Origin of the sequence: Microbacterium sp. B35-04, from assembly GCF_010634885.1 — a bacterium.
Classification (GTDB): domain Bacteria; phylum Actinomycetota; class Actinomycetes; order Actinomycetales; family Microbacteriaceae; genus Microbacterium.
Genome location: NZ_MWLP01000034.1, coordinates 1 through 56,855, shown reverse-complemented (window position 1 = coordinate 56,855; position 56,855 = coordinate 1). Strand labels below are relative to the sequence as shown.

Here is a 56,855-nt window from a genome sequence, read left to right as displayed (position 1 = left end):
GCGTGGTTGGATACGGTCGCGAAACCAACCGAGCCGCTACAGTGAGCGGCATGCTGACGAGCCTCTTGCCGGGTTTACGCGATCTCCGCGTACCTTTGGCTGCGGGTTTTCTATGGCTCGTGGTCCTCTGGCTGTGCGTCTACCCAGCGATCCCGACTCAACTGGAGGCATCTGGGCTGATCGCGCAGATCTATCGGCTGTTCGGCGCCTTCGGGTCTGCCGCACTGATCACGGTGGTGACATTCGTCGCCTACCTTGTCGGGATTCTCGTCGTGAGACCGACCAGTTCAGTGGTGCAATTGGCTGTCAAGTCGATTCAACGAGTCTCGGGGCGTCGCACGCGGAGCATGAGGGATCGGGCTTACGGCGAAACGGCCGAGCTACTCGAGCGAGGACGTCGCATCGGCCCTCCTCCGCTGTCACCCTCATCTCAGGTGGAGGCGGAGCAGCTCGCCACCGTTGTCGCCACCGAGATGTTCGAAGCGCGGGTGGCATTCCCGCCGGTGGCAGGAGAGACCAGCGAAAGTCAGTATTTCCGGGAGCAGCTGGCCGAGCTGATGGAGAAGCCGCGTGACAGCGATAGGTTTGCCAGTCCGATGCCTCAAGACGTAGTCGCGGTGGCATCGCTGGAAGTACAAAATCGCATGCTGAGGGACATTCCGCTCGTTGCGACCCGTCTGCTTGCCGACAATCGTGATTTATTCGACCGATACGACCGCGCCGATTCCGAGGCGGACTTTCGTTTTGCGATCGCGCTGCCCGTGTTGGTGGTTAGCGCACTTGTCCCCTGGAGAATGGACCTTGAATGGTGGGGATTCTTCGCCTGCGTCGCGGTCGGTCTCGGGGTCTGCGGGTTGCTAATGCTGGACGGCGCTCGAAAGCGAATCGAGAGCAACGACGCCATCTACCAGGCTGTGTTCGTAGACCAGGCGAATTTTCCGTCTGTCAGCACCGTGCGAACAGCTATCGAGCAGAAGCAGGCGGAGGAACGGCGGCGACAGTAGCCAACGCGGAAGTAGTCCCGATCGATTCATCGCCTCGCCAATCCAAACCTCGATTACGGTCGATGCAGTCGCAGAGTTGCGGCTGCGAACCCGAGTGGCGGCGATCCCCGCATATGTGCGGAGGCGAGCATGCCAGCGCACCAGACGCTGTGCCCGCTGAGAGGACCCGACCCAGGCGGAGTTCGTTCGCCGGCCCACCTCGAGGCCGAGAGTTGACGGATGCGCGACGGGCGCCCCTCATCGCACCCCTGCCCGCTCAGGGGATGGATGACGTGCGTTCTGCCGAGCCCGTAAGACTCGTTCGTCCGAGTCGTAAGAGGCGTCAGCGACGGCCCCCAGTAGGTCGTCGTTTGGTGAGTCGATTGCGCTGGTCTTTGCCGGCAAGCCTGGTGGGCTCGCACTCGTTGCTGCCGTAGAAGTGCGGGCGATCGTTGAGCATCATGCGTGGCGGGTTCGCGGAGCCTACGGAGGACTGTGATTCATGGACACGAGGTCGGGCGGCGGCTGATGGCCCGCCCGGGAGCCAAGCGATAGTGTGCCGCCATGGGCGAACTCCCGGAACACGTCGCGGTCAACCGTGAGTACTGGGACAGCATGGCTCATGAGTGGGTCGCGGCGGGTGAACGATCCTGGGCACAGGCAGAACCCACGTGGGGCGAATGGGGCATCCCGGAGAACAAGCTCCGGCTGCTTCCCGACGACATGACCGGGTTGCAGGCGATCGAACTGGGCTGTGGCACGGCCTACGTGTCTGCCTGGATGGCGCGCAGGGGCGCGTCGGTCACAGGGATCGACAATTCGGCCGAGCAGCTTCGCACTGCCCGGCGACTCTCGCAGCAACACTCCGTCGTTCTCGAACTCATCCACGGCAACGCGGAGGAGGTCGCCAAACCCGACGACTCCTTCGACTTCGCGATCAGCGAATACGGCGCGGCAATCTGGGCCGACCCGTACAGGTGGATACCGGAAGCGCACCGCCTGCTGCGGCCGGGAGGGACGCTGGTGTTCCTCGGCAATCACGTGTTCGTGGGCCTGTGCTCGCCCGTCGACGGGTCGTACCCGACCACCCGCCGGCTCGAGCGGCCCTACTTCGGCAGCCATCGCCTGGACTGGCGAGAAGCAGCAGATGACCCCGGCGGCATCGAATTCACCCTGACCTTCTCGGAATGGATCAAGCTGTTCCGTGCCACCGGGTTCGAGATCATCGATCTGACCGAGATCCAGGCTCCTGCCGATGCCACGGGGTTGCGATCAGGCGTCACCGCAGAGTGGGCACGAGAGTTCCCCCAGGAGCATGTCTGGATACTTCGCAAAGAACTCTGACTCAGAATCGCTCGTTCACCATCGGCTGTCGTCGCTCCAGATTCTTCGTTGCTTCCAATCCTCGGTGGGGAATTCGTGCCGGGAGCCGGGTGGACTGCTCGAAGCGTCACGCGTCAGAGTCCGCTCTCTCTACTGGTCGTCTGCGTTCTGGGACAGTTGCGCCTCGACCGCGCGGTGGACGTTGCCGTGGAGGTGGTCGACGCCGATGCGATCGAGGATGCCCTGGGCTTCTAGCACGGGGATGACTTGTGGTTTGATTCGCGCCAGCCGCAGCGTGACGCCCTCCGCTTCGGTGAGGTCGACGAGCTCGGTGAGTTTCGCTGCGCCCTGCGAGTCGACGAAGGCGACGCCTTCCAGATCGATCACCAGCGCCGCGAGGGGCGGGTCCGCGGAGATCGTTTCGCGGATGCGCTCGTCGAACGCCTCGGCGGTGGCGAAGAACAGTCCGCCGTCCAGACGGATCACTGCGATACCGGGGAAGATCTCATCGGCAGGGTTGAGGTCGATGTCGCGGAAGACCTGGGTGCCGGGCTCGCGGCCGAGCAGAGGCATGGCCGGCCGTGTCGATACGTAGATCAGCCACCCGAGCGACAATGCGATGCCGATGATGATCCCGAAGAGAACGCCCGCCGAGAGCACACCCACGAGGGCCGCCACAGCGATCCAGAAATCGAATCTGGACACGCGGCGCAACCGGGAGAACTCCTTGAGGTCGATCATCCCGAACACGACCGCGTCGATGATGATGGCTCCCAGCACCGCCTTGGGCAGCTCCGAGAAGAGAGGAGCGAGGAAAAGCAGTGTCAGGATCACCAGCCCTCCCGTGGTCAGCGACGCCACGGGGGTGCGCGCACCGGCGGAGTCATTGAGTGAGCTGGCCGACAGACTCGTCGAGACCGGCATCCCCTGGACGAGACCGGCGCCGACGTTGGCCATCCCCTGAGCGACCGCCTCCTGGTTCGCATCGACGCGGTAATGGTGCCGGGTCGCGAAGGAACGGGCGTCGCCTGCCGTCTGCGAGAACCCGATCAGCAGCAGCGCCAACGCCGCGATCACGATCTCAGGTACGTTCTGCAGCACGATGTCGAGGCTCGGCAGTTGCGGGACCGGCAGCCCGCTCGGCACGGCGCCGACCAGCGCCACGCCTCGCGCGCCGAGATCGAGCAGGGACGATGCCAGCAGGCCGCCGACAACCAGCACCAGCGCACCGGGTGCCTTCGGCGCCCAGAACCGCAGAGCCAAGATCACCGCCAGGGCCGCCGTACCCACAATCAAAGTCGGAAGGTGGATGGCACCCAGGCCGACGATCCACGACGCGAACTCCCGCCAGACGTTGTCGCCCTCGCCCGAGGTGCCCGTCAACTTGGGCAGCTCGCCGACGACCACGTCGACCGCGGCCCCGGCCAGGAACCCGGTGACCACGGCCCTCGAAAGGAACTGCGCAATCCACCCCATTCGAAACAGCGCCAGAAGCAGCAACAGGATGCCGGTCACCAGCGTGATCGCCGCGACGAGCTGTGCCGCATCGCCGCCGGTGACACCGGTCACGATCACCGCACCGCCCGCGACCGTCGCCAACGCGGAGCTCGGACCGGTGGAGATCTGACGTGACGTGCAGAAGAGCGCATAGATGATCGCGCCGGCCGCCGCTGCGTAGAGGCCGTTCTGAACCGGCACGCCGGCGATCTCGGCATAGCCCAGGTTCTTCGGCACGATCATCGCGACGACGGCTACTCCCGCGATGATGTCGGCGCGCAGCCACCGCGGCTGATAGCGCGGCAACCAGTGCAGGATCGGAAGAAAGCCTCCGGAACCGCTCTTCTTGCTTGTCCGCACAGTTGCCTCCGACCATCGGCGCATACGGCTGGCCTTCCGGTGAGCGCAACACGCGCTTGGCCGACACCGCGGACCGGTGTTCCGGGTATCGCCCCGAGGGCAAGCTGCGTCGCGGAAGAACGCGACGTAGTCTCCCCGGAACCGATTATGCACCCGGCGCAATGCCCCCGGCCGGATGGATTTCCCGTGAGGGGCTCTTTCTGTATCCGGGCGCCAGTTCCGATCACTCCCGCGCGTGTCTGCCGCGGTGACAGTCAGCTGTCCGCCCGCTGACCCTGCTGGGTGAGCGTCGAAGAGCGCCGCGCTTCAGGCGGGATTCAGCCGGCGCGGGCCAGACTGGGGCCGATGCGAATTCTCGTGGTGGATGATGAGGTGCGCCTCGCCGACGGCATCCGTCGCGGACTCGAGGCGGAGGGCTTCGGGGTGGACGTCGCCCACAACGGTGTGGACGGGCTGTGGCGTGCCCGGGAGACCGCGTACGACGCCATCGTGCTCGACCTGATGATGCCTGGTATGAGCGGGTGGAAGGTCTGCGAGGCGCTGAGGGCGGAGGAGAACTGGACGCCGGTGCTCATGCTCACGGCGAAGGACGGCGAGTGGGACCAGATCGAGGCGCTCGAGACCGGCGCTGACGACTACGTGACGAAGCCCTTCTCATTCGCCGTGCTCGTCGCCCGTCTGCGTGCGCTGATCCGCCGGGGCGGTGTCGAGCGGCCGACGGTGCTCGAGGCGGGCGACCTGCGGCTCGACCCCGGTGCCCGCACTGTGCGGCGCGGCGATACCGATGTCGACCTCACGTCACGGGAGTTCTCCGTGCTCGAGCACCTCATGCGCCACCGCGGGCAGGTGATCTCCAAGCGCGACCTCATCGCCGGCGTCTGGAACGACGACTTCGAGGGGGACCCGAACATCGTCGAGGTCTACGTCGGTCACCTGCGGCGCAAGGTCGACCGGCCCTTCGGCCGAGCGGCGATCGAGACGATCCGCGGTGCGGGCTACCGTCTGGCGGCCGACGGTGGCTGAGCCGCATCGTCGTTCGCTGCGGACCCGCATCACCGCGGCCTCGACGCTGGTCGTCGCCGCCGCGCTGGTGGTGGGGGCGCTGGCGTTCTACGGCATCCTGTCCGTCAGCATCCATGAGGCCAGCGTGCGTGCTGCCGAGACGCGCGCCGAGCAGCTCGCGGCCCGGATCGACGCCGAAGGACCGGCGGTGGTGACCGAGCTCGACGACGACATCGCGCAGGTGCTCGACGAGGGCGGGGGCGTCGTCGCCACGTCCGAGGAAGCCGACAGCGGCGACCTGCCCGACCACGACGGCGCCGCCGTGATCACGTACGACGACGAACCGATGGTCGTCGTGCGCGAAGACCTCGACGACGGCGGCGCGCTGCTCCTGGCAGTGTCGGTCGAGGACGACCAGAGCACCCTCGCAACCGTCGCGGTGCTGCTCGCCGTCGCCGTCATCGCCGTCGTCGCACTGGTCGCCGCCATCACGTGGTGGGTGGTCGGACGTGCTCTCCGCCCGGTGGAGCGCATCCGTGCAGAGGTCGACGACATCTCCGCCGATCGCCTCGACCGGCGCGTCGCAGTGCCGGCATCGGGCGACGAGATCGCCGCGCTCGCCGGCACGATGAATCGAATGCTGGGCCGGTTGGATGCCGCAGCGGCTGCGCAGCGCCGATTCGTATCGGATGCCTCGCACGAGCTGCGATCCCCGCTCGCGACGATCCGCCAGCACGCCGAGCTGGCGCAGCTGCACCCGGACGCGACATCCATCGACGATCTTGCCGGGGTGGTCCACGACGAAGGACTGCGGATGCAGGAGCTCGTCGACGCGCTGCTGCTGCTGACCCGGCTCGACGAGAGTCCGGTGATCCACCAGGAGGCCGTCGACCTCGACGACCTCGCCTTCGCGGAGATCACGCGGCTCCGCGCCAGGGGTGTGGAGGGCGATGGGTCCGGCATCCATGCCGCGCGGGTGCGCGGTGACGTCCGCCTGCTGGGCCGTCTCGTGCGCAATCTCGCCGACAACGCGGCCCGTCACGCGCGGTCGGCTGTCGCGATCGGGGTGCTCGAGCGTGACGGGCAGGTGCTGCTGACCGTGGATGACGACGGCCCGGGCGTTCCGGCGGCAGAGCGCGAGCGCATCTTCGAGCGCTTCGTGCGGCTCGACGAGGCACGTGCACGCGACGCCGGAGGCAGCGGGCTGGGCCTTGCGATCGTCCGTGCGATCGCGGAGGCCGAGGGCGGCAGCGTGAGCGTCGAGGACTCGCCGCTCGGCGGCGCGCGGTTCTCGGTCGTGCTTCCCGCGGCATCCTGAACGCGGCTTCAGGATGCTTCAGGCCTGCTTCAGCGACCGGTCGGCACCATCGGAGCATGGATGACAAGAACAGCACCCCCGAGACTTCCCCCGCCCGCCCCGCCGACGCCGAGCAGATCGAGGTGGTCGCCGCGACTCCGGCGCCTGCCCCGGGCGAGCAGGCCGACGCGGTTGCGGGCATGCACACGGCGGCTCCCGCCCCGAAGCGGCGCCGCAACCGCGGCCTGCTGATCGCCGGCGGCGCAGTGCTCGCGGCGGCCGTCCTCGGCGGTGGGGGCGTCGCCGTCGGCGCCGCGATCGCCGACGAGGTCGACGATGACGACACCACGTCGTCGGTGTCGGGCGACCGGGACGTAGACTCCCGCGACGACGACTCGGGCGACGACGACTCGGGCGACGAGGAGTCGGGCGACGACGACTCGGGCGACGACGACTCGAGCGATGACGGCATCAGCGGCGACCTGTCTGATCTCGGCACCGACTCCGCCGACGACCTCGTCGCGATGATCGACGCCGCATCCGCCGCCGGTGAGGGCGAGCCGGTGTCGATCGATCTGAAGCGGGACGGCGGCGCCGAGGTGACGCTCGAGGCTGAGGATGGCGCCGAGACCGAGGTGCGCGTCGACGCCTCGGGCGAGGCATCCGTCACGTCCACCGAGTCCGCGGAGTCCGACGACACCGCGCCTCAGAACGTCCTCGACGCCGACGCGATCGCGGCGATCGTGGATGCGGCGCTCGCCGAAGCCGACGGGCGCATCGTCGAGATCGAGGCCGACGACGACAGCACTTCGCCGTGGGACGTCACGGTGCTGACCGGGGCCGGAGAGTTCGTCGAGATCGACCTGGACGCCGAGTTCGCGGTGGTTGCCGCTGGGGTCGAGACCGACGACTGAGCTACGCGTGAGAAACGGCGGCGGCCGACCACATCGGTCGGGCCGCCGCCGTTCGTCGTTCCGAGTCAAGTGCCGCCGCGCGGGTGGGAAGGCGGCCGGGCGGAGCCGAGTCCCTGCCCCGGCTGGGCTCTGAAGGCGAGCCGCTCGAGCCGAACCCGCGAAATGAAAGCGTGCGGCACGCTGGCGCCGTTGCCTCGTCCATGCCCCGCGCTACGTTGGCTTGCGTGCCCTTCGCCCTCGCGCTCACCGTGCTCTTCGCAATACTGACTCTCCTCCAATTGGCGCTCATCCTCGGCGCGCCGCTGGGTGCCTTCGCTTGGGGCGGCCAACATCGAGTGCTGCCCGCACGACTGCGGATTGGCAGCGCGGTCTCGATCCTCCTCTACGGGCTCATCGTGGTGATCGCTTGGGATCGCGTGGGCGCCATCGACGTGTTCGCTCCGTTGTTCTCCGAGGTCGCGATGTGGGTGATCTTCGCGTACTTCGTGCTGGGCATCGGCATGAACGCGATCTCGCGCAGCAAGCCAGAGCGCTACGCGATGGCGCCGATGTCGGCCGCCCTCGCAGCGCTGTCGTTCCTCATCGCGATGGGATACGGCGAGCTCGCGATGGCGATCTGACTCGGGCAAGCGCCGGCCCGGCGCGTCAGTGGCATCAGCGACGCCCCGGAAGGTGCCCGTTCGAGAAGCGGGTGGATATCGTTGCGCCATGCCATCGGTAACGGACTGGATCTCGAGTATCGGCTCGCTGGTGGGTGCGCTGACAGGTGTAGGCGCATTGATCGTTGCGGTGCTGAGCTACCGGAAGTCGAACAAGGCTCTGGCTGCCGACGCGCAGACGAGAGGCGCCGTTGGCTCGACCTTGGAAGCAATCGAGGCACTCGGGCAGGCGGGGCAGTTCGATGCGATGTTGGACGCGGCGCTCGAGCGCCGTGCCGACGCCGAGACGCACGACGTGGTCGCCGAGGGGGGCTACATCATCAGGCGTGAGCGACCGGGCGGCAGAGAGGAAAGGGACGCGTACCTGGTAGCACTGGAGAATGCACGGCGAGAGCTGGATCTCACCTAGTGGCCGAGCCGTGCGCTCGCCAGGGGACTTCACGCCGAAGGACTTTGCACGGTTACCTACTGTCGAACGTCCTGTCGCAGTCGCATAGCGACGCTCACAGCGAGAGCATGCTGTCGGGCCCGCCCTACGGTGGGGTGATGGACGAGCAGGTTCTCACCGGGGGCAATTCCAACGCTGTAGTGCGGGTTGGAGAAACGGTGCGTCGGCCTGCTGGGCCCTGGACTCCGGCCGTTCATTCGCTGCTGCGTGCGCTACGAGCGGCAGGCGTGCACGAAGTGCCTGAGCCGTTGGGCTTCGACGAAAAGGGCCGCGAGGTCCTCTTCTTCCTTCCCGGCGAGGTCGGGAACTACCCACTTCCCGACTGGCTCTGGGCGCCGGCGATTCTGGACGGTGCCGGCACACTGCTGCGCCGCGTGCACGACGCCAGCGCCTCCCTCGTCGACCAAGACCTCGTGTGGAGGCTGCCATCCCACGAGCCCATCGAGGTCATCTGCCACAACGACGTCGCCCCCTACAACATGACGTTCATCAGCGGCCGGGTTGCCGGCCTGTTCGACTTCGACATGGCCTCACCCGGACCCCGGATCTGGGATCTGGCCTACCTCGCATACCGACTGGCACCGCTGGGCGAGGACGCAGGTATAGACACCTCCGACGACGAGCGCCTGTCTCGTATGGATCGTCTGATCGATGCGTACGGAATGCCGTTCCCGCGCGCCGAGGTGCTGCGTACGGTCGCGGCGCGCCTCTTGGACCTGGCGACTTACACCGACGGCCGACTACAGGAGACGAAGAACCCGGACTTCGCCGCCCACGCAGCCATGTATCGGCGTGACGCCGTTCGCGCCGACACCCTCGCGCTCCGGGCCTAGCGGGGCGATCTTGTAGCCCGATCGCGAGTGCGGGGAGCCTGTGGAGGACCTCGACGCGGGGGGAGTGGAGGGTTACCGGCCCATCTCACTGCACGGTTGAAGTTGGCGACACGCACATCCCGACCGCACGGCAGGAGCCTGCCGGGTCAGCTCAGCGTCGACTGTCGTTCGACCAGGCGGAAGTCGACGACGACCTTGCGGGGAGGAGGCTGATCATCCTTCCCGACGCCGTCGAGCCGAAGGCGAATGCGTTCTTCGAGCAGAGCGACAGCGGTGGCGGCGACGGCCTCGCGGCCGAGGTCGATCGTTGTCAGGGGAGGGCTGGAGTAGCTGGTCTCCTCGATGTTGTCGAAGCCGATGAGCTGCACATCGTCGGGCACCCGGATGCCTCGATCGGTGAGCGTCGAAAGCGCGCCGAGCGCGAGGGTGTCGGTGAAGGCGACGACGGCGTCGGGCGTGACGCCGCGGTCGAGAATTTCGGCCATGGTCGCGGCACCGGTCGCGTGGAAGTAGTCGGGCACCCCGATGATCGCGCGGGGGTCGACCTCGAGCCCATGCGCCTCGAGCGCTTGCAGGAAGCCCTGCATTCGCAGCGTGCCGCTGCTCGTCGACTGATCCTCCTTCGCGCCGAGCGGCACGATGGTGCGCGCCCCCCGCGCGATGACATGTTCCGCGGCAGCCCTTGCACCGGCGACGTTGTGCATCGTCACGTGATCGACGCCGACGTCGAAGACACGTTCGCCGAGCAGCACCATCGGAAAGTCGACGTCGAAGAGCGCGGCATCCTGCTGTCCCAACGCCAACGGTGAATAGATGACGCCGTCGACCATCGAGCGGTAACTGCCGTTGACGACTCTCAACTCGCGATCCCGCTCGTCGTTGGTCTGCTGGATGAAGACGGTCAAGCCGACCGTGGCGGCCTCGCGCATGATGGTGTCGGCGAGCTCGGCGAAGTACACGCCCCGAAGGGCTGGCAGGGCGAGCGCGATGACGCCGGTGCGCCCGCGGCTGAGGTTTCGGGCCGAGACGTTGACGTGGTAATGCAGCTCGCGGATCGCGTTGCGGACGCGCTCGTCGGTCTCGGGCCGGATGTAGGGGTAGCCGTTCAGCACGTTCGAGACGGTCTTGATCGACACGCCTGCGAGTTCCGCGACATCCCGGATCGTCGCGGACCCGCTCGCCTTGCGTGCCACGGCTCCACCGCCTCCTGTCGGGTCAGTGGTCAGCGTATTACAGCGCTGCCTCGCTGCCGCTTGACCGAGCAAGGCCGGCCGGAGCGCAGACAGCGGAGTGCGGGGGCCGACGGTGGCCGGCCCCCGCACCTGTCGATCGGCTAGAAGAGCCGCGGCAGGAAGTCGATGAGACCCTGCCACCACACGTCGAAGCCGTGCGGTCCCGGAACGACTGTCTTGACAACCGGGATACCGTTGGCGCTCATCGACGCCTCGACGCCGTTGATCGCGTTGACGGCACCGGTGTCGACGTCGCCGGCGAACAGCGTGATCGACTTCGTGGTCGCGATGGCCGTCTGGCCTCCGGGCGTCGACGGATCGAGCGTCGCGGCGGTGAACGGCGGCGAGAACATCCCGAAGTAGCCGAACTGGCCCGGGTGGTTCACAAGCGTGCCGTGCGTGAGGAACCCGCCCCACGACAGACCCGCCATCGCGCGCTGCGCGGGGTCATCCGACACGTTGTACTGCGACTTCACCAACGGCATCACGTTGCCCGACAGCTCGTTCCAGATGTCGAAGGGCGCGCCCGAGTACCCCGGCATCACCACGACCATGGGCTTGATCTTGCCCTGGGCGTAGAGGTTGTCGAGGATCTGGCTTGCCCTGCCGATCTCGGTCCAGGCGGCGTAGTTCTGCCCGAAGCCGTGGTACAGGTACAGGACGGGATAGGGCTCGGTCCGGTTCGGGTCGTAGTCGACCGGCGTCCACACCTTGAGCTTCGAGGCGCCGAACGCCCCGTCGTAGCTGAGCGTCGCGAGCTGTCCGGTCTCGTCGGCCGGGGCGTCCGCCAGCAGCGGGGTGCGCACGCCACCCGGGACGAACAGCTGGCTCTCGATGTTCACGACATTCTTCGTGTCCTGAGGATCGTGGAACGGGACGCCGTTCACCTCGTAGCGCCAGTAGTAGTAGCCGTCGATCGGTCCGATCGTCGTGCGCCAGCGGTCGCCCTCCTTGGTGAGCGGAATGCGGAGCCACTGCCCGTTCGGAGCCCAGTCGCCCCACAGCACGACGTCTTCGGCGTCGGCCCACTGAGTGCCGGTCTCGAAGGTCACCATGCCGTTCTCGTCGATGTTCGGGGTCGTGATGCTCCCCGCGCCGGGCGCGGTGTAGGGCTCGGTGAGCGGTCGATGACCCTCGCTGACACCGTGGTCCTCGACGCTCGGCTTGAAGGCACGCGATGCGAAGTCGCGCAGGTTCTCACGCCAGGTGTCCCAGACCCCGCCGGTCTCGGGGTGCACGCCGTCGAACTCGAGCCGAACACCCGCCTGCTGAAGTGCGGTCATGGCCTGGTAGGTGCCGTTGTAGTTCGGGTCCAGTGTGTTGCCGACGTAGAAGCGCAGCAGATCGGTCTTGGCATTGATCTTGCGAGCAAGATCGGCAGTGACCGCGGTGCTGTCGGACAGGTAGCCAGACAGGGAGCCGACCGAACCGAAGACGCCGGGCTCGGTGGCGGCGAGTTCGAGAGCCTGCGACGCGCCGCGCCCTATGCCGGCGATCGCGGTCTCCTTCACCTTGCTCGACACGTTGTACGCGGACTTGACGGCGGGCGCGATCCCGTCCAGGAGTTCCGTCCCCGGGTTCGCATCACCGGCGTCGGCCATCACGACGACCATCGAGGTCGAGTCGCCGTCCACCGCGAGGTTGTCGAGGACCTGGCGCGCGCGGCCGAGTTCGAGCCATTCGCGGAAGGACTGGCCCTGGTCGGAGAGCAGGTAGAGCACGGGGAGTGCCTGCGCTGTCTTGGTGGTGTACCCCGGCGGGGTCCACACAGCCACCGACCGCTCGGACTCGGTCACGGGCGACTGGTACGTGAGCTCGGCGACGGAACCGCCGCCCGCGGCGACGTCATCCATCCACGCGACTTCGGGCCCGGGGATGAAGAGGGTGTTCCAGTCGGGGTGCGAGGTGACTTCGACAGGGGTGTCGGAGCTGCGGAAAGGGACCCTCGATCGGTCGGCCATGGTGGCGACGTACTGGTAGTGGTACAGGCCGGGCTGGAGCGGGCCGATGTTGGCGGCGCAGTTCGAGCCGCTCGCGTCGAGCCCCATCCGCGCCCAGGTCTTGGACGGTCCGAAATCGCCCTCGATCTCAGCGCCGGCACCCGTCGAGTTGCCGCAGGCGTTCGACGGAACACTCGACTTGGGAACCGTGAAGCGGTGATAGATCCCCGACTGCGACTCCCACGGATCAGGAGCGGCTGCGGCGGGGGCCGCCGTCAGCGCTACCAGCGACGCAGCGAGAACGAGCCCCGTCGCTGCCCGAGCTCGTAGGCCACGCGGCCACCGCACCCCGGTTTCATTCTTCATAGAACAGCCTTTCTTCGAAGGATGCAGCGGCAACCCTGCACGCGCTGCTCGGCGCACGCGCTCCCCGCGAGCAGCCGTCTGTGGCTGACTCGGCGGGTTAGTACACCGGTGTAGTACGAGTGAAGCTACACCGGTGTACTACAACGTTGCAATAGTCGATTCGGCGCGTCCCTCAGACCGTCGCGTGACCGGGGTGCCGCCAGGAATTGCCGGTGAGGGGCGACAGGTCAGCTGTGCGAACGCCGGAGGAGGATCGCGGCCGGCATCTGCTTCACGACGGGGCGGAACAATCGCTCGGCCAGGGCTTCGGCCTCGGCGGGTTCGATGATGCGAGGCGAAGTCGTCGAGTGCACGGCGCCCTTCCAGGTGAGGTCTGCGCTCCCCGCGGCGACGACGTTGGCTGCCCAGTTCGTCCTCGGTCCCCACGGCAGACCGATCAGGACGACGTTCGGATCCAACGTCGGCACCACTGCGACCGGGGTCGCATAGTCTGTCCCGCTTTTGCGTCCACGGTGGTGGACGACCGCGAACAGCGGGAACGCGCGTCGCCCGGCCAAGGCTTTCGCGATCGGTTCGGTCGCCTTCACGAGACTCCGCGGCGGGCCGGAACCGCCCTTCGTCGGCCGCAGGCCCAGGAGACCTCTGCCTCCGGCCAGCACATCGCCGAAGTGATACGAGACCGCGATCGCCATGGCGACGGCACCGACGGCTGCTCCGACGGCTTCGGCCGGTGAGCGAACACCGCGACGCAGGAGCAGCACGCCTGCGATCGCGTTCGCCGCGCTCCAGCCGACATTGACCGGTGGAGATGACATCCCCACACCCGGAGGATCGCCGAACGGGCTGGGGAACGGCCGACCCTGAACACCGCTCACGCCGTGCGGAACGGCGTTGACCAGCAACGCGGCACCGACTCCGCTCCGAACGACCGTCAAGATCGACACGCGCCCACCCTATGACGAATCCGCAGCCGGATCATCCGCTCGTCGGAGCGCGCGCCCACGTGGATTCTCCGACAGACGCCCGCAGCCGGGTGTTCACGCCGCAGCTTCATGGATGTGAACAACCGATAGAGCCCACGCGGCGGGTGTCACCAGGCGAGGTACGGGTCGACGAGCAGCGGACCGCGGATGTCCCGCAGCGTGTCGACGAGGCGGTCGAGCCCCTTCCGGTTCCAGGTCGCCAGCTGCAGGTCGTGGCGGCCGAGTGGTTCGAGCTTGCCGGTGCGGATCCGGACGACCTCCCACTTCGCCGCGCGCAGCGCGCGGTCCTTGCGACGGTCGGCGTCCTCGCGCTTGCCGACGTGCTCGAGGCCGTGCCGGCCGGTGCTGTCGTACTCGATGGCGACGCGCAGTTCGGGAAGCAGGATGTCGGGCCACACCTCCACGTGATCGAAGAACGGTCGCGCGACCCGTACCGCGTTGAACCCCGGCGTCACCGAAAGGCGTGCGAACAGGTCGGCGCGCAGCTGGGCTTCGATCGCCGACGCAGGCTTCGGCGCACACTCCGAGTGGAACGGCTCGCCGACGGGCAGGTCGGGCGTCTTCGCGCACACGCGCTGCTTCCGCTTCGGCATCCTCTGCCGGAGAACGGCACGGTCGACCGGGTTCGAGATCGCGGCGGGCACCGGGGCGCCGGGTGCCGCGACCACGTCCCGCATCGGGAGAGCCCGGGCGGGCCGGGCGAGGTCCGCGCAGTCCGGACACCAGGCGGAGCGGCGGCGCTCGCGGCCGGGGCGGTTGCGCTGTTCGTCGGGGGTGGCCGCGAACTTGTGGCCCGCTTCGCATTGCCACAGCAGCAGCACGTCGGCGGCTGGGGGGACCTGGCTCAGGACGATGCCGGCGTTGAGCTCGGGGTGATACTGGCGGATGAGCGCGGGAAACGGCGCCCACGCCTCCCGGTAGCTCCCGACCGGGTACGGAACCGCCGCGCCCTTGGAGAACTGGCGGCGGGCCCACCACAATTCGACACGCTCCGCCATGCCAGCAGGGTATTCGCGGCCGGCGACATCACTCGTGCTCCGGCAGCAGCGGCGTCGACCAGCCTGGATCGCGACCGAGCTGCGCGGCTCGTGAGACCGACGTCGCACCGAAGCGATCGCGCACGGCATCAAGCACGGTGTCGAGGCGCTCGCCGTCCTCCCAGTCGATGGGCAGCTCGGGCTGGATGCTGTCGGCGCGCCCCAGCTGCGACAGCGAGATGCCGATCAAAGTGATGCCGCGTTCGGCGATCTCCGGCTGCGCGGACGCGAGCAGCGAGCGTGCGACGCCGAGCAGCACCGAGGTGCGGTCCGTCGGGAAGCGCACCGTGCGCGAGCGAGTGGCCTTCGCGTAGTCGCCGTACCGGAGGCGCAGCACGACCGTGCGGCAGACCCGGTCGCGCTCGCGCAGGCGGCGCGCAAGCCGGTCGACGATCTGCGTGAGGAAGAGGTCGAGCTCTTCGGCCGAGCGAGGGTGGTTGCCCAGGGCGCGTTGAGAGCCGATCGACCCCCGGCGGCGCGTCGTGTCGACCGGGCGCGGGTCCCGCAGGCGGGCCAGCGCATGCAGGTGCGCGCCGGCCGCCCTCCCGAGCAGCCTCTCGGCGGTCGCCGCTTCGAGCTCGGCCAACTCGCCGACGGTATGGATGCCGAGCCGGTGCAGCTTCTCGGCGGTCACCGCGCCGACTCCCCACAGCCGTTCGACGGGCAGCGGAAGCAGGAACGCCTGCTCCCGCTCCGGCTCGACCACCAACAACCCGTCGGGCTTGCTCACCGCGCTGGCGACCTTGGCGAGGAACTTGGTGCGGGCCACCCCGACCGAGATCGCGAGTCCGACCTCGGCGCGCACCCGCGCACGCAGTCCCACCGCGATCTGCTCGGGCGAGCCCGCGATGCGCCGGAGCCCGCCGACCTCGAGAAACGCCCCGTCGATGGAGAGACCTTCGACGAGCGGGGTCGTGTCCCGGAAGATCGCGAACACGTCGCGACTGGCCGCAGAGTAGGCGTCCATTCGCGGCGGGACGATCACGGCATCCGGGCAGAGCTCGCGTGCCTGCCGGCCGCCCATCGCGGTGCGCACGCCGCGGGCCTTCGCCTCGTAGCTCGCCGCCAGCACCACGCCGCCGCCCACGATGACCGGCCGGCCGCGCAGCGCGGGCGCGTCACGCTGCTCGACCGAGGCGTAGAAGGCGTCCAGATCGGCGTGCAGCACGGTCGCCTCGCCCCGCATCCCGCCCTCCCCGCCGATCGTCCCTCGTGCGGATCATCGCACCAACCGGCGACACCACAACTCGTGGGGCAGGTCAAGCCCCAAGACGGTCGCGGGCGCAGCGGATATCCCTGTTCCAGAGACAAACCGCCACTGCTTGAGGTGAGCAGCCATGATCACATTCGAATCCGCTCTCCGCTCCATCGGAGCCACCCTGAGGAAGCTCTTCGACCGCCGGCGCCCGCGGCGAACCACCTGGAAGGCGACGCTGGCCGACGTCCGCCGCGCTGAAGATCATCACTTCCCGTTGACCTGAATACCCCTGCGGGGCGCCGCCCGGACGCCGCGCGGTGCGTCAGTCGTCGGTCGGGTCGGTGATCACGCCGGGGCGGATGCCTCACCCGCCGTCAGTGGACCGGGCAGCGTGACGGCGTTCCGCTCGCCCGCACGCGCGCTCCCGACTTCGGCATCGTGGGAAGCCGGCGGCGGTTCACGGTGAGGCCGGAGTCCAAAACGGTCAGCCCCGGGTCGCTCAGCACGGCGATCGCCGTCGCGAGGCTGGAGATCGCGATCTTCTCGCCCGGGCAGCGGTGGCCGGTCGCCACGTCGCCGCCGCCGTGCGGGATGAAGGCTGTCAGCGCCTCATAGTCTTCGACGCCGCGGAAGCGCTCGGGGTCGAAAGTGGCCGCGTTCTCCCACGAACGGGCGTCTGTGTCGGTGCCGAGGATGTCGAGCATCACGCGCCCGCCGGCGGCGAGGTGCTGCCCGTCGAGTTCGACGTCCTGGGTCGCCCATCCGGGGAGCATCGGCACGAAGGGTGCGGTGCGCCGGATCTCCTGGGCGAACGTGATCGCGAGCGGACCTCCCACCAGGGCCTTCCGCTCCGACGTCTCGGCGGAGATGCGCTCCCGCCATTCGGGCCGGTCGTGCAGCTCCTTCGCGGCGAAGGCGACGAAGCGTGCGACGGCGATCGTCGGGCGGATCGTGTTCTGAAGCTCGACTCCGGCGACCTGCGCGGGCAGCAGTTCGCCGGCGGGATCGCGGTGCCAGGCCCAGGAATGAAGGGCCGTGCCCTCCCGGGCGGCGAGGTCACCGGCGCGCACCGCGTCGATGAGGCGCCGCGCATGCCGGTCCGACCAGATTCGATTGCCGACCGCCGCGAGGTAGGCGGGCGAGTAGGGCGCACCGAAGCCGTCGACGATCTGCGCCAGGCGCGCCGACCAGCGGGTCTTCGCCGCGGGCGTGCCCGGCAGTCCGGCCCACGTCATGATCGCCCGACCCAGCGCGCCGACGGCCGCGTCGTAGGCCGTGCGGTGGCCGCCGTCCAGCCATGCGTCGAGCTCGTGGCGCCACTCCCGCTCGAGCAGCGGCTGCAGGCGTTCGACCTCGGCATCCTCGTAGGCGACGTCCACGAACGTCGCCTTCCGGTGGCGGTGCTCGTCGCCGTCGAGACTGTGCACCGCACCGTGTCCGAACAGCGTCTCCTGCACGATCGCGGGCATCGCACCGTGGCGGGCGATCCGCGTCTCGTCGTAGAACAGCTCCACCGCCACCGTGCCTCGCACGAGGAGTGCGTCCCGGCCCAGCAATCGCAGGGGGGCGGATCTCGCGCCGTCGCGGACGCGCCGCCAGACGCGCTCGCCGAAGTCGTAGCCGTGGACGAGGACGGAGAGCGACTCGTCGGCGAGCGGACGCCTCATCGCGGCGGCCGCATCAGCGGCGCTCGGGCTTCATCGGCGGACGATGCGGGATCGGTATCGGCCGGGTGGTGCCCGAGCTGCGGCGACCGTGGCGGATCAGGTCGCGCAGCACCGCGTCGGCGGTGCCGTAGCGGGTGGGCAGACCGACCGGGTGCAGCCAGAGCACGTCGACGCCTTCCAGTGGGGCCTGGCTGACGCAGGCGACGAGGCTTCTGGCGTCGGTCGTGGGGAGATGCGCGTCGCGGATGATCCACGTCGACTGATCCACGCGCTGCAGGTCGTACCGTCGTCCTGTCGGACGAACCTGGGGTTCGAGCATCACCATCGTTCGCTCACCTCTCTAGTCCGGTGGCCGACCACGGCGATGCGGATATCGCTGTTCTCATTTCGGTGCCTCCACGCTGATGCAGCGAGTCGATTCTTACCGAGGACGAGCCAGGCGCTATCGGGGTTGACAAACGACGCCCAAGGCCTACGGAACCGGACCGGAGTCTCCCGCGGGCGACGATCGCCCCGCTGTCCGCACCGCGGTGGGCTACTCCCGGCGGTCGCTGTCGATCCGCTGCGCCGCGATGGGAAGGGCCACCGCCAGTGAGATGCACAGCACTCCGGCGACGAACACCAGGGCGGGCAGGAAGGGGGCCGCGAAGGCCGAGCCCACCAGGTACATGCCGCCCAGGAGCAGGATGAGGTAAAGAACGAAGAGCATCGCGCACCCTCTCTCGTGCCGCCTCCGTCGCGTCCGCGCGGGGCTGTTAACTGCCTATCGCACCATCGCCGGACGCGCCAGGGGCAGCGATCGATCCGCCGGCGCAGCGCGCGCGTCACATTGCACCGCAGATTCGCGCGGGTCGAGGCATCCTGCCGCTCACGACTCGGTAACGGGATGCAGATCGCACCGGCCACGGCGTTAGCCTGGTGGCGATGAACGCCTACGTCTCGGCGTTCGAGCTGTTCTCCATCGGCGTAGGACCCTCGAGCTCCCACACGGTCGGACCCATGCGGGCCGCCCACGACTTCGTCGTCCGCCTGCGCGAGACCGGCGTGCTGCCCCACGTCGGACGGGCGACCTGCACCCTGTACGGCTCGCTCGGCGCCACCGGCATCGGCCACGGCACGCCGGATGCGGTCGTCGCCGGACTGCGAGGGCTCGAGCCCGAGACGGTGGACCCGGATGCCGTGCGCTCGGCGTGGAGCGCCTGGCCCGACGGGCAGTCGCTCGAGCTCGCCGGCGTCCAGGCCGTGCGCTTCGAACGCGGCGACGTCGTCTTCGCACCGCGCACGCGGCTCCCCGGCCACCCGAACGCCATGACGCTCGAAGCGTGGGCCTCGCCCGCCGATGGGCCGGATCGCGCGGTGACGGCGGCAGGCGTGCGCGTGACCGGATCGTCGTCGGTGACGGCTGTCGCCCCTGCTACGGATGCCGGACTCCTCGCCCGCGAGACCTACTACTCCGTCGGCGGCGGATTCATCCGCCGTGAGGGCGACCCGTCGACGGGAGCGGGCGCGGGCGCGTTTCCCCTCGATTTCTCGAGCGCCGAGGAGCTGCTGGCGCTGTGCGATGAGCGCGGCATCACCATCGCCGAGGCGGCACGCCTCAACGAGGAGGCCCGACGACCCGACGAGCAGATCGCCGCGGGCCTGGACACCATCTGGGATGCGATGGCGGCGTGCGTCGAGGCGGGCCTCGTCTCGGGTGGCGTGCTTCCCGGGATGCTCGGCGTCAAGCGCCGTGCGGCCTCGATCCGCGCGCAGCTCGAGGCTGCGGAGGCCGACGGCCGTCGTGAGCTGCCGGGGGAGTGGCTGGGTGCTTTCGCGCTCGCCGTCAACGAGGAGAACGCCGCGGGCGGCCGGGTCGTCACCGCACCCACCAACGGCGCTGCCGGCATCGTGCCCGCGGTGGCCATGTACTGGTGGCGTTTCCTCGCCGACTCCGGGCTCGGTGCGGGCAACGCGGTCACCCCGTACGGCGAGCTCGTGGGCAGTGCGCTGCTCGGGTACCCCGGCCGCGGCTCGGATGCTGCCGAGCCGGCCCAGTGGAACGACGAGCAGAGGGCTGAGGCGAACCGTCGCCGCGGCATCCGTCGCTTCCTCCTCACGGCGACCGCGCTGGGTTCGCTGTTCAAGGCCAACGCGTCGATCTCGGGAGCCGAGGGCGGATGCCAGGCCGAGGTCGGCTCGGCCTGCGCGATGGCGGCCGGGGGACTGACCGCGGTCATGGGCGGAACGAACCGGCAGATCGAGAACGCGGCCGAGATCGCGATGGAGCACCACCTCGGGCTGACATGCGACCCGGTCGGCGGCCTCGTGCAGATCCCGTGCATCGAACGAAACGCGATCGCGGCATCGACAGCGGTGACGGCCGCCCGGCTGGCGCTGCGCGGCGACGGGTCGCACTACGTCTCGCTGGACGCAGTGGTCGAGACCATGCGGCAGACCGGCATCGACATGTCGCACAAGTACAAGGAGACGAGCGAGGGCGGTCTCGCGGTCAACGTCATCGAGTGCTGACAACCGTTTGGGCGTTTCGTCTCGCTTCGCTCGCTCGACGACCGGTCGTTGAGCGAGCGGGGAACGTGGTCGTTGAGCGAGCTTGCGAGTCGGAACGCAGAGACGAAACGGGGCCGTGTTCGTTCTGAGCGAACGGTCCGACTCTTAGCACTCTCCTATGCCGAGTGCTAATCTGTATGTAGTTGAGCCGGGTGGGCTCAACTCCAAGACAGAGAGGAGATTCCCATGGCCACCTACGACCCGTTCCGCGACCTCGACCGCCTGGCGTCGAGTCTCTTCGAGCAGCGGCGCGGCCCACGGCGGATGCCGATGGACCTGTACCGCGACGGCGACCACTACGTGCTGACCGCCGACCTGCCCGGCATCGACCCGGGCTCGGTCGACATCGACGTCGACGGCCAGCTGCTGACGATCCGCGCCGAGCGCACGCTGCACAGCGGCGATGACGTCAAGTGGATCACCCGCGAGCGCGAGGCTGCCAGCTTCCTGCGCCAGCTCAACCTCGGCCAGGGCATCGACACCGAGCGCATCTCGGCCAACTACAACAACGGCGTGCTGAGTGTGACGATCCCGGTGAGCGAGAAGGCCAAGCCGCGCAAGATCGAGGTGATGTCCGAGGGCGGTGCGCCGACGATCCAGGCGCACGAGTCCGACGACGCTCCGCAGCCGATCGAGCAGTAGTCGCGCGCGGTTCCGAAGAGAGCAGCTCCGCCGAGAACAGCTCCGCAGAGAGCAGTTCCGCAGAGAACGACGGATGCCTCGTCCCGGCCGGGACGAGGCATCCGTCGTTCTGCGAGGTCAGGACTGCGTGGCGCCCGTGAAGTGGCGGCGGCAGCGCGCCTGATACGACTCGATCCCACCGATCTGCTCGGTCGTCGGCGTGAGCGGGTCGCCGGCACCGCTGGACGAGAGCCGCTGATGGAACGCGGCATCCTCTCCGCACACCGCGCACACGGCCGTGAGCTTGAGCACGTCCTCGGCGATCGCCATGAGCGCCGGCAGCGGCTCGAAGGGTCGACCGTCGAACGTGACGCAGAGGCCCGAGACCACGACGTCCACCCCCTCGGCGACCAGAGCACCCACGGCGGCGACGAGGCCCGGCCCGAAGAACTGCGCCTCGTCGATCGCGACGAGGTCGAGTTCGCGGCCCTGAACCGAAGCGACCAGCGTCTCGACGTCGGGCACCGACCGCGACGGCACGCTGAGTCCGGAGTGGGAGCTCACCTGTCCCTCGCCGCGGCGATGGTCCAGCGCATGACTGAAGACGTCGACCGACAGGCCGGCGATGCGCGCGCGACGGACGCGACGCAGCAGCTCTTCGGACTTGCCCGCGAACATGGGACCGGCGACGACCTGCAGCCTCGCCTGGGTGCGCGTGTGCATGGCGCCCAGACTACGTCCGCCTAGGATCGAACGACCCTGGAAGGAGCCGCGATGACCGAGCGCGAGCTGACGGCCCCCGTGGCGCTGACCCGGCCGAACGGTCGCGTCAACCCGGACGCGATCGGCTGGGCGCGCCAGCCCCTCGTCGACACGTCGGGCATCGGGCGCGGCCGCGGGCGCAACAAGCGGTGGGAGTACTGGAACGTCACCACGCCGACGCACATCCTCGCGCTCACGGTGTCGTCGATCGACTACGCAGCCGTGCACGAGGTGTGGGTGTTCGACCGGGCGACCGAGCGCACGTGGGGCAAGGGGGCGACCGTCATCCCGGCGCGGAACTTCGAGCTGCCCGCCGGCGTCGAGAGCGGTCCCGCCCGCGCACGCGCGAAGGACCTCGAGATCGAGGTCCTTGCCGAGGAGGGCGGCACACGGCTGCGCGCCCGGATTCCGGATGCCTCGTTCGACGTCTTCGCCTCGCTGCCTGCCGACCACGAGCGCCTGGCCGTCGTGGTGCCGTGGAGCGCAACGCGCTTCCAGTACACCGTCAAGGACGTCGCGCGTCCTGCCTCGGGATCAGTGACCGTGGACGGCATCACGCACGACGTGCCGGCAGGGGATTCGTGGGCGGTGCTGGACCACGGTCGGGGGCGCTGGCCCTACGACATCCGCTGGAACTGGGGCGCGGGCTCCGGGACCTCGGGCGGGCGCACCATCGGCATCCAGGTGGGCGGCCGCTGGACAGAGGGCACGGGCTCCACCGAGAACGCCGTGCTGGTCGACGGGCGGCTGCACAAGATCCACGACGAGCTGGAGTGGGACTACGACATCGCCGAGTGGCGCAGACCGTGGCGCCTCACCGGCGGCGGGCTCGCAGCATCCTTCACGCCCTTCTACGACAAGGTGACCCGCACGAATCTCGGCGTGGTCGCCTCGCGCACCGACCAGTGCTTCGGTCATTGGGCGGGCACCTTCGCCGTGCCCGGCGGCGACGTCGTGAGGTTCGACGGCATCCTGGGCTGGGCAGAGGAGGTCCACAACCGCTGGTGACGCGGGTCTAACCTGAGCGCATGGATGCCGTCAGCGTGCGTGATCTCCATGTGCGGCGCGGGAAGACCGAGGTCTTCACGGCGCTCGACCTCGACATCCCGCGCGGGCAGATCACCGGGCTGATGGGGCCGTCCGGGTGCGGCAAGACGACGCTGATGCGCGCGATCGTGGGCGTGCAGAAGATCGCGGGCGGCACCGTGACCGTGCTCGGCGAGCCGGGCGGGTCGAGCGCGCTGCGGCGGCGGGTGGCGTACGACACGCAGGCGGCGTCGGTGTACGGCGACCTCACGATCGAGCAGAACCTGCGGTACTTCGCGCGCCTCGTCGGCGCGCCGCGCAGCGACGTCGACCGGGTCATCGAGCAGGTGGGGCTCGCCGACCAGCGCGATCAGACCATCGACTCCCTGAGCGGCGGGCAGGAGAGCCGCGTCTCGCTCGCGGTCGCGATGCTCGGTGCCCCCGAACTGCTCGTCCTCGACGAGCCGACGGTGGGGCTCGACCCGGTGCTGCGCGCCGAGCTGTGGGAGGTCTTCCGCGCTCTCGCGGACGCGGGCGCGACGCTCGTCGTCTCGAGCCACGTCATGGACGAGGCGCTGCGCTGCGACCGCCTCGTGCTCATGCGGGTGGGTCGTGTCGTCGCCGACACGACGCCGGCGGGCCTGCTCGCAGACACCGGGACGACGGATCCGGATGCCGCGTTCCTCGCGCTCATCGAACGCGACGCCCTTCGACAAGCTCAGGGACCCGACGGGGCTCAGGGACCGGACGGGGCTCAGGAACCGCACCCGCTCACCCGCCGCGAGGCGCGGGAGCAGGCGCAGCATCCTCACGTGCCTGCGCAGGAGCCCCCCACGGATCAGGGGAGCGGCTCGTGAACGGCATGCTCACCTTCGCGACCGCCGGGCGGGTGCTCCGCCAGCTCAGCCACGACCCGCGTTCGATCGCCCTGATGCTCGTCGCGCCGAGCATCCTCGTCGGGCTGTTCGCGTGGCTGTTCAGCGAACAGGAGGGCGTGTTCGACCAGTTCGGCGGTCCGATCCTCGCGCTCTTCCCCTTCATCGTGATGTTCCTCATCACCTCCATCACGACGCTCCGCGAGCGCCGGTCGGGCACCCTCGAGCGGCTCATGACGACCCCGATCGCCAAGGCCGACTTCATCCTCGGCTACGGTCTCGCGTTCGCCCTGATGGCGACGCTGCAGGCCGTCATCACCGTCACCTTCGCGGTGTGGGTGTGCGGGCTCGATGTCGACGGACCGCTGTGGCAGCTGGGCCTGGTGGCCGTCGTCGATGCGATCCTCGGCAGCGCGCTGGGACTCCTCGCCAGCGCCTTCGCGCGGACCGAGTTCCAGGCCGTGCAGTTCATGCCGCTGATCGTGTTCCCGCAGATCATCCTCGGCGGCCTGTTCATGCCGCGCGAAGACATGCCCGAGGCGCTGTACCAGATCTCGAAGGTGCTGCCCCTGAGCTATGCCATCGACACGATCAACGCGGTGACCGCGGGCGACGAGGGGTGGGATGTCTTCGGACCGCTCCTCGTGGTGGTCGCCTTCGCCGCGGGAGCGCTGATCCTCGCGTCGCTCACGCTCCGGCGGCGCACCCCGTGAGGAGGCCGGAGCCACCGGTCGTTGAGCGGGCGAGGACGAGCGAGACGAAACGCAGCGAGCCGACGTGCGACGCCGGCTGGGGCGTTTCGTCTCGCCGCGCTCGCTCAACGACCGAGCTGGGAGTCAGCAGTCGGGCTGCGGCTTGCGGAGCTTGGCAGTGAGCTCGCGCAGCTGAGCGAGCTCCTCGTCGGACAGCAGCGACATCCGCTCGGCGATGGCCCGGCCGTGCGCACTGGCGATGCGGCGGAACAGCGACGCCCCGGCATCCGTCGCGTGCACGAGCGCCCCGCGACCGTCGTCGGGGTCCGCGCATTTGGTGAGCAGCCCACGCGCCACCATGCGGTCGACGAGACGCGACACACTGGGCTGGCTGATGAGCATGTTGGCGGTCACGTCGCGGAGGCGCGCGGTGAGATCGTCGGAGCGCGTGACGGTGAGGAGGACGTCGTACTCGGCCTGGCTCAGCATCTCGTCGTCGAAGTCGCCGTTGATGTCGCCGAACACCTCGTGCTGGGCACGGAAGAGGCTCTCCCAGGCGTCGATGGCGAGACGGCGGTCGGTCATACCGTCAAGAGTAGGGCAGGCTGCGGACCCTAGGCTGGCGGCATGTCGTCATCCTCCATCGCGTCGTGGCGCTCGCGTCGTCTCGGCGTCGTGGGCCTGCTGCTCGCTCTTTTCGCGGGCCTGCTGCTCACGGTCGTCGTCGCTCCTCCCGCCCGTGCGGATGTCGAGGACTTCTCGTTCGAGAGCCTCGATGTCAAGTACCAGCTGGGCCGCGCGGAGGACGGCACGAGCACGCTCACCGTCGTGGAGACGTTCGTCGCGATCTTCCCCGAGTTCGACCAGAACCGCGGCATGCGCCGCGCCATCCCCGACAGCTACCAGGGTGCGCCGCTCGACCCGCAGCTGGTCTCTCTCACCGACGAGAACGGTGCACCGCGCGAGGCCGAGACCGAGACGGAGGACGGACTCTTCCTGATGACCTCGCGTGCCGGCGACTTCGTCCACGGCCGCCAGACCTACGTGTTCACCTACACGCTCGAGAACGTCACGCGGTACTTCGCCGACACCGGGTCGGACGAGTTCTACTGGGATGTGAACGGCACGGCGTGGCCGCAGCCGTTCGGGCGCGTCACCGCCCGCGTCACGATGTCCGACGAGCTGGATGCCGCGCGCACCGGTGGTCTGGCCTGCTACGCGGGCTACCAGGACGACACCCGCAGGTGCGACGTCTCGGAGGTCGACGGTGCGGTCGCGGCATCCGTCTCGGACGTGCAGCCGTACCAGACGATGACCATTGCGATCGGGTTCGAGCCCGAGACCTTCACCGAATTCGACACGTCGTACCTCGCCTCGCCGTGGGGCTGGCTGCAGGGACTGGTGGCGTTGCTGGGCCTCGGCACCGCGGTGATCCTCGCGGCCCGCACGCGCGCGCGGCACCTCCGGGACGAACCCGGCCGGCCCGTGATCATCGCCGAGTTCACCCCGCCGCGCGGCATCGACGCGCTCGAGAGCGCGGTGCTCCTCGGTCACACGACGAAGGCGATCCCCGCCGAGGTGCTCGAGCAGGCCGTGGTGGGCAGCATCCGCATCGAAGAGGGCCCGGCGAAGATGTTCGGCGGCACCCGTCTGAAGGCCGTGCTCGTCGACCCGTCGCTGGCAGACGGAGATGGACGGATGCTTCTTCCCGGCCTCTTCCCGAACGGCGTAGCGGGCGAGGAGTTCGAGTTCGGGCGCACCGACACCCGGTTCTCGTCGACGGCGCAGACGGTGCTCAAGGCGGCGACATCGGAACTGTCGACGCGCGGACTCCGCCGGACGGTCCCGGCGAGTGCGAGAGCGTGGCCGGTGGCGATCGCGATCGTCTCGGCGGTGCTGGTGCTGCTGTTCGGCATCGCGGCGATGGTGGCCTGGGTGACGCCGCTCGTGCCCATCCTGCTGATCGTCGGTGCCTTCGTCGTCGTCGTGGTCGTGGGCGGAATGGTGTCGCGCAAGCCGCTTACCGCCGCCGGCGCCGAAGTGCGCGACCACCTGCACGGCCTGAAGCAGTTCATCGAATGGGCGGAGGCTGACCGCATCCGCATGCTGCAGTCGCCGCAGGGCGCCGAGCGGGTGCCGGTCGACATTTCCGACCCGCGGGTGAAGCTGAAGCTGTACGAGAAGCTCCTGCCGTACGCGGTCGTGTTCGGCCAGGAGAAGAAGTGGGCCGACGAGCTCGCCGTGCTCTACGGCGAAGGCAACTCACCCGGCTGGTACGCGGGCTCGACGGGGTTCAACGCCGCGGCGTTCTCGGCCGGCATCTCGACGCTGTCGTCGTCGGCCTCGGCATCCTCGTCGTCGGGCGGTTCGTCGGGCGGCGGCTCCGCCGGCGGTGGTGGTGGCGGCGGAGGCGGCGGCGGCGTGTGACGCCTGCCGGTTCCTGAGGTCGTCGAGGGGCGCGGTCAGCCGTCGAGTCCGAGGCGCCGTGAACCCTCCGGTGCGTGCAGTCGGGCGAGGAACAGGTCGGTGCCGCGCGGGATCCCGCGGCGGTCGCCGCGCGAGACGATCACGATCGCGAGCACCGCGATCGGCACGGTCCACGCCGCCGGCTGCTCGAGGAACGGGCGCAGCGAGGGGAGCCACGCCGACACGATCCCACCCCCGAGGATCGCGACGCCCGACAGCACCGCGCCGGTGAGCATGCCGGCGATGGCGCCTCGCGCCGTGAGGCCGCGCCACCAGATGCCGAGCAGGAGGACGGGACACAGCGTCGACGCGGTGAAGGCGAACACGAGTCCCACGCTGCCGGCCAGCCCGGCCGACTCCGTGGCCAGGGCCACGACGAGCGGGACGAACGACGAGAGCACGGCCGCGATGCGGAACCCCCGGACGCTGCCGCCGAGAAGGTCCTGACTGATCACGCCGGCGAGGGAGACGACGAGACCCGACGACGTGGAGAGGAACGCCGCGAACGCGCCGGCGATGACGAGGGCCGTGAGCAGGTCGCCCAGCGGCCCGGCGACCAGTCGGCTCGGCAGGAGCAGGACGAGCGCGTCGGCGTCGCCCGAGGCGGCGAGGTCGGGGGCGAACGCCCGGCCCAGCAGTCCGAACGCCGTGGGGAACAGGTAAAAGACCGAGAGCATCACGAGCACGATCACGGTCGTGCGTCGCGCTGCCACCCCGTCGGGGTTGGTGTAGAAGCGCACCAGCACGTGGGGGAGCCCCAATGTGCCGAGCAGCAGCGCGACCATGAGCGAGATCGTCCGGTACACCTCGAGGTCGCCTGGACCGGCACTCGCCGGGAACGCCTCGACGGGCGGCAGGGCGGGCGGCACGTCGCCGACGAGGAGCAGGATCGCCACCACCGGGATCGCGAGCGCCGTGAGCTTCAGCCAGAACTGGAACGCCTGCACGAACGTGATCGACCGCATGCCGCCGGCCGCGACGACGACGGCGACGATCACCGCGACGGCGAGCGAGCCGACCCAGGCGGGGAGGCCGGTGGTGATCCGCACGGTCAGCGCCGCGCCCTGCAGCTGCGGCACGATGTAGAACCAGCCGATGACGATGACGAGCGTGCTCGTCACGCGGCGCGCCCAGACCGAGTCGAGCCGCGCCTCGGTGAAGTCGGGGATCGTGTAGGCGCCCGAGCGGCGCAGCGGGGCGGCGACGAACAGCAGCAGCATGAGATACCCGGCCGTGTAGCCGATCGGGAACCAGAGCGCCGCCGATCCCGTGAGCAGGATGAGGCCCGCGATGCCGAGGAACGACGCCGCCGACAGGTACTCACCGCCGATGGCCGAGGCGTTCCACCACGGCCGCACCGTGCGGCTCGCCACGTAGAAGTCACTCGTCGTGCGGGAGACCCGCAGGCCGTAGAACCCGATGAGCGCCGACACGATCGCGACGGCGGCGATCGCGGTGTAGCCGATGGCGGGGTTCACTCGTCCTCCGTCAGCGACCGGTAGCGTGCCTCGTTGCGCGAAGCCGCACGCAGATAGAGTGCGGCGACCGTGATGGCCAGCGGGTAGACGCCCACGCCGAGCAGCAGCCACGACACCGGCACGCCGAGAACGAACGTGGTGTCGAACGCGGGCACGAAGGCGATCGCCAGCACGAACAGTGCCGTCGCCGCCGCGAATCCGACCGCGAACACGACTCCGAGTCGCAGCTGCGAGCGGATCAGCGAGCGCACGTACACTCCGGCGATGTCGCTCGTCGGCGCATCGGCGGCGTTGCGCGACACCGGCCGGGGCGAGGCGGCGGGCGAGCCGGCGCGCGGCGCGGTCACGCGCACGCGCTCGGGCGGTGCTGCCGCAGCGGATGGCACCGCGCGGTCGGTGGGAGCGTCGTCCGCGGCGGCGGCGGCGTGCGAGCCGGGTGCGTCTCGAGACAGCGGGCCGCCGGCGCGGGAGTCGGACTCTTCGCCGGCGCTGCCGTGCGATGCGCGGGAGGTCATGTCCGCGACCGGATCGTCGTCGACTCGAGTCGATCACGCAGAGCCGGCAGGAGGCGCCGGCTCACCGGCAGTTCGGCGCCGCCGACCACGACGCTCGGGTGGTCGCCGCCGAGCCGCAGACGCGCGAGGTGAGGGATCGCGACGAGGTACGAGCGGTGGATGCGCACGAACGTGTCGGCCCACTGCCGTTCGAGGTCCGACATCGGCACCCGCACGAGGTAGCTCGCCTCCTCGGTGTGCAGCCGGGCATAGTCGCCCTGCGCCTGCACGTACCGCACCTCGTCGCGTCGGATCATGCGCGTCGTGCCGCCCAGCGTGACGGCGATCATCTCCGGCTGCGCGGATGCCGCGGCATCCGTCGTCGGCGCAGCCTGCGCTTTGATGGCCTCGACGATGCGAGTGACCGAGCGGTGCAGCCGCTCGGTGCGGACCGGCTTCAGCAGATAGTCGACCGCGGCGAGGTCGAAGGCCTCGAGGGCGCTCTCTTCGTCGGCGGTCACGAAGACGAGCGCCGGCCGGCGTTCGAAGCGCTGCAGTGCGCGGGCGAGATCGAAGCCGTTGAGGCCGGGCATGTGGATGTCGAGGAACGCGGCGTCGACGGGCTCGCGCGTGAGGAGCCGGATCGCCTCGGCGCCCGACGCCGCCTGGTGGATGACCCCGATGCGCGCGTCCTGCCCGAGCAGGAATGCGAGCTCGTCGATCGCGGGCTGTTCGTCGTCGGCGATGAGCACGGAGATCACCGTTCCCGCCTCCCTTCGGTGCCGGCAGGAGCGGGGGATGCCGGTGTGCGGCCGGGAGCGGTGGAGGCTGCCGCGACGCGGCCCGGCTGAGACTTCGGCACGCGCATCCGCACCAGGGTGCCGGCGCCCACATTCGTCTCGACGACCAGCCCGTGCTCGTTGCCGTACACCTGTCGCAGGCGGGCGTCCACGTTGCGCAGTCCCACGTGCTGGCCGGTCGCGGCGCCGGCGAGCGCGCGTTCGAGTGCGTCGGGATCGATGCCGACACCGTCGTCCTCGACGCTGATCTCGGCGAAGGCGCCCAGATCGGATGCCTCGATCGTGATGCGCCCGCCACCCTCCTTGCCCTCGAGCCCGTGCCTCACGGCGTTCTCGACGAGTGGCTGGATCGACAGGAACGGCACGACCGTCGAGAGGACCTCCGGGGCGATCTGCAGCGTCACCTTCAGCCGATCGCCGAACCGTGCGCGCTCGAGCTTCAGATAGCTGTCGATCGAACGGAGCTCCTCGGCGACCGTGGTGAAGTCGCCGTGCCGGCGGAACGAGTAGCGCGTGAAGTCGGCGAACTCGAGCACGAGGTCCCGCGCCTTGGCCGGGTCGGTGTTGATGAACGAGGCGATCGCGTTCAGCGAGTTGTAGATGAAGTGCGGGCTGATCTGCGCGCGCAGCGCGCGCACCTCGGCCTCGGCGAGCGCCGCTCTCGAAGCGTCGAGCTCGCCGAGCTCGACCTGCGCCGCGACCCAGTCCGCCACCTCGCCGGTCGCGCGCACGAGACCGGCCCGCACGCGCGGGGCGAAGGCGACGATGGCGCCGGCGGGCGCGCCGCCCGCGATGATCGGCGCGGCGACGACATCCGTCTCCCGGTCGCCGATCCGGATGCGCCGCTGCAGCTGCGGACGGTTCGAGGCGCGTGCCTCGGCGGCGAGGCGTCCCGCGACCTCACGGACGGCGTCGTCGCCCTCGATCGTGACATGGCCCGCCGGGTCGACGAGAGCGAGGGTCTCGCACCCGAGAAGCGCTCGCAGGTGCCGCCCGGCACGTGTCGCGTCGCCTTCGGCGATGCCGCCCCGGAGGTGCTTGGCCGCCCGGCTCGCGAGGTGAAGCGTCTGGTAGGTCGCCTGCTCGACGTCGGTGCCGAGATCCTTCGAGGTGACCACGATCCGCCGGAGCAGGATGACCACGCCGACCGCGAGCGCCCCGGCGACGGCGCCGGCGGCAGCGGCGAGCAGCATCGACTCGGGCATGCACGCCAGCGTAGCCGCCGTCGTTCCTCGCCGTCGTTCGTCGTCGTCGATCCGCCGTTCGTCGCACCATGAACCCCGTTCACCGACGACGAACGGCGGCCACCCCCGGCCCGCCCGGCCGCGCGCGACCATGGTCGCACTGTCAACGCAGCGGCGCGGCCACGGCCCGCCGACCCCCCTCGAAGGAGAGACGTCATGGGCAACGAAGCCCCACGCGCCGCCATAGACCTCGCAGAGGTCGACTACGGCGCGGTCCAATCATCATCTGAGTTCCAACGGCTTCGGCGCACCCACCGGAGCTTCGTCTTCCCCGTTCTGGGCGCTTGTCTCGCCTGGTACTTCGCCTACGTGCTGCTCGCCACCTATGCGCACGACTTCATGTCCACCCGAGTGTTCGGGAGTGTCAACATCGCGATGGTGCTCGGCATGGCCCAGGTGGTCACCACCTTCGCCGTGACGACCTGGTACGTGCACTACGCCAACCGCAACCTCGACCCGCTCGCGGAGGAGATCCGCGACGAGATCGAGACCGGCACCTTCGAGTCAGACGCTCTCAAGAACGAGGAGGCCCGCTGATGCTGCGCTTCGAAGCGGCGAGCACCTCGCCCGGTGAGCCCTGGCTCAACATCGCCATCTTCGGCGCGTTCGTCGCCGTGACGATGGTCATCGTGTTCCGCGCCAGCCGGAACAACAAGACGGCCGCCGATTACTACGCCGCAGGACGGTCGTTCACGGGCGGCCAGAACGGCGCGGCCATCGCCGGCGACTACCTGTCTGCGGCGTCGTTCCTGGGCATCGTCGGCGCGATCGCCATGACGGGGTACGACGGCTTCCTCTACTCGATCGGGTTCCTGGTCGCCTGGCTGGTGGCGCTTCTCCTCGTCGCGGAGCTCCTGCGCAACACGGGCAAGTTCACGATGGCCGATGTGCTGTCGTTCCGCCTCAAGCAGCGTCCGGTTCGCATCGCCGCAGCGACCACGACGCTCGTCGTCTGCTTCTTCTATCTGCTCGCGCAGATGGCCGGTGCCGGTGGCCTGGTCTCGCTGCTGCTCGGCATCGGCGACCAGCTCGGTCAGGCTCTCGTCATCACGGTGGTGGGCGCACTCATGATCCTCTACGTGCTCATCGGCGGCATGAAGGGCACCACGTGGGTGCAGATCATCAAGGCGGTGCTGCTCATCGCGGGCGCCGGTGTGATGACCGTGTGGGTGCTGGCGCTCAACGGGTTCGACTTCTCCGCGCTTCTCGACAAGGCCGTCGCGGTCGCCGAGAACCCCGCGATCCTCGACCCGGGTCTGAAGTACGGCGTGTCGGAGGTCGCGAAGATCGACTTCCTCTCGCTCGGCCTCGCCCTCGTGCTGGGCACGGCCGCACTGCCCCACGTGCTCATGCGGTTCTACACCGTGCCCACGGCCAAGGAGGCGCGCAAGTCGGTGGTCTGGGCCATCTGGCTGATCGGCATCTTCTACGTGTTCACGCTGGTGCTCGGCTATGGCGCGGCCGCCCTCGTCGGCCCGGCGGTCATCGCCGCCGCTCCCGGCGGCCCGAACTCGGCGGCACCGCTGCTCGCGTTCTCGCTCGGCGGACCGCTGCTGCTCGGCCTCATCTCGGCGATCGCGTTCGCGACGATCCTCGCGGTGGTCGCCGGTCTCACCATCACGGCGGCCGCTTCGTTCGCGCACGACATCTATGCGTCGGTCGTGAAGAAGGGCAAGCCCGAGCCGGGAGCCGAGGTCAAGGTCGCGCGCCGCACCGTGGTCATCATCGGCATCGTCGCGATCGTCGGCGGCATCGGTGCGAACGGCCAGAACGTCGCGTTCCTCGTCGCACTCGCCTTCGCCGTCGCGGCGTCGGCCAACCTGCCCACCATCGTGTACTCGCTCTTCTGGAAGCGCTTCACGACGAAGGGCGCCCTGTGGAGCATGTACGGCGGTCTCACCTCGGCGATCCTGCTCATCGTGTTCTCGCCGGTCGTGTCGGGCTCTGAGACGTCGATGCTGAAGACCGAGGCGATCAACTTCGCCTGGTTCCCGCTGTCGAACCCGGGCATCATCTCGATCCCGCTCGCCTTCCTGCTGGGCTGGATCGTGAGCGTGCTCGACAAGACCCCCGAGGACGCGGCGAAGCAGTCCGAGATGGAGGTGCGCTCGCTCACCGGCATCGGTGCAGAGAAGGCGGTCAACCACTAGCAGTCGCCGCGGATGCGAGGGCCGGTCGGGTTCCCCGACCGGCCCTTGCTCGTGCGGCCGTGCGGGTCAAAAGGCTGGTCAAGCCGGGTTTCTGTGGATAACTGCCGGGGGGCGTGTGGTTCGCCCTGGCTGTGGAGGAGAGGCGTTGATCGAGGGCAAGAGTAAGGGCCGGTCGGAGAGGCTACCGACCGGCCCTTGTCCCTTGCACCAAGAGTGTCCTGCAATCACATGCCGGTAGCTGCCACAGCAAAACAACTACCGTGCATGAACTCTATAACGGCGAGGTAACGAAGGGAAGGGTCTGTCGTTATCTTTTTGTGATTCATTTCCTGTGAGTCTGCCTACCCCCGCCGGAAGCCCGTGCGGCGGGTGATTGGTGAGACCACCGAAGGTCGCGTCAGTGGATCGACTCGCCCCGCTTGAGCATCTCGACGTATTGGGTGACGCGGGCAGCACGTGACTCGGGGCGCTTGAGGTTCCCCACGCGGAAGGCCATCGCGAACCGGTTCTGCGCGGACTGCGCGGCGAACGCAGCGGCGACCGGGGGGTCGGCATCGAGGGCCTCCTGCAACTCGGCGGGGAGGTCGCCGTCGCGCTGGCGGTAGGCGGCATCCCAGCGTCCGTCCGCTTTCGCCCGATCGATCTCGTGCTGGCCCGCGGGCCGCATCCGGCCTTCCTCGATCAGTCGCGTCACGTGCCCGATGTTGACCTTCGACCAGATGCTGCGCGGGCGTCGCGGAGTGAACGACTGCAGGAAGTAGTGGGCGTCGAGCGATTGCTTCTGCCCGTCGATCCATCCGAAGCACAGTGCGACGTCGAGCGCTTCGGCGTACGTGATCCCTGGCTTGGCGGTCGCCGTCTTGCGCAGCCGCAGCCGAACCCCGGCGGGGTCAGGGGCGGATTCCAGCCAGCGCTCCCACTCCGCCACCGTGTCGACGTGCAGCTCCGGCTTCTCGGCGTGACTGGCCATGGCGAAATGCTAGTCCGCGCGCGTCATCGAACCGGCCGAGATGGATGCCGCGAAGCCGCCCTCTCGGCTCTGATCCAGGCCCACTCGTACTCGTCGTCGTTGCTGTGGGCCCACGTCGCCCCTCCGTCGGTCGAGCGATGAGCGCCGGGCACGCCGTCGCGCGAGGAGGGCGTCGCGCAGGTCCTCGATCGACGCGCTGAGGAGCTCGCCGCGGCCGACGGCACGTCCGGACCCTGAGTGCGCCCGAACGTCTGACCGGGGTGAGGGGCGATCGACGGCACCCGCCGCCGACCGACCCCCCGCCCAGCTACGGATAGGCGACGTCTGTTCGCGCGTTCCCGCAGTGTGCGGGATGTCTCCTCACACCCGGGTGAACCTGACCGCGATCCACTGCTTGCCCGGCAGAGAGATCGCGGGACGAGCCGGATCCTGAGCGCCCCGGGGGACCTTCGCCATGTTGAACACGCCGGCGGGCGTGATCGTCATATTCCAGGTGTCGATGATGTCGACGTTGTACGACCGCCCGGCACCGCTCGGCAGCACGGCATCCCACTCGGTCGGCGCGCTCTCGCCGAAGTAGCGCATGTAGTACTGGCTGTCGACTCCGGCGATGTCGTAGTCCCAGTCGGGCTGCAGCGCGTCGATCCCGGGAGCCGGGCCGTCCTCCATGATCTGCTTGAGGAAGGCCAGTCGCGGGGCGCTCGTGCCGTTCAGCGTGCCGCCCTGTCCGAGCCAGGAGATGCTGGGCTTCTGCTCGGGGTTGAGGGTCTCGCCGTGCCCGCAGTAGGTGCCGCCGACGAAGGTGTTCCAGAACCGGTGCGTCATCTGCTCGCCGGAGAGCTGACCCCAGCGCTCGCTGATGTTGCCCTCGTAGGCGACCTCGTCGAAGATCACGGGCTTCAGGGCGAACTGGCGGTGGAAATGCGCGCGCAGGCCGTCCAGTGCGGCGCCCGAGCTCTGGATGCTCGCGTGCGTGATCCACGCCTTGCGTGCGTCGTAGTAGATGTTCTTGTTGTGGATCGAGCGCAGTCTGCTGTGCGGATCCGCTGCCTGGAGGACCTGGAGCAGGTGGTCCCAGTCCTCGAGCGTCTTGGTCTCGTTGTCGTCGTACTCATTCGCCATCGACCACCACACGTTGCGGTACGCGCCGAAACGGGCGGCGACGTAGCGCACGTACCGTTCGTCGTCGGCGCGCTTCATGTCGGAGTAGCCGCGAGCGGGGTCGTATGGCTGGAACAGGACCACGTCGGCCTGGATCCCGAGTTCGAGCAGCCGCTGGATGCGGGTCTCATACCGACGGAAGTAGGCGGGATCGATGCGCGTTGGGTCCCAGTCCCTGGGCCCGGTGCCCGTGCGCACGAAGGGATCGGTCGCGACCGCGGGCACGTTGGGGAACACGAGCATGCGGATCTTGTTGAACGGCGACGTGCTGAGGGTGTTCAGGGTCAGCTCGCACTTCTCATCCGATTGGAGCGCCCACGAGTAGGACGTCGTGCCGATCTGGCGGAAGGGCGACCCGTCGGCGTAGACGAAGTGGTAGCCGCCTGGCACGACCTGCACCGGACCGTGGTTGCCCGCGGACGGTTCGACGACGGTGAGGCGTCCGGAGTTCCGCAGCGCCGGCAGGTTGTTGTCGACCGTCCACGTCCATTCGCCCGTCTGCGGAGGCGAGAAGCGCACGCGGAACGTCCCGTCGCCGTCGTAGAACCCGGGCACAGTGATCGTCTGCCCCGCGCCTTGGTACACGGCGGCCAGCGTGACGTCGACGTATGGGTTCCCCTTGTCGGGACCGCGCAGCACGATCTCGTGCATTCCCCAGCGCTCAACCGTCTTGGGGTTCGCCGACGTGTCGCCCTGCGTCACCGGCATGGTCGCCGCCGTTGCGGGACCGGCGCCGCCGATCGCTGCGGCGGCTCCCAGGATCGCGGCGCCCGTCAGGACCGTTCGTCGTGTGATCTCCATCGATCATCCTCCAGATGACTTTTCGAGGTGGATTGCTTTCCTGTCCAGCCTATGAACGAAGTGACTATCCTCGCTACCCCGCATAAACATGCACTGCTGGAACCGGGCACACCCCGGACGGTCCTGCTGCTCGCGAATGCGCGCCATCCGACGTACGTGGTTGCTTGTCGCGTGGAGCTGCAGCGGGTTCGGACGGAGCACGTGGCGGCGCTCGCCGAGTTCCCTCGGGCCGTCGAGTGCGGTCGCCGGCACTCCCGCCGGCGACCGCCCCGCTTCTCTCAGCCGATCCGCTCCCAGGGGCCGTTCTTCTTGGCTTCCGGTTCGTCGCCGCGCGTCCACCACTTCGCGCGCCAGATGCCGTCATCCCTCCAGACGACGTCTCCGTTGTCGAAGATGCGCGACGCGGTCCAGACGGCGACCCCGGTCGGAGTCGCGGCGATCTCCTGCCACGCCCCGTTCTTCTTCGACCCCGGCGCCTCGCCCTTCGTCCACCAGGACGCCGCCCACACGGCGCCGTCGAACGTCACGACGTCGCCCTCGTCGTATACCGCGGTCGACGACCACGTCGGGGGCGCGGTCGCAGCGGTGTCGTCGCCGACCACGATGCCGCGGCCGTTCGTCGCGATGTAGACGCGCCCGAAGACATCGGGGTCGCCCTCGATGTCGGCGCCGATCCAGCCCCACTCGTGCTCGTCGTCGTTGATGCGCGCCCACGTCGCACCGTCGTCGGTGGACCGGTAAACGCCGCGCACTCCGTCGCGAGAGGCGGCGGTGTAGATCGCGGGGCTCGTCGCACCGGGTGCCGCCTTGCCGAAGCCGACGGTGTCGGCCTCGTCGAATCCGGCGACCGCGGCCCAGGTCGAGCCGCCGTCCCTCGAGTGCCAGAGGCCGTAGGCGCCGCCCTCGTCGGACCCGCCGGCGAGCCACACGTCGCCGATGGCGCCCGGCGTCGCGCCGAAGCGCACCGGGCCCTCGGCCGGCAGCGCACCGCTGCTCACGGCGGCGAAGCTCGCTCCGCCGTCGCCCGAGCGGTAGAACACGCCGCCCGCGAAGGCGTACACCCGCGACGCGTCGACGCGGTCGCTCTCGACGCGCGCGCCCACGGGCAGCCCCGCGACCTCTGCGAAGGTCACGCCGCCATCGGCCGAGTGCCGTACGGCCGCGCCATCGGGCGCCCACACGATGCCCGATCCGTCGGCGGTCACGGTGACGGTGCCCGATCCGCTCGCTCCCTCCGCCACGGGCGAGGTGACCCACGAGACGCCCGAGTCGACGGATGCCGCGACCACGCGCGCGCCGCCGCCGTCGGTGCCGGCGCGCACGATGACGTTGGGCGCGAGGCCTGCGGCATCCACGCTCGTGCCTCCGCCGAAGTACGGCGCACGGAAGCTCTGCGGAACGGTGCCGAGGTCGTCGTGGACGAAGCCGCCGAGATCGAGCATCGCCGACACGAGGTCGACGTCGCCGGCCGGTGCCACGAGATCCTGGATGGCCGTCTCCTCAATGCCGAACGCCTCGGGAGCCAGGTGGATGACGCTACCGGGCTCGTCCCAGGCGGTCAGGTCATCGCTGCGGTAGATGGTCGCGCCTGTGCCGTACATCAGCTCGTCGGAGTCGAACGGGTCGATCTCGAGCGCCGACACCATCCAGCCGAGCTTCGGTGCGGGCTCGGACCAGGGCACCGGGCTGCCGGGCTCCTTGCCGAACGTCAGCCAGGGCACCTCATCGACGGACTGCGAATAGCGCGCGTTGAGGGTGGTGCTGCCGTCCGCGCCGTAGGCGTACTCCCAGATCGGGCTCCAGGTCTGGCCGCGGTCGGTCGAACGGAAGATCAGGATGTCGGGCCACCACTGGATCTGCGACGCAACCATGATCGTGTCGGGGTCGCTCTTGTCGACCGTGAGTCCGCCGAACCCGAAGTCGACGCCCACCGGCCGGTAGGTCGGTGTGATGTTCGTCCACGAGCGGTCGTCGAGGCCGTAGCGCCACACCTCGCCGTCGGAGCCGTCGTAGGGTCCCGACGTGTTGCTCGTCGTGAGATAGAGGAAGCGGCCGGCCTCATCGATCACGCCGTGATGCGGCAGGAACCCCGTCGGAGCACCCGTGACTGGAGCCCACGTGGCGCCCGCATCGTCGGAGCGGTAGAGGATGTCGTCGGTGTCGGCCACCGCCGTGAAGACCGTCTGCGTCGGGGATCCGGCATCCGTCGATGACGTGTCGAACGCCGTCCACAGCACGCCGAGATTCTGCATCAGGTACGAGTTGCCCGAGCCGGCGTCGGGCACGAAGTCGCCCGCGTTGGGGAAGGAGTCGACGCGGGAGAACGTCACGCCCGCGTCCGTCGACCGCCAGAGACCCTGGCCCTGTTCGGCGCCGTAGTAGAGCACATCGTTGTCGCTGGGGTCGACCTGCAGCCGCTCGCCGATGCCGCGTCCGGGCATGTTGCCGCCGACCTTGAAGGGGAGGGGCGCGGCGTCCCAGGTGGCACCGTAGTCGCCCGAGCGGAGGATGGCGCCGTTGTTCGCGTCCCACTCGTTCGTGTACATGCCCGTCGCCACGTAGACGCGGCTGGTGTCGACCGGGTCGGTGGCGAGGCTGAGCACGCCCAGCCGGTTCCAGTCGTCCCAGCCGACGTGGTCGAGCAGGGGCACCCACTCGTCGGTGTCGCGGTCGAGCCGGTAAGCGCCGCCGATGTCGGTGCGCGCGTAGACCAGGCCCGGCTCCGTCTGGTTGTAGACGATGCCCGGCACGTATCCGCCGCCCGAGATGGCCGCGTTCGACCATTCGTAATCGGTCGCGGGCGCGCTCGCAGGCGGCGTCGGCTCCTGCGTCGCGGTGGCGGGGGCGGCGATCGCCAGCGGGACGACGACGCCGGTCGCCACGACGAGTCCGACGGCTGAACGTCTGAATCTCACGATGAAACACTCCTGTCGTGTTCGGTGATGGTCTTCTTCGACCGTTCGCGACGATATCGAAGCGCTTCGAACATGTCGAGGATCCCGAGCAAGTTCTTCGCTTCCGGCTCGTGAGGCGCGACGGGCACCGCCTGTCGACGCGTGACCCCTTGACGCCGGCATCCAGATGTGTACAGTGTGAACATACGCACTCGCACACTCGGAGGTCCCGATGCAGAGCACGACCCAGCTAGCCCTTCCGCCCGTCGTCGACGCCGAGACGTGGCGCCGCGAACTCGCCGAATTGCGCGTCCGCGAGAAGGCCGCCACGCGCGAGCTCGATGCGATCGCCGCGCAGCGGCGGCGGCTGCCGATGGTGGAGCTGCCGGCGTACACGCTCGTGGGCAAGGACGGGCCTGTGCGCCTGGCCGACGTCTTCGAGGGCAAGTCGCAGCTCATCGTCTACAACCACATGTGGTTCGAGGGCAAGGAATGGCACTGCCCCGGCTGCACCGGGTTCACTTCGCAGTACACGCGTCTCGACTTCCTCGAGGCGTACGACGCCCGCTTCGTGATCGTGACGCAGGGGCCGATCGACGAGGCGCTGGCGTACAAGGAGAAGACCGGCAACCGCATGGAGTGGTACTCGACGGCCGACAGCCCGTTCGGCGCCGACATGGACGCGCCAGCGGGCGGCGGCTTCGCGGTGAACGTCTTCCTCCGCGACGGCGACACCGTGTACCGCACGTGGCACACGAACGGCCGTGGCACCGAACAGTTGAGCCACACGTTCCCCCTGATCGACCTGCTGCCGTACGGCCGTCAGGAGGACTGGCAGGACTCGCCCGAGGGATGGCCGAAGTCCGCGGCCTACGACGGCTGGTTCACGTCGCAGAAGATCGGCGAGCTGTACGGGCCCGGTCCGGCTCAGGACTGAGAGCGACGGATGCCGCGCCCGGCGAGCGCGGCCGGGTGAAGCGCCTCCCGCACGGGCAGGGACGTCCGGGCGCGGTGCCGGGACGTCCGAGCGACGCGCCGGCGTTTCGCGGATGGGGGCGGGGCTCGCCAATATGAGAGGCGATGCGCACTCTCACCACTGGCCGCCTGCTCGCATCGAGCGCGCTCGCCGCGGCACTCTGGATCCTCGTCGTCGGCGCCCGATGGGTGTTCTCGCAGCTCCCCGGCGGGGCCGCCCAGGTCGGCAACCTCGTGCCCGACCTCGTTTCGCCGTCGCTCCTGTGGGGTCCGGTCGGCGGATGGCTGATCGTGATCGTACTGGGCGGCGCGCTCGCCGTCGCGCTCTGCCATGCGCTGTTCACCGCGCTCGCGGCACGCCACGGAGCGCTCCTCGTCGGCGCGTGGTTCGCGGCCGTCGCCGCAGGCGCGCTCGTCGGACTCGCCGTCGACGTCGCCTCCGCGTGGAGCTCCGTCGCGATGTCCGGACCCCGCGGACTCCTGGTGGGCGAGTTCGGCGCGTCGGCAGCGGCGGGCGCCCTCTGGGGTCTGGTCGTGGGATGGATGCCGGGCCTCGTCGCCCGCGTGCCCGCCCCGGCACCCGCAGAATCCGGTGCGGCGCCGCAGGCCCGGCGTCCCGTCTGGCTCCTGCCGGCGGCGGCCGTCGCAGTCGTGGCGGTGGTCGCGGGCGGGGTCTTGGCCGACCAGGCGCGCACGGCCGCGATCCAGGCCGAGGTCGACGCCCAACGCGAGATCGAAGCGCAGAACACCTTCGGCGCGCTGCCCGACCCGAACGCACCGGGGGCCCCGGTGCCCACGGCGGCTCCGGCATCCGGCGATCTCGACCCGCAGTGGTGCACGCCCGACAAGGCGACCCTGCTCAAGGGCGAGCCCGATGCGGCCACCGGGCATCGGGGCATGCCGATCCGGCTCGTGAACTTCTCCGAGGAGCCGTGCGTGATCGAGGGCTACCCCGACGTCGCGTTCGAGGACCAGAACCGCCACCTGCTCGCGGTCACCCTCGAGCAGGGCGGGTCCTTCATGACGCAGGACCCCGGCCCGCAGCGCATCGAGGTGCCCGCAGGCGGGTACGCCGTGACCCTCCTCGGGTGGGACGCCGCCTCGCCGCATGGCGCGCTGGTGACGAAGACGGTCCACGCCGCGCCCACCGCCGGCATGACCCGCGGCTCGTGGCCGATCGAGCTCGACATCGTGGAGGGCTCGACGGTCGCGATCACCGCGTGGGCGCTCGACCCGAACCCGTTCCCCTCGGAATGACAAAACGCGGATGCCGCACCCGGCCGGGTGCGGCATCCGCGTCTCGATTCACACGCTCGCTCGATGACCGAGCGGCGCGGATCAGTACCAGTCGGTGGCCTGCGAGTGACCCCACGCCGCGCACGGGGCGCCGTAGACGCGCTCGATGTAGTCGAGGCCCCACGCGATCTGCGTGGTCGCGTTGCTCTGCCAGTCGGCGCCGAAGGTGGCCATCTTGTTGCCGGGCAGCGACTGAGGAATGCCGGTCGCGCCGCTGCCGGAGTTGTAGGCCTGGTAGTTCCAGTCCGACTCCTTGTCCCACAGCGAGTCGAGGCACGAGAACTGGCCGTCGCCCCAGCCGTACTGCGAGGCGGCCATCTGGCGCGCGGTCGCCTTGGCGCCGTCGACGGTGTTCGCGGTAGCGAGCGCGGCGGCGGCCGCGGCGGCGGCCTCGGCCTGGCGCTGCGCCTCGGCTGCGGCGGCCGCGGCAGCGGCGGCTGCCGCTTCTTCGGCGGCCTTCTGCGCCTTGGCAGCGGCGAGGTGCTCGCGCAGTTCGGCGACGCGCACCGAGATCTTGTCGGTCACGCCGGCCGCGTCGGCCGCGAGGCCGGGCACCAGGAGCATGGGCACGACGTCGAGCTTCGACAGTCGCTCGGTCGCCTCCTCGAGCGGGGCGGTGTCGACCGATGTGTCGGCCACGCCGAGATCGAGACCGGACGTGGCGATGTCGGAGGTCAGCGCGGCCGCCTCGGTGAGTGTGACGCGGGCGGTGAGCAGCGTGCCCTGCGCGTCGACACGGATGTCGCGGAGGGTCTCGGCGGTGGCTTCGGGAGCCGCGGCCGAGGCGATGGCCGACGCGGCCAGCGGTGCGGCGGCCGCCAGAGTCGGGGAGGCCAGGGTGAGGCCTGCGGTGACGACGACGCCGAGGGCGGCGCCGGCGGCGACCGTGGGAATGAGGAAGCGGCGGCGGCGGGCAGTCGTGTGTGACGTATCTGAATGCATGACGAACGTACGATCCTTCGGGTTGCGCGCCGCGGGAATCGGCGCCGTGCGCCGTCGGGTCGGACGCACAAGCCCCCGAGTCTGCCTCATGCCGTCTGAACGACTCCCGGTGTTTTCCTGGACGAATCGTGGGAGCGGTTTTCCCCGAAAGGCCTGATCCGAGGCACGGGAAGGCCGCTGTCGCCGTAAACGACGAAGGGGGAGGATGCCGGGAATCGGGCATCCTCCCCCTTCCAGGCCGAGGCGCTACACCGTGCGGTGCGCGGCGTAATAGGCGAGGAGCGCGCGGGTCGAGGCATCCTGTGCGGCGATCGCCGCCTCGTCGCCCTCGATGGCCGGAGCGATCTGCAGCGCGAGCTGCTTGCCGAGCTCGACACCCCACTGATCGAACGAGTTCACGCCCCAGATCACGCCCTGTGTGAAGGTGATGTGCTCGTAGAGAGCCACCAGCTGGCCGAGCACCGACGGGGTCAGCGCGGGCGCGAAGATCGACGTCGTCGGCTTGTTGCCGGCGAAGGTGCGGGCGGCGACGAGCGCGCCCGTGGTGCCCTCGCTCTCGACCTCTTCGGCGGTCTTGCCGAACGCCAGCGCCTTGGTCTGCGCGAGGAAGTTCGACAGGAACAGCCCGTGCACGTCGCGGCCGTCGTCGGCCAGCCGATAAGCCGGGTTCGCGAACGCGATGAAGTCGGCGGGGATGAGGCGCGTGCCCTGGTGGATCAGCTGGTAGAACGCGTGCTGGCCGTTGGTGCCCGGCTCGCCCCAGAACACCTCGCCGGTGTCGGTGGTGACCGGGGAGCCGTCCCAGCGCACCGACTTGCCGTTGGACTCCATCGTGAGCTGCTGCAGGTAGGCGGCGAAGCGGCTCAGCTGCTGCGCGTACGGCAGCACCGCGTGCGACTGCGCTCCGAGGAAGTTCGAGTACCAGACGTTCAGCAGGCCCATCAGCACCGGCACGTTCCGTTCGAGCGGGGTCGTGCGGACGTGCTCGTCGACGGCGTGGAAGCCGGCGAGCAACTCTCGGAAGACATCGGGGCCGAGCTCGATCATGAGCGACAGCCCGATGGCAGAATCGACGGAGTAGCGGCCGCCGACCCAGTCCCAGAACCCGAAGGCGTTCACGGGGTCGATGCCGAAGGCGGCGACCTTGTCGAGCGCGGTCGAGACGGCGACGAAGTGGTGGGCGACGGCATCCGTCTTCTGCTCGTCACTGAGCCCCGTCGCAGCGCCGTCGATCGCACCCGATGCCTCGAGACCGGACCACAGCCAGTCGCGGGCGAGTCGCGCGTTGGTGAGGGTCTCGAGGGTCGTGAACGTCTTCGACGCGACGATGAACAGCGTCGTCTCGGGGTCGAGGCCCTTCGTCTTCTGCGCGAGGTCGGTCGGGTCGATGTTCGAGACGAAGCGCGCCTCGATGCCGGCGGTCGCGTAGGGCTCGAGGGCCGCCGAGATCATGACGGGGCCGAGGTCGGAGCCGCCGATGCCGATGTTGACGATGTGCGTGACCTTCTTGCCTGTCACGCCCGTCCACTCGCCGTCGCGCACGCGGGTCGAGAACTCCGTCATCGCGGTGAGCACCGACTGCACCTCGGCGTCGATGTCCTGCCCGCCGACGACCAGTGCCGGCTGGGCGCCCGCCGGACGGCGGAGTGCCGTGTGCAGCACGGCGCGGTCCTCGGTGGTGTTGATGTGCTCGCCCGCGATCATCGCGGCGTAGCGTTCGGCGACACCGGTCTCTTCGGCGAGACGCACGAGGGCGGCGAGGATCGCGTCTGTCACGAGGTTCTTCGACAGGTCGACGTGCAGGTCGGCGAGCTCGAAGCTCAGCCGTTCGGCACGGCGCGGGTCGATCGCGAACCAATCGCGCAGATCGGGGGTGAACGAGTCGCGGATCGAGCTGAGCTCGGCCCACGCGGACGTGGTGGTGGCATCGACGGGAGCGGTCACGCCCCTAACGTACTCGCGCCGATGCGCGCGTTGGTTACGCGTTACTCACCGGCGGTCGGTGTTCGTTGTGAGCGCGCCTACCCTTGAGAAGGAGGTGCCATGCCCTATCCCTCGCCCGACCTGCGCCTGATCGCCGTCGACATGGACGGCACGCTGCTCGACGGCGACGGCCGCATCCCCGACGCGCTGTGGCCGCTGCTCGACCGCCTGCACGCCCGCGGCATCCGCTTCGCTCCGGCGAGCGGGCGCCAGCTCGCGACGCTCCAGCGCGCCTTCGCCGAGCACCTCGACCACATGGTGTTCATCGCCGAGAACGGCGCGTACGTCGTCGAAGGCGATGCCGAGATCAGCTCGGACGCGATGGATGCCGCATTCACGGCATCCCTCGTCGCCCGGCTGCGCGCGCTCGCGGCGGCGGGGGGCGACCTCGGCGTCGTCGTGTGCGGCAAGCGGTCCGCCTACATCGAGCGCGCGGATGCGCCGTTCCTCGCGGAGGCGCAGAAGTACTACGCGCACCTGCAGGTCGTCGACGACCTGCTCGAGGTCGACGACCAGATCCTCAAGGTGGCGATCTTCGATTTCGTGGAGGCTGCGACCACGGCCGCCGCGCTCGACGACCTGCGCGCGACGCACCAGGTGGTCGTCTCGGGACACCACTGGATCGACGTGATGAACATCGGCGTCAACAAGGGCGTGGCCCTGCGCCGGCTGCAGGCGGCGACCGGGATCACGCACGAGCAGACCGCCGCGTTCGGCGACTACCTCAACGACCTCGAGATGATGGATGCTGCCGCCCTGTCGTTCGCGATGGCCAACGCGCACCCGGAGATCGGGGAGAGGGCGAGGTTCCGCGCTCCCTCGAACCTCGACCACGGCGTCATCACCACGATCCAGAAGCTCCTCGACGGCGTGCCGGACGCCGTCGCCTGAGGCGGCGCGTCCTCCGGGACAAGTCGTCTGTCCAGACACGTCCGGGCTCTCGCCGAGATCACACGACGCATGCGCCGATGACATGTGGTCTCGGCGAGAGCCGTCGGCGCGGGCGCCGCATTCATCCGGCACGCGTCCGGCCGCGTCGGCCCCGCGTCGACCGTGGCGCTCGGTAGCGTGGCCTGCATGGCGGTGAGTCAGACCAGGCGAGCGCGCGCAGCCCGGCGCCGGGCGCGTCGCGTGGCTGCCGCCGACAACGACCTCACCCTCGACGAGTGGGAGGCGCTGCTCGAGGCGTGGGCATCGTGCGCCTACTGCGGCACCGAGGCCGGCCCGTTCCAGAAGGACTGCGTGCTGCCCATCTCGCGCGGCGGCAGATACACGTTCGAGAACGTCGTCCCTGCATGCCGTTCGTGCAACGCGAGCAAGAGCAACGACGAGGTCACCGGGTGGCTGCGCCGCAAGCGTCTCGACGAGCGCGCCTTCCTGCTGCGGCACGTCGAGGTGCTCCGCGCCTGGCGCGGGGTGGCGGAGGCGCGCGCGGGCGACGAGCAGCAGGCGCAGGCGCTGTGAGCGTCGGCATCCGTCCGTACGAGTCGCAGGACTGGGACGACATCTCCCGCATCCACGACGCCGCCCGCCTCGACGAGCTGCGCGGAGCGGGCCTTCTCGAGGCGTACCTCAGCCTGGCCGACACGTACGAGAACGAAGGCCTGTTCGACGACAAGGTGTGGGTCGCCGAGTCCGGGGGCCGCGTCGTCGGGTTCATCGCCGGCAGTGTGGGCGACGAGGGCGGCGAGATCACCTGGATCTACGTCGACCCCGCGTTCTATCGCCAGGGGATCGGCCGCGCGCTCGTCGAGCACTTCCTCGCGCGCGCGGGTGGGCCGGTCGAGCTCGAGGTGCTCGACGGCAACGCCGCCCGTGAGTTCTACGAGTCGCTCGGCTTCGTGCGCACCGCGACCACCAGCGGCAAGCTCGCAGGCAACGAGGCCTTCGCCGCCACCGGCCACACGCTGGTGTGGACCCCGGCGCCGCCGTAATCGCCTGCAGGAATGGGAAGCGGCCCGCGCGATTCGGGTTCGCGCGGGCCGCTGGTTCGGGGACCGGATGCTACTGGGCCGCGTAGCCGCCGTCGACGAGGTGGTAGCTGCCGCTGACGAAGGTCGCGGCATCCGATGCGAGGAACGCGACGAGATTCGCGACCTCCTGCGAGTCGCCCAGGCGGCCGAGGGCGTGCTTGGCGGCCAGGGCGGCCTGCGCGTCGGCGTCGAGGTTGGCGTCGACCAGCGGGGTCCGGATGAAGCCGGGGCCGACGGCGTTGACGCGGACGCCCTGCGCGCCGTACTCGAGCGCGGCGTTCTTGGTGAGGCCGACGACGCCGTGCTTCGCCGTGACGTACGCCGACGACATCGGGATGCCGACCGAGCCCAGCACCGACGAGATGTTGACGATGGAGCCGCCGCCGTTGCGGGCGATCGCAGGCGCCTGCGATCGCGTGCCGTAGAACACCGCGTTCAGGTTGATCTCGATGACCTTCTGCCACGAATCGATCGGGTACTCGCCCATCGGCGCGGCTGCGCCGCCGATGCCGGCGTTGTTCACCGCGATGCGCAGGGGAGCGAGCGCCTCGGCGGCGTCGACGGCCGCCTGTCCGACCGCGGGGTCGGAGACGTCGCCGACGAACGCGACCGCGGTGCCGCCGGCCGCTGTGATCTCGGCGACGACCGCATCCGCGGGGTCCTGCCGCACGTCCGCGACGACCACCGCCGCACCGTTCGCGGCGAGAGTGAGGGCTACCGCCCGGCCGATGCCGGATCCGGCGCCCGTGACGATGGCGGAACGCTCCGCGACATCGTACGTAGCCATGATGTACCTCCGTTGGCGGCGTCAGCGCGTGGCGCCGAATTGTTTCTCCGACAGATGTCGGTTACTCATGAGTTAACCTACACCTGTCGAAAAGATTCCCGGAGGTGGAATGGATCCCCGCAAGCAGCGCAGTCGCGACCGCCTGCACGCCGCCGCGCTCGCGCTCGCCGCCGACCGACCGATCTCGAGCCTGACCGTGACACAGCTCGCCGAAGCGGCGGATGTGCACCGGTCGACGTTCTACGAGCACGCCGAGTCTCCTGCAGGTCTCGTCGAAGCCGCGCTGACCGCAGAGCTCGACGTCCTGCGTGACGAGCTGATGAAGGACCGATCGGATGCCGCCACCGCCGTCGCCACGGTGACCGAGGGTGTGCTCCGCCACATCCTGCGCCACGTCGACATCTACCGCCGCGAGCTGGCGGACGGGGGAGGAACGCTGCACGCGATGCTGAGCCGGCACTTCCGCGGCACCACCGAGATCCTGCTGGAACGCGGGCGCATCCGACTCCCGCTGACCGCCGCCGGCGTTGCGGACTCGGCCGTCGCGGACGCTGCCGCCCGCTTCCTCGCCGACGGCACGGTGGGGGTCATCGACGGATGGCTGCGGCATCCGCGCCCCCGCGTCGAGGACTTCCTGCGTGTCTATCTGGCGCTGCTGCCGGAATGGTGGCCGCACCGCCCGGTGGGCTGACGTCGGAGGCCGGTCTCAGGCCCTGTCGCTGCTCAGGCCCTGTCGCTGCTCAGGCCCTGTCGCTGCTCAGGCCCTGTCACTGCTCAGGCCCCGTCGCGCTGCGCGAGCAGCGCGATGCCTTCGAGCACCGCGCGGTGGGTCGACGGAGCGGCGAGCACCCGGAAGTGCCCGGCGGCGGGCACGGCGATGTTGGTCGCCCCGTCCAGAGCGCTGCCCTCGGGGATGTGCGGATCGAACGGGCCGTAGATCGAGACGATGCGCCCGTTGATCGAGGTCTCGCGACCGAGCATGACGATCGTCTCGTCCTCGGGCAGGAACGCACGGATGCTCGGATCGACGAAGATCCGCGCCCGCCGTGCGCCGGCGAACGGCGTGGCCACCGCCACCATCCCCAGCAGCCCGAGTGGGCGGGTGCCGGTGCGCGGCGTCGCGGCGGCTGCGGCATCCGTCGGGTCCTCTCCCGCATCCGCGGCCTTCGCCGCCTCGATCGCCGCGCCGGAGGTGACCAGCATGTGCTTGCCGATGAGGCCGCCCTTGCTGTGTGCGACGAGCACGATCCCGGCGCTGGGCACCGGTGCGCCGGCGAGCATGCGTTCGAGGCGGTCGGCGGTGTCGGGGATGCTGCGGCGGTTCACGCCCAGGCCGTGCACCACGCGCACCCCGTGGCCGGCCGCTGCCAGCGCGTCTCCGAGGGGGCGCAGGAACGTCCAGTGCTCGTACACCCCGGGAACGAGGTACACCTCGGGAAGCTCCGGATCGCCCTGCCGCCAGGCAGCGGGGGTCGGGCGGGGACGGCCGACCGACCACGGCAGCGAGAGGACGGCGAGCTGCCGTCGTCCGGCGTAGAGATAGTCGGCCGCCCACCACAGTGCCTGCCGCACCAGTGAGGAGCGCGGGGCTGCGCGGGGCGCCGCATGGTCGGCCATGCGGGCAGTCTACGAGGGTGCGACGGGCGTGCCTCGTACACCGGTGATCGCGGCCTCCACGACGGTGGCTGCGAGGGCATCGACGACGGATGCCGGCTGCCATCGCAGCGGGCCGTGCGCGGCGATGTCGGCGAAGCCGTGGACCGCCGACCAGCAGGCCCATTCGGCGTAGGGCCGGCGCTCGGGCGCGAGGGCTCCGGCATCCACCATCGCGTCGAGCGTGTCCATGAGGAGGCGGAAGGGCGCGACGATCTGGTCGTCGAGGGTGACGATGGCGTCGTTTGCGTGCGTGTCCTGCGTGAAGAAAGCGGTCTCGAACAACCCCCGCTCGGCACGCGCGAAGTCGATGTACGCGGTGCCGACGCGGCGGAGGCGCTCGATCGCGGCGGCTGCCGGCGCGAGCGTGGCCGGGGTCGCCTCGACCCGCGCGGTGATCGCGCCGGCCAAGGCGAGCTGAGCCTCGCGGGCGACCGCCCGCACGAGGGCGTCGCGGTCGGTGAAGTGCCGGTACGCGGCGTTGGGCGAGACGCCGGCGGCGCGGGTGGCTTCGCGCAGCGTCACCGCGGCCGGCCCGCCGGTGCGCGCGAGCTGCAGCCCTTCGGCGATCAGCGCATGTCGGAGGTCGCCGTGATGATATGTGCGCAGTGGTGAAGTCATTGCGCCCTCCCGCTCGGGTGTGTACCGTGTGAACATTCAATGTGAACGGTGTCCACATTGAGCTTAGCCGCTCGCTCCGCCCTCCCCGACCGAGAACACGCCAAGGAATCGACATGAGTGATTCGAGCCCCACCGGGCCCGCGGCATCCGCAGATCCGCTCCAGCCGCAGCCTGACACGCGGACGTTGCGCGCGTTCTACCAAGTGCTCGTCAACACGGCGCTCGCGAATGTCACCAGCAGTTTCCTGTGGTTCGCCCTGACGTTCTGGGTGTACCTCGAAACGCAGTCGGTGCTCGCCACGGCCATCATCGGCGGCTCGTACATGCTGCTCGTGGCGGTGTTCGGCGTGGTGTTCGGCGTGATCGTCGACCGCATGAAGAAGAAGGCGGTCATGCTGCTCTCGAGCATCGTGACGGCGGTCGCCTACCTGCTCGCGGGCGCGATCTTCCTGACGATCCCCGAGAGCGCGTTGCTCGACTGGACCGGACCCTGGTTCTGGGCGTTCGCCGGCGTCATCCTCGTGGGCGGAGTCGTCGAGAACCTCCGCAACATCGCGCTGTCGACGACGGTCACCCTGCTCGTTCCCGCGGAGCGCCGCGATCGCGCGAATGGCCTGGTGGGCGCGGTGCAGGGCATCGCGTTCATGGTGACGAGCGTCTTCTCCGGGCTTTCGATCGGTCTCCTCGGCATGGGCTGGACGGTCGCCATCGCCATCGCCGCCACCGGTGTCGCGCTGGTGCACCTGCTGTTCGTGCCCATCCCCGAGCGGGGCGTCGTCCACGTGGAGGGTGTGGCGCCTGCGGGCTTCAGCTTCCGCGGCGTGATCCCCGCGGTGATGGCGGTGCCGGGGCTGCTCGCGCTCATCCTTTTCGCGACGTTCAACAACCTCGTCGGCGGCGTCTTCATGGCCCTCATGGACCCGTACGGGCTGACGCTGTTCTCGGTCGAGGTGTGGGGCATCGTCCTCGGTGTGACCAGCTTCGGCTTCATCATCGGCGGGGCGCTCGTGGCCAAGTTCGGACTCGGCAAGAACCCGGTGCGCACCTTGCTGCTGGTCAACATCGGCATCGCGCTGCTCGGCATGACCTTCGCCATCCGGGAGTGGTGGTGGCTGTACGCCCTCGGCATCCTGATCTTCATGGCGCTCATGCCGATCGCCGAGGCGTCGGAGCAGACGATCGTGCAGCGCGTCGTGCCGTATGAGAAGCAGGGACGCGTCTTCGGCTTCGCCGCGAGCGTGGAGTCCGCCGCCGCGCCGGTCTCGGCATTCCTGATCGGGCCGATCGCCCAGTTCTGGCTCATCCCGTACATGGAGTCGCCAGAGGGTCAGGAGACGTTCGGCTGGCTGCTCGGCGACGGCGAGGCTCGCGGCATGGCGCTCGCCTTCGTCGGCGCGAGCCTGGTGCTGCTGCTCGTCGTGCTGCTCGCGTTCGTGTCGAAGCCCTACCGCGAGCTCTCCGACGCGTACGCCGCGGCGCCCCCGTCACTGCACACCGATGATGATGAGGGCACGGATGCCGCACCCGCCGCCTCCGACGAGCCCGACGCGGTTCCCGCGGTGGGCCGCGCCGGAGACGACTTGCGCTCCGGCCTGCGCTGACGCCCCGCCTGCGCGGCGTAGGTCAGAAACGCGTGAACCCTGCGGCGGCGGCCTCGTCGGGGCGGCCGGGGAAGACGTCGAGGGCGAACGCCTCGGTGTCGACGGCGACCGTGAGCAGGGTCGCCCACTGATCGATGCGCGGCAGCGCGGGGTCAGGGGCCATGCAGATGTCGGCGTCGGCGCCCTGCCCGCCGCAGGCGGCGAGGGCGCGTGCGGCGGGGCCCAGGCCGGCGAGCCCGCTGCGCACCGCGTCCAGGTGCGCGAAGCGCTCGCGCGTGGTGGAGTCGGCGGGCATGGTGTCGCCGCGGAACAGCTCCGGATCGAGGAAGTGGTTCGTGTGGAGCAGCCAGCCGTCCGCCGCGGGATCGACGACGCCGAGGCCGGCAGGGGAGAGCTCGAGCGACGCGGCGCGAGAGCCGGCGGGGCCGGTCTCGAAGACTGTCAGCACTGTCGAGGCACTCACCGTCGCGCTCGCCGCGATCCGACGCGCGTCGGCGATCGATCTCGCCTCTTCGAGAACCCGCCGCGCGATCGCATGCACCGGTACGCCGCCGGCATCCGAGTCCGACGCGTGGGAGAGGATGTTGAAGTGCAGGCCCAGCCCGGCGCTGTTGACGCCGATCTTCGCGGCCGTGCCGAACTCCGTGAACAGCTTCACGTCGAGGCCCGCCTCTGACGGGAACGCCCACAGCAGACCCTCCGGCACCAGGAAGTCGTGCCAATCCCAGGTCTGGATGGACTCGGCCGCCTCGCCGGGCCCGACATGGACGGCCGTCGAGCACTCGCTGATCGCCCGGGGCGGCGCCGCGGCCAGGATCTCGGTGCGAGCCCCTACGGCCGCCACGCGCCATCGCTCGACCTGCGCGGCGTCGGCGATCGCGTCGGCCTCGGCCGCGAGGCCGGGCGCCCATGCGGCGAGGGCGGCGCGGCTGCGCTCGGCGATGCCGCGCACCTCGTCGGCGCCGATGCCCAGTTCCTCGAAGTGGTCCAGGTAGAGCGCCGCCGTCCGCTCGAACTGCGGCGCGAACGCCGTTCCCAGCTCGCGGCCACGGGCAGCCGGATCGGTGGTGGTGGAGGTGAAGGTGCGAAGTTCCATGGGTTCCTAGCGATTCTTCCGGTCGTCGAGCGCACGAGGAACGATCGAGGCGAAACGCTGCGCGCGTGCTTCCGGGGGATTCGTCGTGGTTCGCTGGCGCAGCGGCAGCAAGCTGAAAGCTGTGCTCACAGCTCGGGGGTGCGCGGGGGAGCGGTCCGCCGCTGGCGCAGCGCCTCGAACGCGGCGGCCCAGGCGAGGAGGTCGGGATCGCTGTACGCGCGCCCGGCGATCGTCATGCCCACCGGCATCCCGATGTCGGCCATCGTCCCCATCGGGACCGTGACCGTGGGCACGCCGAGGTGGCGGATCGCGAGGTTGCCGTTGGCGACCCAGACGCCGTTGCGCCAGCCGCGATCGGCCGAGGCCGCGTTCACGTCCATGTCGGCGGGGCCGACGTCGGCGACCGCGGGAAAGAGCACGGCGTCCAGGCCGAGGTCCGACATCCACTCCTCGAGATCCCGGCGACGGGTCTCCTCGAGGCCGCGCGCCCCGCCTTCGATCTCCGGGATGTCGGTGAACGAGGCGTACGGATGCTCCCGCACCTGCGCCGGATAGGTCGCGATGTCGTCGTCGAACCCGGTGTAGCGGTCGGGGAGGGCGCCGGGCGGGTGGGGGAAGATCATGGCGGGATCGACGTCGTCGAGCCGATCGAGCGCCGGATCGCCGTTGGCCCGCAGGAAGTCGTCCCACGCCCACGCCGACAGGTCGACGATCTCGCGGTGCAGGAACTCTGGGGTCACGAGCCCGCGCGTCAGGATGGTGGGCGCGCCGGGACGGTCGCCCTCGTAGTTCGTGACGACGGGGAATTCGACCTCCACGACCTCGGCGCCCGCGGACTCGAGGTCGCGGCGCGCCGTCTCCCAGAGGGCGATGACCGAGGCGCGGGTCTCGACACGGGTGCCCGTGGGTCCGCCGATGCCGCCGTCGGGGTTGGTGCCGGCATCCGGGTCGGCGTTGATGTACATCCGCGGCACGCCGAACCGCCGGCCGGCGAGCGTCGCGCGGGCGCCGGCGGCGTCCGCCGAGCCGAGCGTCGGGTAGGAGCGGGGACGAGTGGCCGCGGCATCCGGGATCCGGATCCACGGCTGTGCGCGCCAGAAGTCGCCGCGCGTCTCGGGGTCGCGGGCGACGAGCACGTCGAGGATCTCGAGCATGTCGGCCATCGTGCGGGTGTGGGGCACGACGACGTCCATGGTGGGCACGAGCGGCCAGTTGCCGCGCACGGAGATCACGCCGCGCGAGGGCGTGTACGCGCACAGCGCGTTGTTCGACGCCGGCGCGCGGCCGCTCGACCACGTCTCTTCGCCGAGCCCGAAGGCGGCGAACGAGGCCGCGGTCGCGGTGCCCGAGCCGTTGGACGAGCCCGACCCGAACGCCGAGGTCAGGTAGTCGGCGTTGTACGGGCTCTCGGCGCGGCCGTACACGCCGCGCTGCATGCCGCCGTTGGCCATCGGCGGCATGTTGGTCAGCCCGATCAGCACGCACCCCGCCTGGCGCAGCCGCTCGATCGAGAACGCGTCGCGCTGGGCGACGAGGTCGGCGAAGGCGGGGGAGCCCGCCGCGACGGTGAGGCCCTTGGCCAGGAACGAGTCCTTGGCCGTGTACGGGATGCCGTCGAGCGGCCCGAGCGGGCGGCCTTCGGCGCGACGGAGATCGGATGCCGCAGCCTCGGCCCGCGCGTCCGGATTGCGCACGACCACCGCGTTGAGGGCGGTGTCCGTGCCGGGCGCGTCGTGCGCCTCGATGCGCGCGAGGTAGGCGTCGAGCAGCTCGACCGCGGTGACCGCGCCGGACTCGAGGGCTGCGCGGAGCTCGGCGATCGTCGCCTCGACGACGGGGAAGCGGCGGGTCATCGCGCGACCGCCGGCTGCTGCTGGGTGATGCAGTGGATGCCGCCGCCGCCCGCGAAGATCTGGCGGGCGTCGATCGTCACCGCCCGGCGGCCGGGGTACGCGGCCTCGAGGATCTCGCGCGCCCGCGCATCCGCGCGCTCTTCGCCGAAGCCGCACGCGATGACGCCGCCGTTCACGACGAGGTGGTTGACGTAGCTGTAGTCGACGAAGCCCTCGTGGTCGCGGAGCGTCTCGGGGGCGGGCAGGTCGATGATCTCGAACGTGCGGCCGGCGGCATCCGTCTGCTCCGAGAGGAACGCGCGCAGCGTGCGCGACACCTCGAAGTCGGGGTGCTCGGGGTTCTGCTGGGCATGCAGCAGGAGGCGTCCCGGCGTCGGGATGGTGGCGACGATGTCGACGTGGCCGTTGGTGCCGAGCTCGTCGTAGTCGCGGGTGAGGCCCCGCGGCAGCCAGATGACCTTCGTCGCGCCGATCGTGCGGTGAAGCTCCGCCTCGACGCGGGCTTTGTCGGCGTAGCGGTTGCGGCGCGGGTCGAGCTGCACGGTCGCGGTGACGAGCACGGTGCCCTCGCCGTCGACGTGGATGCCGCCGCCCTCGTTGACGAGCAGCGAGCTCACGAGCTCCGCGCCGACGAGTCCGGCCGTGAAGCGCGCGTGCTCGGCGGCCTCGGTCCACGACGCCCACTCCGGGGCGCCCCAGCCGTTGAAGACCCAGTCGACGGCGCCGAGCATGCCGGGACGGTCGTCGTCGACCACGAACGTCGGGCCGTGGTCGCGGAACCAGAACTCGTCCACCGGCGTCTCGACGATCTCGATGCCCTCGGCGAGCATGCGCCGCGCGCGTTCCGACTTCGACGGATCGACGAGCATCGTGACCGGCTCGAAGTCCGCGACGGCGTTCGCGACGGCGCTCCACGCGGCGTAGAAGCGCTCCTGCTCGGCCGGGTCGTCGCCGAGCGTCGTCCCGTCGTTCGGGAACGCCATCCACGTGCGCTCGTGCGGATCGCCCTCGTGCGGCATCCTCCAGGCCATCGTCGCCCTCATCTCTGCACGGCTCACGCGGAGTCCGGCGTTGCGATGTTCGTAATTGATCTATCGATCAATAGAGAAGATATCTATGCTGGCGAGACCATGTCAAGCACATCGTCGCGGCCGCGCACCCGCAAGGCCCCCGCCGAGCGCGCCGCCGAGATCGTCGGCGCCGCGACCGCGATCGCGCGCGAGCACGGCCTCAGCGCGCTCACCCTCCGCGCCGTCGCGGAGCGGGCGGGGGTCGCTTCAGGCCTGGTCGCGCACTACCAGCCGTCCATGGACGACCTCATCGCCCGCGTGTACGCCGACCTCGTCGAGCAGGAGGTGCGCGAGGTCGAGCAGGTCGTCGACGCTCTCGCCGACCCGGCCGAGCGGCTCGGCGCCCTCATCGACACCCTGATGGACGGCACGCGCGACGAGCTGACCGTCGTCTGGGTCGAGGGCTGGGCGATGGCCCGCCGCAACGAGCCCCTGGCTCTCGCCGTGCGCGCGCAGATGCAGCGCTGGCAGTCGCTGGTCGAGGGCATCGTGACGGACGGATGCCGCACCGGCGCTTTCTCGACGACCGAGCCCGGCGAGGTGGCGTGGGAGCTCATCGGCATGATCGACGGGCTCAACGCCCAGTCGCTGGCGCGCGGCGCCGACACGACGCGCTTCGCTGTGCGCACCGCTCGTGCCGCCGAGGCGCTCGTGGGGGCGCGCCCCGGATCGGTGCCGGTCGGCGCATGAGCCGCGTCCAGTGGCACGAGATCCCTCCTCCGCTCCGCGCGGCGATCGAAGGCGTGCTCGGTGAGCCGATCGTGGCGGCGCACTCGCAGTCCGGCGGATACTCGCCGGGGTCGGCCGACCGCGTCGTCACCGCGTCCGGCCGTCGCGCCTTCGTCAAGAGCGCCGGACTCTCGGTCAACCCCGATACGCCCGGCATCCACCGCGCCGAGGCCGCCGTCACCGCATCGCTTCCGGCGGCGATCCCCGCCCCCGCGCTCCTCGGCTTCGTCGAGCACGAGGACTGGGTCGCGCTGGTGCTCGAAGACGTCGAGACGCGGCATCCGTCCACCCCCTGGCAGCCCCGGGAACTGGAGGCCGTCCTGGACGCCCTTCACGTCATGGGATCCACGCCGCTGCCTCCCGAGACCGCCGTGTCCGAGCTGCCCGACGCGATCGCGGGCGACGCCGAGCTTTGGCGAGGCATCGACACCTCGACGCTGCCGCCGCTGCCGCGCGGCCTCGACGACTTCGTCCGGTCACGCCATGAGGAGCTGACGGATGCCGCGGCCCGCGCCGTCGCGGACGTCCGGGGCGACCGGCTCGTGCACTTCGACACGCGCGCCGACAACATCCTGCTGCGCGAGGACGGCTCCGTGGTGTTCGTGGACTGGCCGTGGGGTGCGCGGGGCGTGCCGTGGTTCGACGCGCTGTCGCTGCTCATCAACGTCCGGTTCTACGACCCGCACGCCGACATCGAGGGCATCGTCTCGCGGCATCCGGTCTTCCACGGTATGGCCGCGGATGCCGCCACGCGGGTGCTCGCCGGGTTCGCCGGGCTGTTCCTCGGCTCGTCGCTGCGGCCCGATCCGCCCAGCATGCCGACGCTGCGGGGGTTCCAACGCGATCAGGCGGTCGTGACGCTGGACTGGGTGCGCGAACGCTGGGAGGGTTGAGACCCGTGGGCGAGCTCGATGATCCGATGGTGGTGGAGTTCCCACTGCGCGGGGACGGGTGGATGGCCGTCACGACGCCGGCCGCCCGCATTCCGAGCCACGGGGTCGACATCCTCGGGCAGCGGTACGCGTTCGACTTCGTCAAGGTCGACGACCGCCCGGGCGTGCACGTGCACCCCGCCTCGACCTTCACCGCCTCCACTGTGGGTGGGCGCACCGACGAGTGCTACGCGTGGAACGCGCGGATTCACGCGCCGTTCGACGCCGAGGTGGTCGCGGCCTCCGACGGCGTCCACGAGCGGCGTTGGATCAACCCGTTCCGCGAGGTCGCGCGCATGGTGTGGAACGGCATGACCTTCCGTCCCGGCAGGATTCCGGCCATCCTCGGCAACCACGTGATCCTGCGTGCCGGCGACGTGTACGCGGGCTTCGCGCATCTCAGGCCGGGGAGCGTGCGGGTGCGAGTGGGCGAAAGGGTCGCGGCGGGCGACCTGCTCGGCAACGTGGGTCACACCGGCAACTCGACCTCACCGCACCTGCACTTCCAGCTCATGGACTCGGCCGACCTCATGAATGCGAGGGGCGTCCCGTGTGCGTTCGCCGCCTACGATGTGCGGGCCGACGACGGTTCGTGGACGCGCGTGGCGCGCGGCATCCCGG

General features: G+C 69.9%; 52 protein-coding genes. 26 read left to right on the top strand and 26 right to left on the bottom strand.

The window, feature by feature from the left end; translation table 11 throughout:
• Positions 1-50: 50 nt before the first annotated feature.
• Both B1729_RS09330 and B1729_RS09325 read left to right on the top strand, forming a co-directional pair.
• The gene (locus B1729_RS09330; protein WP_163632324.1) at positions 51-1,004 is read left to right on the top strand and encodes a hypothetical protein; all 954 of its coding nucleotides are present in this window, start codon (positions 51-53) and stop codon (positions 1,002-1,004) included.
• 543 nt (positions 1,005-1,547) lie between these two features.
• Complete coding sequence (locus tag B1729_RS09325; protein ID WP_163632321.1) at positions 1,548-2,327, top strand: class I SAM-dependent methyltransferase; 780 nt, start codon at positions 1,548-1,550, stop codon at positions 2,325-2,327.
• Between the two features lie 129 nt (positions 2,328-2,456).
• On the opposite strand, the gene sulP is transcribed toward B1729_RS09325, so the two are convergent.
• A complete protein-coding gene (gene sulP / locus B1729_RS09320) occupies positions 2,457-4,163 on the bottom strand; it encodes a sulfate permease (protein WP_239539579.1) in 1,707 nt (568 codons plus the stop codon).
• A gap of 345 nt (positions 4,164-4,508) precedes the next feature.
• Between sulP and B1729_RS09315 the strand changes: the two genes are divergently transcribed.
• The 6 genes from B1729_RS09315 (at position 4,509) to B1729_RS09290 (ending at position 9,316) form a co-directional block, all read left to right on the top strand.
• Positions 4,509-5,186, top strand: a complete 678-nt coding sequence (locus B1729_RS09315; protein WP_163618222.1) for a response regulator transcription factor — start codon at positions 4,509-4,511, stop codon at positions 5,184-5,186.
• Positions 5,179-6,483, top strand: a complete 1,305-nt coding sequence (locus B1729_RS09310) for a HAMP domain-containing sensor histidine kinase (protein ID WP_163632315.1) — start codon at positions 5,179-5,181, stop codon at positions 6,481-6,483. The genes B1729_RS09315 and B1729_RS09310 overlap by 8 nt, the downstream gene beginning before the upstream one ends.
• Before the next feature lie 56 nt (positions 6,484-6,539).
• Complete coding sequence (locus B1729_RS09305; RefSeq protein WP_163632312.1) at positions 6,540-7,376, top strand: hypothetical protein; 837 nt, start codon at positions 6,540-6,542, stop codon at positions 7,374-7,376.
• A gap of 224 nt (positions 7,377-7,600) precedes the next feature.
• Positions 7,601-7,996, top strand: a complete 396-nt coding sequence (locus B1729_RS09300) for a hypothetical protein (RefSeq protein WP_204318893.1) — start codon at positions 7,601-7,603, stop codon at positions 7,994-7,996.
• An 88-nt stretch (positions 7,997-8,084) separates the two neighbouring features.
• Positions 8,085-8,444, top strand: a complete 360-nt coding sequence (locus tag B1729_RS09295) for a hypothetical protein (RefSeq protein WP_163618226.1) — start codon at positions 8,085-8,087, stop codon at positions 8,442-8,444.
• Between the two features lie 137 nt (positions 8,445-8,581).
• On the top strand, positions 8,582-9,316 hold the full coding sequence (locus B1729_RS09290; RefSeq protein ID WP_163632307.1) for an aminoglycoside phosphotransferase family protein: 735 nt from the start codon (positions 8,582-8,584) through the stop codon (positions 9,314-9,316).
• A gap of 146 nt (positions 9,317-9,462) precedes the next feature.
• Here the strand turns inward: B1729_RS09290 and B1729_RS09285 are convergent, their stop codons facing one another.
• The 8 genes from B1729_RS09285 to B1729_RS20595 all read right to left on the bottom strand — a co-directional run bounded on the left by B1729_RS09285 (position 9,463) and on the right by B1729_RS20595 (position 18,448).
• The gene (locus tag B1729_RS09285; RefSeq protein WP_163632304.1) at positions 9,463-10,509 is read right to left on the bottom strand and encodes a LacI family DNA-binding transcriptional regulator; all 1,047 of its coding nucleotides are present in this window, start codon (positions 10,507-10,509) and stop codon (positions 9,463-9,465) included.
• Positions 10,510-10,649: 140 nt separating this feature from the next.
• Positions 10,650-12,854 (bottom strand): alpha/beta hydrolase-fold protein, encoded by a 2,205-nt coding sequence (locus B1729_RS09280; protein WP_163632301.1) that lies wholly within the window; start codon positions 12,852-12,854, stop codon positions 10,650-10,652.
• Between the two features lie 227 nt (positions 12,855-13,081).
• Complete coding sequence (locus B1729_RS09275) at positions 13,082-13,798, bottom strand: nitroreductase family deazaflavin-dependent oxidoreductase (RefSeq protein ID WP_163632298.1); 717 nt, start codon at positions 13,796-13,798, stop codon at positions 13,082-13,084.
• Between the two features lie 146 nt (positions 13,799-13,944).
• On the bottom strand, positions 13,945-14,835 hold the full coding sequence (locus B1729_RS09270; RefSeq protein WP_204318892.1) for a zinc-ribbon domain-containing protein: 891 nt from the start codon (positions 14,833-14,835) through the stop codon (positions 13,945-13,947).
• A 28-nt stretch (positions 14,836-14,863) separates the two neighbouring features.
• Positions 14,864-16,060: a DNA polymerase IV gene (gene dinB / locus B1729_RS09265; protein ID WP_163632295.1), complete on the bottom strand. Its 1,197-nt coding sequence runs from the start codon at positions 16,058-16,060 to the stop codon at positions 14,864-14,866.
• 386 nt (positions 16,061-16,446) lie between these two features.
• On the bottom strand, positions 16,447-17,739 hold the full coding sequence (locus B1729_RS09260) for a cytochrome P450 (RefSeq protein WP_163632292.1): 1,293 nt from the start codon (positions 17,737-17,739) through the stop codon (positions 16,447-16,449).
• Positions 17,740-17,752: 13 nt separating this feature from the next.
• On the bottom strand, positions 17,753-18,058 hold the full coding sequence (locus B1729_RS09255; RefSeq protein ID WP_163632290.1) for a hypothetical protein: 306 nt from the start codon (positions 18,056-18,058) through the stop codon (positions 17,753-17,755).
• A gap of 216 nt (positions 18,059-18,274) precedes the next feature.
• Positions 18,275-18,448 carry a hypothetical protein gene (locus B1729_RS20595; RefSeq protein ID WP_204260083.1) on the bottom strand — a complete coding sequence of 58 codons (174 nt, stop codon included), beginning with the start codon at positions 18,446-18,448 and terminating at the stop codon, positions 18,275-18,277.
• A gap of 215 nt (positions 18,449-18,663) precedes the next feature.
• On the opposite strand from B1729_RS20595, the gene B1729_RS09250 reads away from it, so the two are divergent.
• Both B1729_RS09250 and B1729_RS09245 read left to right on the top strand, forming a co-directional pair.
• Positions 18,664-20,250 (top strand): L-serine ammonia-lyase, iron-sulfur-dependent, subunit alpha, encoded by a 1,587-nt coding sequence (locus B1729_RS09250; RefSeq protein ID WP_163632289.1) that lies wholly within the window; start codon positions 18,664-18,666, stop codon positions 20,248-20,250.
• 225 nt (positions 20,251-20,475) lie between these two features.
• Positions 20,476-20,931: an Hsp20/alpha crystallin family protein gene (locus B1729_RS09245; RefSeq protein ID WP_163618235.1), complete on the top strand. Its 456-nt coding sequence runs from the start codon at positions 20,476-20,478 to the stop codon at positions 20,929-20,931.
• A gap of 117 nt (positions 20,932-21,048) precedes the next feature.
• Here B1729_RS09245 and B1729_RS09240 read toward each other — a convergent pair whose 3' ends face one another.
• Entirely contained in the window at positions 21,049-21,633 is a 585-nt protein-coding gene (locus B1729_RS09240) for a thymidine kinase (RefSeq protein WP_163632287.1), read from the bottom strand.
• Positions 21,634-21,684: 51 nt separating this feature from the next.
• Here B1729_RS09240 and B1729_RS09235 point away from each other — a divergent pair, with 51 nt between their 5' ends.
• From B1729_RS09235 to B1729_RS09225, 3 genes are read left to right on the top strand one after another with little or no spacing between them, the layout of a single operon-like run.
• Complete coding sequence (locus tag B1729_RS09235; protein WP_163632285.1) at positions 21,685-22,680, top strand: DUF2804 domain-containing protein; 996 nt, start codon at positions 21,685-21,687, stop codon at positions 22,678-22,680.
• A gap of 20 nt (positions 22,681-22,700) precedes the next feature.
• Positions 22,701-23,555, top strand: a complete 855-nt coding sequence (locus B1729_RS09230) for an ABC transporter ATP-binding protein (protein ID WP_163632283.1) — start codon at positions 22,701-22,703, stop codon at positions 23,553-23,555.
• Positions 23,552-24,286, top strand: coding sequence for an ABC transporter permease (locus B1729_RS09225; protein ID WP_163618239.1), 735 nt, complete (start codon positions 23,552-23,554; stop codon positions 24,284-24,286). Before B1729_RS09230 ends, B1729_RS09225 begins: the two co-directional genes overlap by 4 nt.
• Positions 24,287-24,409: 123 nt before the next feature.
• On the opposite strand, the gene B1729_RS09220 is transcribed toward B1729_RS09225, so the two are convergent.
• Entirely contained in the window at positions 24,410-24,850 is a 441-nt protein-coding gene (locus B1729_RS09220; RefSeq protein WP_163618240.1) for a MarR family transcriptional regulator, read from the bottom strand.
• Positions 24,851-24,892: 42 nt separating this feature from the next.
• On the opposite strand from B1729_RS09220, the gene B1729_RS09215 reads away from it, so the two are divergent.
• On the top strand, positions 24,893-26,692 hold the full coding sequence (locus tag B1729_RS09215; protein ID WP_163632281.1) for a DUF2207 domain-containing protein: 1,800 nt from the start codon (positions 24,893-24,895) through the stop codon (positions 26,690-26,692).
• A 35-nt stretch (positions 26,693-26,727) separates the two neighbouring features.
• On the opposite strand, the gene B1729_RS09210 is transcribed toward B1729_RS09215, so the two are convergent.
• Genes B1729_RS09210 through B1729_RS09195 form a run of 4 tightly spaced genes read right to left on the bottom strand, consistent with a single transcriptional unit; the run spans position 26,728 to position 30,708 of the window.
• Positions 26,728-28,209: a cation acetate symporter gene (locus B1729_RS09210; protein ID WP_163632279.1), complete on the bottom strand. Its 1,482-nt coding sequence runs from the start codon at positions 28,207-28,209 to the stop codon at positions 26,728-26,730.
• Positions 28,206-28,724, bottom strand: coding sequence for a DUF485 domain-containing protein (locus B1729_RS09205; RefSeq protein ID WP_345770808.1), 519 nt, complete (start codon positions 28,722-28,724; stop codon positions 28,206-28,208). The genes B1729_RS09210 and B1729_RS09205 overlap by 4 nt, the downstream gene beginning before the upstream one ends.
• Entirely contained in the window at positions 28,721-29,464 is a 744-nt protein-coding gene (locus tag B1729_RS09200; protein WP_163632276.1) for a LytTR family DNA-binding domain-containing protein, read from the bottom strand. The genes B1729_RS09205 and B1729_RS09200 overlap by 4 nt, the downstream gene beginning before the upstream one ends.
• Positions 29,461-30,708, bottom strand: coding sequence for a histidine kinase (locus tag B1729_RS09195; protein WP_163632273.1), 1,248 nt, complete (start codon positions 30,706-30,708; stop codon positions 29,461-29,463). Before B1729_RS09195 ends, B1729_RS09200 begins: the two co-directional genes overlap by 4 nt.
• A gap of 195 nt (positions 30,709-30,903) precedes the next feature.
• Between B1729_RS09195 and B1729_RS09190 the strand changes: the two genes are divergently transcribed.
• Together B1729_RS09190 and B1729_RS09185 are read left to right on the top strand one after the other, a co-directional pair.
• On the top strand, positions 30,904-31,284 hold the full coding sequence (locus B1729_RS09190) for a DUF485 domain-containing protein (protein ID WP_163618245.1): 381 nt from the start codon (positions 30,904-30,906) through the stop codon (positions 31,282-31,284).
• Complete coding sequence (locus B1729_RS09185) at positions 31,284-32,897, top strand: sodium/solute symporter (protein ID WP_163618246.1); 1,614 nt, start codon at positions 31,284-31,286, stop codon at positions 32,895-32,897. The genes B1729_RS09190 and B1729_RS09185 overlap by 1 nt, the downstream gene beginning before the upstream one ends.
• A 397-nt stretch (positions 32,898-33,294) precedes the next feature.
• On the opposite strand, the gene B1729_RS09180 is transcribed toward B1729_RS09185, so the two are convergent.
• The 3 genes from B1729_RS09180 to B1729_RS09170 all read right to left on the bottom strand — a co-directional run bounded on the left by B1729_RS09180 (position 33,295) and on the right by B1729_RS09170 (position 38,744).
• The gene (locus B1729_RS09180; RefSeq protein WP_163632269.1) at positions 33,295-33,867 is read right to left on the bottom strand and encodes a YdeI/OmpD-associated family protein; all 573 of its coding nucleotides are present in this window, start codon (positions 33,865-33,867) and stop codon (positions 33,295-33,297) included.
• 360 nt (positions 33,868-34,227) lie between these two features.
• Positions 34,228-35,829 (bottom strand): DUF5060 domain-containing protein, encoded by a 1,602-nt coding sequence (locus B1729_RS09175; RefSeq protein ID WP_163632266.1) that lies wholly within the window; start codon positions 35,827-35,829, stop codon positions 34,228-34,230.
• A 278-nt stretch (positions 35,830-36,107) separates the two neighbouring features.
• On the bottom strand, positions 36,108-38,744 hold the full coding sequence (locus B1729_RS09170; RefSeq protein ID WP_163632264.1) for a carbohydrate-binding protein: 2,637 nt from the start codon (positions 38,742-38,744) through the stop codon (positions 36,108-36,110).
• A gap of 211 nt (positions 38,745-38,955) precedes the next feature.
• On the opposite strand from B1729_RS09170, the gene B1729_RS09165 reads away from it, so the two are divergent.
• Together B1729_RS09165 and B1729_RS09160 are read left to right on the top strand one after the other, a co-directional pair.
• On the top strand, positions 38,956-39,660 hold the full coding sequence (locus B1729_RS09165; RefSeq protein WP_163618250.1) for a DUF899 family protein: 705 nt from the start codon (positions 38,956-38,958) through the stop codon (positions 39,658-39,660).
• A 143-nt stretch (positions 39,661-39,803) separates the two neighbouring features.
• On the top strand, positions 39,804-40,955 hold the full coding sequence (locus B1729_RS09160) for a DUF4232 domain-containing protein (RefSeq protein ID WP_163618251.1): 1,152 nt from the start codon (positions 39,804-39,806) through the stop codon (positions 40,953-40,955).
• Between the two features lie 81 nt (positions 40,956-41,036).
• Here B1729_RS09160 and B1729_RS09155 read toward each other — a convergent pair whose 3' ends face one another.
• Positions 41,037-41,936: a phospholipase gene (locus B1729_RS09155; RefSeq protein WP_163632260.1), complete on the bottom strand. Its 900-nt coding sequence runs from the start codon at positions 41,934-41,936 to the stop codon at positions 41,037-41,039.
• A gap of 246 nt (positions 41,937-42,182) precedes the next feature.
• A complete protein-coding gene (gene pgi / locus B1729_RS09150; RefSeq protein ID WP_163632256.1) occupies positions 42,183-43,880 on the bottom strand; it encodes a glucose-6-phosphate isomerase in 1,698 nt (565 codons plus the stop codon).
• A 99-nt stretch (positions 43,881-43,979) separates the two neighbouring features.
• Here pgi and B1729_RS09145 point away from each other — a divergent pair, with 99 nt between their 5' ends.
• From B1729_RS09145 to B1729_RS09135, 3 genes are all read left to right on the top strand, one after another.
• Positions 43,980-44,810, top strand: a complete 831-nt coding sequence (locus tag B1729_RS09145) for a Cof-type HAD-IIB family hydrolase (RefSeq protein WP_163632253.1) — start codon at positions 43,980-43,982, stop codon at positions 44,808-44,810.
• A gap of 186 nt (positions 44,811-44,996) precedes the next feature.
• Positions 44,997-45,383: an HNH endonuclease gene (locus B1729_RS09140; protein ID WP_163618255.1), complete on the top strand. Its 387-nt coding sequence runs from the start codon at positions 44,997-44,999 to the stop codon at positions 45,381-45,383.
• The gene (locus tag B1729_RS09135; protein ID WP_163618256.1) at positions 45,380-45,853 is read left to right on the top strand and encodes a GNAT family N-acetyltransferase; all 474 of its coding nucleotides are present in this window, start codon (positions 45,380-45,382) and stop codon (positions 45,851-45,853) included. Before B1729_RS09140 ends, B1729_RS09135 begins: the two co-directional genes overlap by 4 nt.
• A 70-nt stretch (positions 45,854-45,923) precedes the next feature.
• On the opposite strand, the gene B1729_RS09130 is transcribed toward B1729_RS09135, so the two are convergent.
• Complete coding sequence (locus tag B1729_RS09130) at positions 45,924-46,679, bottom strand: SDR family NAD(P)-dependent oxidoreductase (protein WP_163632250.1); 756 nt, start codon at positions 46,677-46,679, stop codon at positions 45,924-45,926.
• A gap of 109 nt (positions 46,680-46,788) precedes the next feature.
• Between B1729_RS09130 and B1729_RS09125 the strand changes: the two genes are divergently transcribed.
• Positions 46,789-47,370: a TetR family transcriptional regulator gene (locus B1729_RS09125; protein ID WP_163632247.1), complete on the top strand. Its 582-nt coding sequence runs from the start codon at positions 46,789-46,791 to the stop codon at positions 47,368-47,370.
• A gap of 83 nt (positions 47,371-47,453) precedes the next feature.
• On the opposite strand, the gene B1729_RS09120 is transcribed toward B1729_RS09125, so the two are convergent.
• A complete protein-coding gene (locus B1729_RS09120) occupies positions 47,454-48,296 on the bottom strand; it encodes a hypothetical protein (protein WP_163632244.1) in 843 nt (280 codons plus the stop codon).
• Between the two features lie 9 nt (positions 48,297-48,305).
• Positions 48,306-48,953, bottom strand: a complete 648-nt coding sequence (locus B1729_RS09115; protein WP_163618260.1) for a TetR/AcrR family transcriptional regulator — start codon at positions 48,951-48,953, stop codon at positions 48,306-48,308.
• Positions 48,954-49,066: 113 nt separating this feature from the next.
• Here B1729_RS09115 and B1729_RS09110 point away from each other — a divergent pair, with 113 nt between their 5' ends.
• The gene (locus B1729_RS09110; protein ID WP_163618261.1) at positions 49,067-50,554 is read left to right on the top strand and encodes an MFS transporter; all 1,488 of its coding nucleotides are present in this window, start codon (positions 49,067-49,069) and stop codon (positions 50,552-50,554) included.
• 22 nt (positions 50,555-50,576) lie between these two features.
• Here B1729_RS09110 and B1729_RS09105 read toward each other — a convergent pair whose 3' ends face one another.
• From B1729_RS09105 to B1729_RS09095, 3 genes are all read right to left on the bottom strand, one after another.
• Entirely contained in the window at positions 50,577-51,650 is a 1,074-nt protein-coding gene (locus B1729_RS09105; protein ID WP_163632241.1) for a C45 family peptidase, read from the bottom strand.
• Positions 51,651-51,775: 125 nt separating this feature from the next.
• Positions 51,776-53,503, bottom strand: coding sequence for an amidase (locus tag B1729_RS09100; protein WP_163632238.1), 1,728 nt, complete (start codon positions 53,501-53,503; stop codon positions 51,776-51,778).
• Positions 53,500-54,534, bottom strand: a complete 1,035-nt coding sequence (locus B1729_RS09095) for an agmatine deiminase family protein (RefSeq protein WP_163632235.1) — start codon at positions 54,532-54,534, stop codon at positions 53,500-53,502. Before B1729_RS09095 ends, B1729_RS09100 begins: the two co-directional genes overlap by 4 nt.
• A 99-nt stretch (positions 54,535-54,633) precedes the next feature.
• On the opposite strand from B1729_RS09095, the gene B1729_RS09090 reads away from it, so the two are divergent.
• The 3 genes from B1729_RS09090 to B1729_RS09080 form a co-directional block, all read left to right on the top strand.
• A complete protein-coding gene (locus tag B1729_RS09090; protein ID WP_163632232.1) occupies positions 54,634-55,263 on the top strand; it encodes a TetR family transcriptional regulator C-terminal domain-containing protein in 630 nt (209 codons plus the stop codon).
• The gene (locus B1729_RS09085; protein WP_163632229.1) at positions 55,260-56,195 is read left to right on the top strand and encodes a phosphotransferase; all 936 of its coding nucleotides are present in this window, start codon (positions 55,260-55,262) and stop codon (positions 56,193-56,195) included. Before B1729_RS09090 ends, B1729_RS09085 begins: the two co-directional genes overlap by 4 nt.
• Positions 56,196-56,200: 5 nt before the next feature.
• On the top strand, positions 56,201-56,855 hold a 655-nt coding region (locus B1729_RS09080), incomplete at its 3' end, for a M23 family metallopeptidase (RefSeq protein WP_163632226.1).

Bases quoted from the DNA above. Each gene is read 5' to 3' on its own strand.
- B1729_RS09220 (WP_163618240.1), bottom strand. From the start codon at position 24,850: ATGACCGACCGCCGTCTCGCCATCGACGCCTGGGAGAGCCTCTTCCGT.
- B1729_RS09085 (WP_163632229.1), top strand. From the start codon at position 55,260: ATGAGCCGCGTCCAGTGGCACGAGATCCCTCCTCCGCTCCGCGCGGCG.
- B1729_RS09165 (WP_163618250.1), top strand. From the start codon at position 38,956: ATGCAGAGCACGACCCAGCTAGCCCTTCCGCCCGTCGTCGACGCCGAG.
- B1729_RS09175 (WP_163632266.1), bottom strand. From the start codon at position 35,829: ATGGAGATCACACGACGAACGGTCCTGACGGGCGCCGCGATCCTGGGA.
- B1729_RS09280 (WP_163632301.1), bottom strand. From the start codon at position 12,854: ATGAAGAATGAAACCGGGGTGCGGTGGCCGCGTGGCCTACGAGCTCGG.
- B1729_RS09230 (WP_163632283.1), top strand. From the start codon at position 22,701: ATGGATGCCGTCAGCGTGCGTGATCTCCATGTGCGGCGCGGGAAGACC.
- B1729_RS09190 (WP_163618245.1), top strand. From the start codon at position 30,904: ATGGGCAACGAAGCCCCACGCGCCGCCATAGACCTCGCAGAGGTCGAC.
- B1729_RS09235 (WP_163632285.1), top strand. From the start codon at position 21,685: ATGACCGAGCGCGAGCTGACGGCCCCCGTGGCGCTGACCCGGCCGAAC.
- B1729_RS09130 (WP_163632250.1), bottom strand. From the start codon at position 46,679: ATGGCTACGTACGATGTCGCGGAGCGTTCCGCCATCGTCACGGGCGCC.
- B1729_RS09255 (WP_163632290.1), bottom strand. From the start codon at position 18,058: ATGCTCGAACCCCAGGTTCGTCCGACAGGACGACGGTACGACCTGCAG.
- B1729_RS09180 (WP_163632269.1), bottom strand. From the start codon at position 33,867: ATGGCCAGTCACGCCGAGAAGCCGGAGCTGCACGTCGACACGGTGGCG.
- B1729_RS09100 (WP_163632238.1), bottom strand. From the start codon at position 53,503: ATGACCCGCCGCTTCCCCGTCGTCGAGGCGACGATCGCCGAGCTCCGC.
- B1729_RS09090 (WP_163632232.1), top strand. From the start codon at position 54,634: ATGTCAAGCACATCGTCGCGGCCGCGCACCCGCAAGGCCCCCGCCGAG.
- B1729_RS09240 (WP_163632287.1), bottom strand. From the start codon at position 21,633: ATGCACACGCGCACCCAGGCGAGGCTGCAGGTCGTCGCCGGTCCCATG.
- B1729_RS09120 (WP_163632244.1), bottom strand. From the start codon at position 48,296: ATGGCCGACCATGCGGCGCCCCGCGCAGCCCCGCGCTCCTCACTGGTG.
- B1729_RS09195 (WP_163632273.1), bottom strand. From the start codon at position 30,708: ATGCCCGAGTCGATGCTGCTCGCCGCTGCCGCCGGCGCCGTCGCCGGG.
- B1729_RS09145 (WP_163632253.1), top strand. From the start codon at position 43,980: ATGCCCTATCCCTCGCCCGACCTGCGCCTGATCGCCGTCGACATGGAC.
- B1729_RS09290 (WP_163632307.1), top strand. From the start codon at position 8,582: ATGGACGAGCAGGTTCTCACCGGGGGCAATTCCAACGCTGTAGTGCGG.
- B1729_RS09270 (WP_204318892.1), bottom strand. From the start codon at position 14,835: ATGGCGGAGCGTGTCGAATTGTGGTGGGCCCGCCGCCAGTTCTCCAAG.
- B1729_RS20595 (WP_204260083.1), bottom strand. From the start codon at position 18,448: ATGCTCTTCGTTCTTTACCTCATCCTGCTCCTGGGCGGCATGTACCTG.
- B1729_RS09330 (WP_163632324.1), top strand. From the start codon at position 51: ATGCTGACGAGCCTCTTGCCGGGTTTACGCGATCTCCGCGTACCTTTG.
- B1729_RS09095 (WP_163632235.1), bottom strand. From the start codon at position 54,534: ATGGCCTGGAGGATGCCGCACGAGGGCGATCCGCACGAGCGCACGTGG.
- B1729_RS09245 (WP_163618235.1), top strand. From the start codon at position 20,476: ATGGCCACCTACGACCCGTTCCGCGACCTCGACCGCCTGGCGTCGAGT.
- B1729_RS09260 (WP_163632292.1), bottom strand. From the start codon at position 17,739: ATGAGGCGTCCGCTCGCCGACGAGTCGCTCTCCGTCCTCGTCCACGGC.
- B1729_RS09250 (WP_163632289.1), top strand. From the start codon at position 18,664: ATGAACGCCTACGTCTCGGCGTTCGAGCTGTTCTCCATCGGCGTAGGA.
- B1729_RS09325 (WP_163632321.1), top strand. From the start codon at position 1,548: ATGGGCGAACTCCCGGAACACGTCGCGGTCAACCGTGAGTACTGGGAC.
- dinB (WP_163632295.1), bottom strand. From the start codon at position 16,060: ATGCGGGGCGAGGCGACCGTGCTGCACGCCGATCTGGACGCCTTCTAC.
- B1729_RS09305 (WP_163632312.1), top strand. From the start codon at position 6,540: ATGGATGACAAGAACAGCACCCCCGAGACTTCCCCCGCCCGCCCCGCC.
- B1729_RS09215 (WP_163632281.1), top strand. From the start codon at position 24,893: ATGTCGTCATCCTCCATCGCGTCGTGGCGCTCGCGTCGTCTCGGCGTC.
- B1729_RS09115 (WP_163618260.1), bottom strand. From the start codon at position 48,953: ATGACTTCACCACTGCGCACATATCATCACGGCGACCTCCGACATGCG.
- B1729_RS09295 (WP_163618226.1), top strand. From the start codon at position 8,085: ATGCCATCGGTAACGGACTGGATCTCGAGTATCGGCTCGCTGGTGGGT.
- B1729_RS09185 (WP_163618246.1), top strand. From the start codon at position 31,284: ATGCTGCGCTTCGAAGCGGCGAGCACCTCGCCCGGTGAGCCCTGGCTC.
- B1729_RS09125 (WP_163632247.1), top strand. From the start codon at position 46,789: ATGGATCCCCGCAAGCAGCGCAGTCGCGACCGCCTGCACGCCGCCGCG.
- B1729_RS09315 (WP_163618222.1), top strand. From the start codon at position 4,509: ATGCGAATTCTCGTGGTGGATGATGAGGTGCGCCTCGCCGACGGCATC.
- B1729_RS09110 (WP_163618261.1), top strand. From the start codon at position 49,067: ATGAGTGATTCGAGCCCCACCGGGCCCGCGGCATCCGCAGATCCGCTC.
- B1729_RS09205 (WP_345770808.1), bottom strand. From the start codon at position 28,724: ATGACCTCCCGCGCATCGCACGGCAGCGCCGGCGAAGAGTCCGACTCC.
- B1729_RS09155 (WP_163632260.1), bottom strand. From the start codon at position 41,936: ATGCATTCAGATACGTCACACACGACTGCCCGCCGCCGCCGCTTCCTC.
- B1729_RS09160 (WP_163618251.1), top strand. From the start codon at position 39,804: ATGCGCACTCTCACCACTGGCCGCCTGCTCGCATCGAGCGCGCTCGCC.
- B1729_RS09140 (WP_163618255.1), top strand. From the start codon at position 44,997: ATGGCGGTGAGTCAGACCAGGCGAGCGCGCGCAGCCCGGCGCCGGGCG.
- B1729_RS09105 (WP_163632241.1), bottom strand. From the start codon at position 51,650: ATGGAACTTCGCACCTTCACCTCCACCACCACCGATCCGGCTGCCCGT.